This window comes from Vibrio sp. 811, assembly GCF_033339195.1.
The window spans coordinates 640,252-697,922 of sequence record NZ_JAWOUB010000001.1; the positions used below are offsets into that span (position 1 = coordinate 640,252).

At 44.9% G+C, this 57,671-nt stretch carries 44 protein-coding genes and 1 pseudogene (1 of these 45 running past the window's edge); 19 read left to right on the forward strand and 26 right to left on the reverse strand.

Annotation, left to right across the window (positions count from 1 at the left end):
• Nucleotides 1-312: pseudogene (locus R7Q46_RS02780) on the forward strand (hypothetical protein); the annotation flags it as partial.
• A gap of 4 nt (nt 313-316) precedes the next feature.
• Entirely contained in the window at nt 317-1,963 is a 1,647-nt protein-coding gene (locus R7Q46_RS02785; RefSeq protein ID WP_199267664.1) for a BatD family protein, read from the forward strand.
• 125 nt (nt 1,964-2,088) lie between these two features.
• Here R7Q46_RS02785 and R7Q46_RS02790 read toward each other — a convergent pair whose 3' ends face one another.
• From R7Q46_RS02790 to R7Q46_RS02810, 5 genes are all read right to left on the reverse strand, one after another.
• Complete coding sequence (locus tag R7Q46_RS02790; protein ID WP_054574929.1) at nt 2,089-4,215, reverse strand: GGDEF domain-containing protein; 2,127 nt, start codon at nt 4,213-4,215, stop codon at nt 2,089-2,091.
• A gap of 327 nt (nt 4,216-4,542) precedes the next feature.
• Nucleotides 4,543-5,292 (reverse strand): phosphate ABC transporter ATP-binding protein PstB, encoded by a 750-nt coding sequence (pstB, locus tag R7Q46_RS02795; protein ID WP_005375156.1) that lies wholly within the window; start codon nt 5,290-5,292, stop codon nt 4,543-4,545.
• Between the two features lie 60 nt (nt 5,293-5,352).
• Nucleotides 5,353-6,216, reverse strand: coding sequence for a phosphate ABC transporter permease PstA (gene pstA / locus R7Q46_RS02800; RefSeq protein WP_005383923.1), 864 nt, complete (start codon nt 6,214-6,216; stop codon nt 5,353-5,355).
• Nucleotides 6,217-6,238: 22 nt separating this feature from the next.
• Complete coding sequence (gene pstC, locus R7Q46_RS02805; protein ID WP_005375154.1) at nt 6,239-7,171, reverse strand: phosphate ABC transporter permease subunit PstC; 933 nt, start codon at nt 7,169-7,171, stop codon at nt 6,239-6,241.
• 100 nt (nt 7,172-7,271) lie between these two features.
• The gene (locus R7Q46_RS02810) at nt 7,272-8,093 is read right to left on the reverse strand and encodes a phosphate ABC transporter substrate-binding protein (RefSeq protein ID WP_005375153.1); all 822 of its coding nucleotides are present in this window, start codon (nt 8,091-8,093) and stop codon (nt 7,272-7,274) included.
• A gap of 331 nt (nt 8,094-8,424) precedes the next feature.
• Here R7Q46_RS02810 and R7Q46_RS02815 point away from each other — a divergent pair, with 331 nt between their 5' ends.
• Nucleotides 8,425-10,068, forward strand: coding sequence for a methyl-accepting chemotaxis protein (locus tag R7Q46_RS02815; RefSeq protein WP_005375152.1), 1,644 nt, complete (start codon nt 8,425-8,427; stop codon nt 10,066-10,068).
• A gap of 108 nt (nt 10,069-10,176) precedes the next feature.
• Here R7Q46_RS02815 and R7Q46_RS02820 read toward each other — a convergent pair whose 3' ends face one another.
• The 6 genes from R7Q46_RS02820 to R7Q46_RS02845 all read right to left on the reverse strand — a co-directional run bounded on the left by R7Q46_RS02820 (nt 10,177) and on the right by R7Q46_RS02845 (nt 20,300).
• Entirely contained in the window at nt 10,177-10,752 is a 576-nt protein-coding gene (locus R7Q46_RS02820) for a DUF1566 domain-containing protein (RefSeq protein WP_005375151.1), read from the reverse strand.
• A 1-nt stretch (nt 10,753) separates the two neighbouring features.
• Nucleotides 10,754-12,205, reverse strand: a complete 1,452-nt coding sequence (locus tag R7Q46_RS02825) for a DUF1566 domain-containing protein (protein WP_136976852.1) — start codon at nt 12,203-12,205, stop codon at nt 10,754-10,756.
• 25 nt (nt 12,206-12,230) lie between these two features.
• Complete coding sequence (locus tag R7Q46_RS02830; protein WP_136976851.1) at nt 12,231-14,483, reverse strand: proprotein convertase P-domain-containing protein; 2,253 nt, start codon at nt 14,481-14,483, stop codon at nt 12,231-12,233.
• A 9-nt stretch (nt 14,484-14,492) separates the two neighbouring features.
• Complete coding sequence (locus tag R7Q46_RS02835; RefSeq protein ID WP_151515349.1) at nt 14,493-16,634, reverse strand: TonB-dependent hemoglobin/transferrin/lactoferrin family receptor; 2,142 nt, start codon at nt 16,632-16,634, stop codon at nt 14,493-14,495.
• Entirely contained in the window at nt 16,635-18,632 is a 1,998-nt protein-coding gene (locus R7Q46_RS02840; RefSeq protein ID WP_318077280.1) for a prolyl oligopeptidase family serine peptidase, read from the reverse strand.
• Nucleotides 18,633-18,956: 324 nt separating this feature from the next.
• Nucleotides 18,957-20,300 carry a DEAD/DEAH box helicase gene (locus tag R7Q46_RS02845; protein ID WP_167415878.1) on the reverse strand — a complete coding sequence of 448 codons (1,344 nt, stop codon included), beginning with the start codon at nt 20,298-20,300 and terminating at the stop codon, nt 18,957-18,959.
• A 550-nt stretch (nt 20,301-20,850) separates the two neighbouring features.
• Between R7Q46_RS02845 and R7Q46_RS02850 the strand changes: the two genes are divergently transcribed.
• Entirely contained in the window at nt 20,851-21,105 is a 255-nt protein-coding gene (locus R7Q46_RS02850) for an Lpp/OprI family alanine-zipper lipoprotein (RefSeq protein WP_005375145.1), read from the forward strand.
• A 26-nt stretch (nt 21,106-21,131) separates the two neighbouring features.
• Here R7Q46_RS02850 and R7Q46_RS02855 read toward each other — a convergent pair whose 3' ends face one another.
• The 4 genes from R7Q46_RS02855 to R7Q46_RS02870 are packed head-to-tail and all read right to left on the reverse strand — an operon-like array spanning nt 21,132 to nt 25,243.
• Nucleotides 21,132-22,058: a L,D-transpeptidase family protein gene (locus tag R7Q46_RS02855; RefSeq protein WP_025768560.1), complete on the reverse strand. Its 927-nt coding sequence runs from the start codon at nt 22,056-22,058 to the stop codon at nt 21,132-21,134.
• 6 nt (nt 22,059-22,064) lie between these two features.
• Entirely contained in the window at nt 22,065-23,480 is a 1,416-nt protein-coding gene (gene phrB, locus R7Q46_RS02860; protein ID WP_053350050.1) for a deoxyribodipyrimidine photo-lyase, read from the reverse strand.
• 22 nt (nt 23,481-23,502) lie between these two features.
• The gene (locus R7Q46_RS02865) at nt 23,503-24,303 is read right to left on the reverse strand and encodes a MerR family transcriptional regulator (protein ID WP_005375142.1); all 801 of its coding nucleotides are present in this window, start codon (nt 24,301-24,303) and stop codon (nt 23,503-23,505) included.
• On the reverse strand, nt 24,293-25,243 hold the full coding sequence (locus tag R7Q46_RS02870) for a YbgA family protein (protein ID WP_005383935.1): 951 nt from the start codon (nt 25,241-25,243) through the stop codon (nt 24,293-24,295). Before R7Q46_RS02870 ends, R7Q46_RS02865 begins: the two co-directional genes overlap by 11 nt.
• Nucleotides 25,244-25,641: 398 nt before the next feature.
• Here R7Q46_RS02870 and deoD point away from each other — a divergent pair, with 398 nt between their 5' ends.
• The 9 genes from deoD (at nt 25,642) to R7Q46_RS02915 (ending at nt 36,330) form a co-directional block, all read left to right on the forward strand.
• Nucleotides 25,642-26,352 (forward strand): purine-nucleoside phosphorylase, encoded by a 711-nt coding sequence (gene deoD, locus R7Q46_RS02875; protein WP_005375140.1) that lies wholly within the window; start codon nt 25,642-25,644, stop codon nt 26,350-26,352.
• A gap of 70 nt (nt 26,353-26,422) precedes the next feature.
• Nucleotides 26,423-27,892, forward strand: coding sequence for a hypothetical protein (locus R7Q46_RS02880; RefSeq protein ID WP_005375138.1), 1,470 nt, complete (start codon nt 26,423-26,425; stop codon nt 27,890-27,892).
• A gap of 166 nt (nt 27,893-28,058) precedes the next feature.
• Entirely contained in the window at nt 28,059-29,543 is a 1,485-nt protein-coding gene (locus R7Q46_RS02885) for a hypothetical protein (protein WP_005375137.1), read from the forward strand.
• A complete protein-coding gene (locus R7Q46_RS02890) occupies nt 29,527-31,110 on the forward strand; it encodes a GGDEF domain-containing protein (protein WP_151515322.1) in 1,584 nt (527 codons plus the stop codon). Before R7Q46_RS02885 ends, R7Q46_RS02890 begins: the two co-directional genes overlap by 17 nt.
• Nucleotides 31,111-31,354: 244 nt before the next feature.
• Complete coding sequence (locus tag R7Q46_RS02895) at nt 31,355-31,735, forward strand: DUF3302 domain-containing protein (protein WP_005375135.1); 381 nt, start codon at nt 31,355-31,357, stop codon at nt 31,733-31,735.
• Entirely contained in the window at nt 31,735-32,865 is a 1,131-nt protein-coding gene (locus R7Q46_RS02900) for an HlyD family secretion protein (protein ID WP_005375134.1), read from the forward strand. The genes R7Q46_RS02895 and R7Q46_RS02900 overlap by 1 nt, the downstream gene beginning before the upstream one ends.
• A gap of 335 nt (nt 32,866-33,200) precedes the next feature.
• Nucleotides 33,201-33,749: an ECF-type riboflavin transporter substrate-binding protein gene (locus tag R7Q46_RS02905; RefSeq protein ID WP_005375133.1), complete on the forward strand. Its 549-nt coding sequence runs from the start codon at nt 33,201-33,203 to the stop codon at nt 33,747-33,749.
• Between the two features lie 6 nt (nt 33,750-33,755).
• The gene (locus R7Q46_RS02910) at nt 33,756-35,468 is read left to right on the forward strand and encodes an ABC transporter ATP-binding protein (protein ID WP_318077281.1); all 1,713 of its coding nucleotides are present in this window, start codon (nt 33,756-33,758) and stop codon (nt 35,466-35,468) included.
• Between the two features lie 22 nt (nt 35,469-35,490).
• The gene (locus R7Q46_RS02915) at nt 35,491-36,330 is read left to right on the forward strand and encodes an energy-coupling factor transporter transmembrane component T (RefSeq protein WP_318077282.1); all 840 of its coding nucleotides are present in this window, start codon (nt 35,491-35,493) and stop codon (nt 36,328-36,330) included.
• 122 nt (nt 36,331-36,452) lie between these two features.
• Here the strand turns inward: R7Q46_RS02915 and R7Q46_RS02920 are convergent, their stop codons facing one another.
• The 4 genes from R7Q46_RS02920 to napG form a co-directional block, all read right to left on the reverse strand.
• Nucleotides 36,453-36,734 (reverse strand): YrhK family protein, encoded by a 282-nt coding sequence (locus tag R7Q46_RS02920; protein WP_025768568.1) that lies wholly within the window; start codon nt 36,732-36,734, stop codon nt 36,453-36,455.
• Between the two features lie 206 nt (nt 36,735-36,940).
• Entirely contained in the window at nt 36,941-38,122 is a 1,182-nt protein-coding gene (locus tag R7Q46_RS02925) for an MFS transporter (protein ID WP_005375129.1), read from the reverse strand.
• Between the two features lie 199 nt (nt 38,123-38,321).
• Entirely contained in the window at nt 38,322-39,176 is an 855-nt protein-coding gene (gene napH, locus R7Q46_RS02930; protein WP_017635480.1) for a quinol dehydrogenase ferredoxin subunit NapH, read from the reverse strand.
• Nucleotides 39,176-39,946, reverse strand: a complete 771-nt coding sequence (gene napG, locus R7Q46_RS02935) for a ferredoxin-type protein NapG (protein ID WP_149191635.1) — start codon at nt 39,944-39,946, stop codon at nt 39,176-39,178. Before napG ends, napH begins: the two co-directional genes overlap by 1 nt.
• Nucleotides 39,947-40,340: 394 nt before the next feature.
• Between napG and R7Q46_RS02940 the strand changes: the two genes are divergently transcribed.
• Nucleotides 40,341-40,841 carry a GNAT family N-acetyltransferase gene (locus tag R7Q46_RS02940; RefSeq protein WP_205391367.1) on the forward strand — a complete coding sequence of 167 codons (501 nt, stop codon included), beginning with the start codon at nt 40,341-40,343 and terminating at the stop codon, nt 40,839-40,841.
• Between the two features lie 46 nt (nt 40,842-40,887).
• Here R7Q46_RS02940 and R7Q46_RS02945 read toward each other — a convergent pair whose 3' ends face one another.
• Nucleotides 40,888-41,865: a phosphotransferase gene (locus R7Q46_RS02945; RefSeq protein WP_213871365.1), complete on the reverse strand. Its 978-nt coding sequence runs from the start codon at nt 41,863-41,865 to the stop codon at nt 40,888-40,890.
• Complete coding sequence (locus R7Q46_RS02950; protein WP_064369632.1) at nt 41,862-42,137, reverse strand: GNAT family N-acetyltransferase; 276 nt, start codon at nt 42,135-42,137, stop codon at nt 41,862-41,864. The genes R7Q46_RS02945 and R7Q46_RS02950 overlap by 4 nt, the downstream gene beginning before the upstream one ends.
• Before the next feature lie 127 nt (nt 42,138-42,264).
• On the opposite strand from R7Q46_RS02950, the gene R7Q46_RS02955 reads away from it, so the two are divergent.
• Nucleotides 42,265-43,011, forward strand: coding sequence for a flagellar brake protein (locus R7Q46_RS02955; RefSeq protein WP_042521645.1), 747 nt, complete (start codon nt 42,265-42,267; stop codon nt 43,009-43,011).
• A 123-nt stretch (nt 43,012-43,134) separates the two neighbouring features.
• Here the strand turns inward: R7Q46_RS02955 and R7Q46_RS02960 are convergent, their stop codons facing one another.
• The 3 genes from R7Q46_RS02960 to R7Q46_RS02970 all read right to left on the reverse strand — a co-directional run bounded on the left by R7Q46_RS02960 (nt 43,135) and on the right by R7Q46_RS02970 (nt 48,796).
• Nucleotides 43,135-44,115, reverse strand: coding sequence for a porin (locus R7Q46_RS02960; RefSeq protein ID WP_005375122.1), 981 nt, complete (start codon nt 44,113-44,115; stop codon nt 43,135-43,137).
• 398 nt (nt 44,116-44,513) lie between these two features.
• Entirely contained in the window at nt 44,514-46,142 is a 1,629-nt protein-coding gene (locus R7Q46_RS02965) for a methyl-accepting chemotaxis protein (protein WP_005375120.1), read from the reverse strand.
• A 293-nt stretch (nt 46,143-46,435) separates the two neighbouring features.
• A complete protein-coding gene (locus tag R7Q46_RS02970; RefSeq protein WP_005375118.1) occupies nt 46,436-48,796 on the reverse strand; it encodes a Lon protease family protein in 2,361 nt (786 codons plus the stop codon).
• Between the two features lie 187 nt (nt 48,797-48,983).
• Between R7Q46_RS02970 and R7Q46_RS02975 the strand changes: the two genes are divergently transcribed.
• Both R7Q46_RS02975 and R7Q46_RS02980 read left to right on the forward strand, forming a co-directional pair.
• Entirely contained in the window at nt 48,984-49,481 is a 498-nt protein-coding gene (locus R7Q46_RS02975) for a hypothetical protein (RefSeq protein WP_005375116.1), read from the forward strand.
• Between the two features lie 85 nt (nt 49,482-49,566).
• Nucleotides 49,567-51,198: an ABC transporter ATP-binding protein gene (locus R7Q46_RS02980; protein WP_017635486.1), complete on the forward strand. Its 1,632-nt coding sequence runs from the start codon at nt 49,567-49,569 to the stop codon at nt 51,196-51,198.
• Nucleotides 51,199-51,440: 242 nt separating this feature from the next.
• Here the strand turns inward: R7Q46_RS02980 and R7Q46_RS02985 are convergent, their stop codons facing one another.
• Both R7Q46_RS02985 and R7Q46_RS02990 read right to left on the reverse strand, forming a co-directional pair.
• On the reverse strand, nt 51,441-53,474 hold the full coding sequence (locus tag R7Q46_RS02985) for a prolyl oligopeptidase family serine peptidase (protein WP_213871257.1): 2,034 nt from the start codon (nt 53,472-53,474) through the stop codon (nt 51,441-51,443).
• Nucleotides 53,475-53,595: 121 nt separating this feature from the next.
• Entirely contained in the window at nt 53,596-54,495 is a 900-nt protein-coding gene (locus tag R7Q46_RS02990) for a LysR family transcriptional regulator (RefSeq protein ID WP_005375112.1), read from the reverse strand.
• A 162-nt stretch (nt 54,496-54,657) separates the two neighbouring features.
• On the opposite strand from R7Q46_RS02990, the gene R7Q46_RS02995 reads away from it, so the two are divergent.
• Together R7Q46_RS02995 and lldD are read left to right on the forward strand one after the other, a co-directional pair.
• Nucleotides 54,658-56,349 (forward strand): L-lactate permease, encoded by a 1,692-nt coding sequence (locus tag R7Q46_RS02995; protein ID WP_048625381.1) that lies wholly within the window; start codon nt 54,658-54,660, stop codon nt 56,347-56,349.
• Nucleotides 56,350-56,664: 315 nt separating this feature from the next.
• Nucleotides 56,665-57,671: the 5' portion of an FMN-dependent L-lactate dehydrogenase LldD gene (lldD, locus tag R7Q46_RS03000; protein WP_005383962.1), read on the forward strand. 133 nt of this gene lie beyond the right edge of the window; only the first 1,007 of its 1,140 coding nucleotides appear in the window; it begins with the start codon at nt 56,665-56,667; its stop codon lies beyond the right edge, outside the window.

Genomic DNA, 57,671 nt, shown 5'->3' on the forward strand with positions numbered 1-57,671 from the left:
CAACAAAAGTCTCAAAACGAAGGGAAGGAAGCGCAAGGACAACAGTCACAAAATCAGCAAGATTCTGAAAATAAAAAAGAAAAACAAAAAACGGAACAACATCAACCGCAACGAGATGACAAGCAAGTGAAGGATCAAGGTGAACCAATACAGGCTAAAGCGCATCCCGAAAAAATGCATCAGGATGATCCTGAGTTCCGTCGACTAGAAGCAGTAGAAAGTGCTCGCGACCCAAGCTTTTTGATCCGTGCGCAAATGCAACTTCAAGCGCAACAAAAACAACCTCCACAACAATCTCAAAAGGAGTGGTAAGCCTGTGATGAACAAAGGCGTAAAACTGGTCTTTATTTTTGTGGCCAGCCTAATATCCAGTTTCTCGGTGATAGCACAGACACTTCAAGCTAGTGTGAATAAAACACAAGTAGCCAAGAATGAAGTGATTAACCTCAGAATCATTTCAGATACTGAGCTCAGCTCAGACTCAATCGACTTCAATGTTCTAGAGAAAGACTTCTTCTTGGGTCAACCTCGTTATGGCCGCTCTAGCAATAACATTAACGGAAGAAAATCAGTGCGTACCGAGTGGAGTATCTCAATTGCACCAATGAAAGAAGGTGTTCTGACTATTCCAAGTTTTTCCGCTGATGGTATGAGAACGGAGCCGATCAAACTGCGTGTCAACGCGAGCCAAACAGACCCCAATCTTGATGATCTATTTAGCTTCAATATTACGGTCGACAACAGTACGCTCTACCCTCAGCAATCTGCAACATTACGTATACAGCTTCTAATTAAAGCGGACACTCGACGCCTAGATAACCCGCAAATAGTACCTCCGCAGATTGAAGGCATGAAGCTTGAGGCACTGGGTGGCTTACAGCAAAGACAGAAGATCTTAAATGGGTTAGAAGTAGCGGTCATAGAGCAGTCGTTTCGCTTAACGGCCAATCAACCAGGCACTTATACCTTGATAGGTCCTAAACTGACCGGTTCTTATATTTATGGCGACAGCTTGACGGGCTCAACCAAAATAATGCCTATCAACACCAAAGCGGAACGCATGCCAATCACGGTCAAACCGATTCCGAGCGAATTTAAAGGTGAATGGCTTCCTGCTTCAGCGTTAGAAATGACACAGAGCTGGCAAGACGATCAAGGTAATCTACTGTCGACTAACGCGATCAACACAGTAAAGCAAGGTTCTTCACTCACTCGAACCATTCAAGTTAAGGCTCGCGGTACACAAGCCGAATATCTGCCACGAGTCAATATTAGTTACCCGAGTTCACTGCGCGTGTATCCCGAACAACCTAAGTTCGATAGCGGAAGAGATGGCACCGTTACCATGACGGTGAAGCAAGTCATTATTCCTACAGAGGCCGGGAGATATACCTTACCAGGATACGACTTGAACTGGTGGGACAGTCAAAATGATGAAGCGAAGAAAACAACGTTACCAGAGCTAACATTAGACGTAGAGAAAAATGACACTGGGCTAATCACGTTGCCGGAATCGCCTCTTTCAGCACCTTTAGTGTCAGCCCCTAGTCCTGAATCAAGCGGCGGTGTGAGCAGTCTCTGGCGAACGTTAACCTTTGTTTTCTTAGGGCTTTGGATAATGACATTGGGAATCGCAATTTGGGCATGGAAAAAGCGGTCAATAACAGCGAGTGGAACGGTTTCAAATACTGAACAACCACTTTGCATCGACGCGCTAAAAAAAGTCATCGAAGAGGGCGATGCTGCGAAAATTGAACGCTCTGTAAATGAGTATTTAACCACTCATCAAGACAGGCTAAACCCTGGTGACGTACAAGCAATTAAGCAAGAGCTTAATGCCATGAATCAAGCGCGTTTTAGTGCTAACCAACAACCTTGGAGCCCTGATTCGCTGCTAGCGAAAATTCAAAACCTTGGCAAAGCAAACGTAACGAAAACCGACCACCAACTCGAAAAGCTATAAATAACTAAATAACAATGGCAGCTCTCATGAGCTGCCAATTCTCTTATCCGGCCAAATTTTGCTTTAGCGGTTTTATCTAGAGCACCAACCGCCGCTTCTTCCCTATCAAGTTGCTCTTATGAACATCACTTACTCAACAAAACTTGGGGCTCGTATTCGTATCGCCTTACACAATTTCGCCCATGATTCTTCGCTTGATAGAGTGCCTTATCCGACAACTGATATAAATGGTCGAAATTAAAGTCTTTGCCTTTCGCTTTATAACAGGAGTAACCGACTGAAACGGTAAGTAACTCCCCTTCTGGGTTATGTCGATGCTTTATCCCCTCGCCCTCGATGCACTGACGAATGCACTCTGCTCTCAGTCGAACCTCCTCTTGCTCAGAACCAATCATGAGCAATGCAAACTCCTCACCTCCGATACGGCAAAAAACTTCATCTTCACCTTTGGTATGATGATCCAAGATATAGCCAATTCGCATCAATGCGATATCGCCTTCGAGATGACCATAGTGATTATTGAATAAGCCAAAATGGTCAATATCAATCAGGATCAGGCCAAACGACATGTCGTCTTCACACTCTAGGGCACAATATTTTTGCATCACATGTTCTAACATGCGGCGATTACCAAGACGCGTCAAAGGATCGAGCTTAGAAAGTACCTCAAGCTGTCGATTGGCTTCCTCCAACTCTTTTGTTCGGTTCTGAACCTCCAGCTCTAAGTTTTCGTTTAATTCGCGAATAGCCTCTTGAGCTTGAGTACGTTGCAATACTTCAGCTAAGCTGGACGCGAACATACGAATCACTTCACGTAACTGAGAAGTTAACGGCGCACGTGTCAGCAAATTATCAACAGCGATAAAGGCGATAGGACCACTGCTATTTGAAGTCAATACCGTCATCGCAGCCCAACCAAAGCCAACAATATTACAGTCATGATAAATAGGCACTGATTCTTCAAATGCGACTTCGTTTGGCATTGAGCGAGCCAGATTTATAAGAGAGAAATCTTGGGTTTCGCCAAAGAAGTAAGATTCATCCACCACATTACCTTGAATATCGGTACCCCACGTTCCTTGCATGTAAGAGCAATTTTCATCAGTTAAAAACACCGCCATTCGATCAATACCAAGATTTTTAATGGCGAAAGTGACGGCCGATTTGCATACTCCACTGACAGTAGTGCAACGTGATAACTCAACCATGCTTGAATGCAGCATGCGTACGTTTTGTTCTTGGCGCTTACGAATGTAAATTTGAGAGAAAAGTGAACCAAACGAGTCCAACATCTGTTTTTGATATGCCGTTATCGGCTTACGATGAATAAAGTTATCTAGCGCGAACCACCCAAACGGTTCATTGCCATCGCGTAAAATCAACATCGCATTCCAGCCCTGCCCGATGACCTTGCCTGCTGTGTATATTGGCGCGTCTTCTACAATCACTAAGTTGCTCTCAAGGCTAGATAACGCGGTGATATACTCCTCGCTAAGTTGATGTAAATCGTATTGTGTGTGAAATTCATCAATCGTAATTCCTGACTCATCCGTGCCGTATGTACCACTGAAGCTGCGCTTTTTCATATCGAGAAGCATCAGTGTAGAGCGATCAAACCCCAATCGTTCACGTAGCGCTTCGACGGCTTTGTAGTACAAGTCCTTTAAAGAATCAGGATTAGAGATTTCGAGTGCAACTTGCTGAACTAACTTCATATTTTCGATAAAGCGCTCGCGTTGGCTAATCTCATCAACATATTGCGCTTCACGAATATCTCTGTGCCTGATCTCTTTCGAGGCATTTTTTTCAGCACGAATACATTGCCAACGCGCCGCTGCGAGTTGCATTGCGTCGTAACTTTCTTCATAGATATTATGTGCCGTGCGAGCATGTACAGATTGAATCAGTAGGTAGGTACGTTTGATAGGCGTGTTGTCGAGCATCATGATGTAACTGTCACCCCCTAAATCTCGGGTGTGATTCCAGTTACAAGTGTTGATCGCCAGAGGTATGATGCTTTCAGAGGTATCAAACTGACTTGCCCACTCCCAGAATGTCTCAGGATAGTTTTGGGTTGGGTAAAGCTCTCCGCGAGAGAAGCTCATCGAATGACGAGGGTTAATTGAAGGATCTTCAAAAATAGCGAGGGCTTGAGGGGAGAACAGACTCTCTAAATGATCAAAGATTGCCTCCGCTAGCAACCGATGATCCCTCGTTGAAGACACTTTTCTTGTAAAACTTCTTAAACTCACCCTACCAACCTAATCTGCTTTTTTATCCTCGATAAAAAACTACTTAGGCCATGATATGCAATCAATACGTTCAAATTTGAGCTGTTAAGTCATTCGCAAAATTATCAGACTTAGTGTTACATTCGAGAACTCTTCAGCACTTTTAAAGCCATGTTTCACATAAGTTACATGCTTTATAAACTGGGGAGGAAAGTTGTACTTATTTACAAGATTTTTGTGTTGGTAGATGTTTTAAGCCTACGACTTAAAAAGAAAAAGGCCCCTCATCAAGAGGGGCAAAGTTACCATCGCTTATAGTTATTTAGTTATGCTTGTAAATACGGTGGATTAACCGAAATCACCATTTACGTAGCCTTGAGTACGGTCGTCTTGAGGGTTGCTAAAGATCACTTGCGTATCGTTGTGCTCAACCAGTTCACCCATTAGGAAAAACGCAGTGCGGTCAGAGATACGACGCGCCTGTTGCATTGAGTGAGTCACGATAACGATGGTGTAGTTCTTCTTTAGCTCTTCCATCAACTCTTCGATTTTGTGTGTCGCAATTGGGTCAAGTGCCGACGTTGGTTCATCCATCAGAATCACATCAGGCTCCATCGCGATTGTACGTGCAATACATAAACGTTGCTGCTGACCACCAGAAAGACCGAATGCGTGTGATTTAAGGCGATCTTTCACCTCATCCCAAAGTGCAGCACCGCGCAGCGAACGCTCTACCACTTCATCAATTGTCTTTTTGTCTTTGATACCTTGAGCACGTAAGCCGTAAGCCACGTTCTCGTAAATGCTCATCGGGAATGGGTTTGGCTTTTGGAATACCATGCCGACTTTGATGCGAAGGTCAGCAACATCAATGTTGCCGTAAATATCTTCGCCGTCCATCGCCAATTTACCTGTAATTTTCACGCCTTCGATTAGATCATTCATTCGGTTCAAACAGCGTAGAAGCGTTGATTTTCCGCAACCTGACGGGCCGATAAGTGCAGTTACTTGGCGAACTGGAATTGGTAAGTTGATCGATTTCAGTGCTTGGTTGTCACCGTAGAATAGGTCTAGGTTTTCAATATCAAATTTGTTCATTGTCTTAATCTCTTAATTCTCGAATTCGTGTCTTTTAACGTGCGTTCTTAATTAGTGTTGTTAGTAAGTTGCGGTGTTAAAACGTCTAGCAATCAGTTTCGTTACCATGTTGATCAAGAGAACAACTACGATAAGCACTGTTGCCGTACCGTAAGCCTGATTCCATTCTTCAACGGTAAACAGTTCGGTAGTCAGTTTGTATAGGTGAACGGTTAGCGTACGACCTGAATCCAATAAAGAATCCGGAATACGTGCAACCATACCTGCTGTCAGGAATACTGGAGCAGACTCACCAATGACACGACCAATACTTAGAATGACCGAGGTTAAGATACCTGGCATTGCGCTCGGAAGAATCAAACGCCAGATAGTGTAAATCTTAGAAGCACCGAGGCCATAAGAGCCTTCACGGTACGTTTGTGGTACTGCCATCAGCGCTTCTTCCGTCGTACGGATGATAACTGGCAGGATTAGGATACTTAGCGTCAATGCACCCGATAGAATCGAGAAGCCAAGGCCAAGAATCGCCACGAAGAAAGTCATACCAAACAGGCCGAAAATGATCGACGGGATACCCGCCAATGACTCGGTACAGAATCGGATGATTTTCACCAAACGACTGCCCACTTTCGCGTATTCGGTCAAGTAGATTGCCGTCATGATACCGAGTGGCGCTGCCACTGCGATAGAAGCGATAACCATGTAAATGGTCGCCACAATCATTGGGAAGATACCGTGCTCTTCACCTGTGCGCGTATAGTTATCAGTAATGAAGTTCCAATCTACGTGTTGTAGACCGTTTGATAGGATGTACCAGATAATCCAGAACAAAAAACCTACCGTTAGTGCTGCCGAGATCCAGACAAATGCGTTAAAGACATTATCTTTGAACTGGCGTGCTTTTTTTAGTTTTGCGCGATCCATAATAGTCACCTTTAACGAGCGATTACTTCGCTTTTTCTCGGTTTAGGTACAGTAGTACAGCGTTCAACGACATGATGAAGACCAGAAGTACTACACCTGTAGCGTAAAGTGCGTTCGCGTGAACACCACTTGCGTAAGACATTTCAATAGCGATGTTTGCAGTTAGTGTACGAGCCGAATCAAGGATGCCTTCTGGCATTGCCGGCGCGTTACCCATAACCATGATAATCGCCATGGTCTCACCCAACGCACGACCGATACCCAGAATCACACCTGTCATGATGCCTGAGCGAGCCGCTGGAACGAGCAACTTAAAGATGGTGTAGATTTTCGATGCGCCCAGTGCCAAAGAACCTTCTTTATAAGTACGAGGGACAGCGCGAATAGACGTTTCAGAAACCGTAATTACTGTTGGTAGAATCATCACACCAAGAACAATAATACCGGCCAAGATAGTGTTACCTGCAGGTACATCAAATACTTTCTGAATCAATGGAACGATAATAACCAGACCGAAGAAACCGTAGACCACTGAAGGAATACCGGCTAGCAGCTCAACCGCTGGACGGATAATGTCTGCTAATCGCTTTGGTGCGATTTCAGCGATAAAAATGGCGGTCAGAACACCAATTGGAACCCCAACAATGACAGCACCAGCCGTCGATACGATAGATGCCACAATCATGGTGGCGACACCGTAAAGCGCAGGTGGTAACCAGTTTTGTCCTAAGACAATGCCCGATACGCCTGCTTCTTGGAATGCCGGAATACTCTCTCGAACGATGAAGTATGCAATAACGGCCAATGAAACAATGCCGATTACGGCACTCGTTAGGAACAAGCCGTGGAAGATGCGCTCTTTCCAGTCTACACGACGCTTCTCGCGTAGGCCTGACTTGCTGATAGCTCTAGCGTCAGTATTCATAAGCTTTTCACTATTTGTTGCGATGGTCATTTAAAAATCTCACGGTTCTGGGCAATGCCGTTGAACACAATGGATAGAAAAGGCTCAGCCCGAAACGTTGGGCTGAGCAAACTTTAGAGTCCCGATGGGATTAGTTAACTGAGATGTAACCTTTTTGGTCAACTAGCGCTTGCGCTTCGTCAGTTAGCATCCAGTCTAGGAATTTTTGCGTTTCTGTTGATGGCTTGCCTTCTTTGTAAAGAACAAGGAATGGACGCGCTACTTTGTAAGAACCGTTTTTAACGTTAGCTACCGTTGCATCAACGCCGTCGATTGCTAGCGCATTAACAGTGTTGTCTACAGTACCAAGAGAAATGTAGCCGATTGCGTATGGGTTAGATGCAACCATTGTTTTCAGTGCGCCGTTACCGTTTGCAACTTGAGCACGTTGAGAGATAGCTGATACCTTCTTACCAGAAATCTTCATTTTTAGAGACATGATGTCTTCAAATGCGCCACGAGTACCAGAAGCTGTGTCACGAGTAATGGCTACGATTGGCTTGTCTGCACCACCGACTTCTTTCCAGTTTGATACTTCGCCTTTGTAGATTGCAGTCACTTGCTCGGCTGTTAGACCTGGCAGTTTGTTTTGTGGGTTAACAACCACTGCGATACCATCACGAGCAACCACTTCTTCGATTAGTGTTGATTCTTTTTCAGAGTCTTTTAGATTACGAGAAGACATACCAAGGTCTGCTGAACCATTTTTCGCTGCTTTTACACCAGCTGAAGAACCAGGGCCTTGAACTTCGATAAATACGTTAGGGTTCTTCTTCATGTACGTTTCAGAGAAAACTTCCATCAGTGGAGTTACGCTGCTAGAACCCACTGCAGAGATAGTTTCTTTAGCAGAAACAGGAGTCACTGCCATTGCGCCTAGAAGTGCGATTGCACCGATTACTGTCTTTTTCATCACAATTTCCTTAAGTGGCTTTATTGCCGTTGTGTTTCACTTGAACGGTGCTCACTTTAGAATTTGAATATGACAGTTGTGTTTCACTTAGTTGAACCCTCTATGACACGTTGTCATTTCTAACTATTAATTCCGCGACTTATCCCTCTCTCAATTTGAACGTAACGTTTTTATAACGTTGCCTCATGTTCAAGATGATAACCCCATCGATTTTGGTACATTTCATAACAATTAGATATGAGTAACTCATTGATTTGGCAAATATAACAATTAAAATCGAAATGCTTATTTATAAAAAAGATAATAATCAAACCGATAGAGGGTCAATCTCATGCGTCAATTTCTTAGTACGCTTTCTATTAAACTTCAGGTTTTTCTGCCTGTTCTATTCACAGTTATATTACTCATCATTGGACTGAGTGTCGGAATCGGTAAACTCGATCAAGCATTCAATAAGGTTTCGGCTTCCACCCATAAGCTAATCATTCACAAAGAGGAACTTAGCGGCATCGTAGACAACACTTACGCCATGCGCATCAAAGCCATTTATAGTCTATTTAGAGCCGAAGATGTTCAGTCTCTCAACCAAGAGCTTTCTGAGCGACAAAACAAAAACCGCGATTTTCTTAACTCCATCGACAATCTCCCTGGCGTTCAAAATGAAGTCAATGCTATGCGTAAGGCCATGAATCACTATGTTGATTTCACTCGCGTTACCATGACACCTCTGCTCACCACTAAACACTCTTCTGATTACACCACCTCTGATTTCAATCAAAAGTACGAATCTGCAATGGCTGAGTATCGATTAGCTGGCGAAGCGATGATCAACGCCATCGACAAACTATCTAAACAATTGAATCAAATCGTCACCGATGAAGTCGAAACGAATGGCGAACAACATTCAACCACGCTAACTTACAGCGCCGTCTCGCTTGCGGTGATCTTGAGTGCCGCTTCACTTATTAGTTGGGTACTCGCCAGCTACATCGTTGCGCCGATTCGTAACCTTCAAGTAACGATGCAGGAAGTCGCGAAGGGAAACCTACTAGTTAAGGCCGAAGCCATCGGGAAAAACGAAGTGTCTCAGCTGGCTCGAGATGTAAACCAGACCATAGAAAAACTGCGTGAAACTGTAAGCGCATTGGTTCGCATTAGTGAAGATGTGGCATCAGCATCAACCGAGTTAGCAACTGTTATGACTCAAAGCAGCGTCAACTCGGATCAAGAAAAGCAAGAAGTTGAGCAAGTAGCCTCGGCGATCAATCAGCTAGAGTCGACCGCAGCTGAAGTATCGACCAATGCACAAGAAGCCGATAGTGCATCAAATCAAGCACGTACGTTAACCTCACAAAGTATAAGCATGTTTGGGGAAAGCACTCGCGCAAGTGAAAAGATGGCGGAACAACTTAACGAAGCCGCTGCCGTCGTGACTTCACTAAAAGATCAATCAGAACACATTGGTCGCGTGATCGAAGTGATTGAAGGTATTTCTGAGCAAACGAATCTACTTGCACTGAATGCAGCGATTGAAGCTGCACGGGCGGGCGAAAGTGGCAGAGGCTTTGCGGTAGTGGCCGATGAAGTACGTATGCTGGCAGCGCGAACTCAGGAGTCCACCAAAGAGATCCAAACCATTATAGAAGAGCTACAGCAACAATCTGGTCACGCAAATGAAAGTATGCATTCCAGCTTAGCCATGTTGTCAGACAACCAAGCTCTTACACAAGAAGTTAGCCAATCACTTGCTAATATCAGTAATGCTATCGCCGATCTGAACTCAATCAACACTCAAGTTGCGACCGCATCAGAAGAGCAGAAACAGGTTACGGCTGATATCAACAACAACTTAACGAACATCTATGAACTAGTGAGCCAGAACGTCACTGGTATCACTCAATCCGCCGCGGCAGCGCAAGAGTTGTCTGGTTTAGCAGAAAATCAAAAACATCAACTTAAGCAGTTCCAAGTTTAAATACTCTGCTCAACACGATAAGTTCCAAAGGTTAGAAAAGAAAAAGCTCCGCACTGGCGGAGCCTATCATAAAGGCAAAGCTATCAACCCTTATTAACGTAATAATTATTATTCATCTGTCACTAACAAGAGAGAGCTTTTGAAACTTGAGTTTAACGGATCTCTATTGAAAACCTCACCATTAGTCGTATCAAAAGTTGCAACATGCTTACCGTCGCCATTAGGTGTGTTGCTCCAGACATAACGCCCTAGAACATCATCTCCATCTTTCAGACTATAGCCGCTAGCAAACCCTGTACTATTTATGGCTGGGCTGTGGCAAGCTCGCTCAGTTAGAGATACTAGCTCTTTGATATTTGCTAGTCGCCAATTTTTTTTGTCAGCAAAATTGTGAAGAGGATGGTTGCCGTCCTTATTACGAATTTGTTTGGCTGTGGAGAGAGCGAGTTGCCATGACATTGTAGATCGCGTCCCCTGGCATTCTTGGTTTCCTACATTCCATGTCATACCAACTGGACAGCGCATCCATGTTAGACCTGTTTTCAGGTCAGTTACGGTACCGCTCTCAGAATATGTATAACGCGTGTTAGGTGCCGTTTTAGCAAAGTCAGTAGAACACTCTTGTGCAGCTATTGCAGTTTGAGAAGCCAAAGTAAGAGATAGTACAGTTATTAATTTCTTCATCTTATTGCCCCTTAACTGCGACTAGACGGATTGGGAATTGGTAAGAATCATCGGCACCCGCACTTGTGTTGCTTGATCGAATCTCGACGTATGAAATAGTGCCTCTATCTTTGCCCCGGGAGACAATCGCAGGGAAATAAATCTCGCCATCAATAAGTTGTGATGATGCATTCGTAAACTTAAAGTCGCTATGCCAAAACGCACCATATCCTAAATAAGGGCTACCTATGGTTTGCTGTGGAAAGTATTTAACATTAAAACCATAGACGTTGTATTTTGCATATTCATCGTTCGGAGCAAACAGTGTTTGTTCACCAAAGTCTAGTAAGTCATAAGTCTCACGGTAAGTAGGCAAGCGCCAACCAGTGATTCCACATAACGATTGTTTGTTTATGTACTGAACATATTGGCTAGTGGTACAAACTTCATCACCAGCGTCTTTACAACCTGCAAGCTCTACATCTTTGCTAAATGGCTTAAATGTTTCAGACTCAAACGCAAATAGGCGATCTTTAAATTGAACTGAGCTCGCATCCGCACTTTTGTTTTCCCAAACAAGACCAGTACGCTCGTCCATAGTACAAGCCCACTCAGTCGCATCTGCAGCTAAAGCTGCACCTTGTGAATCTAGCTTAACGAACTTAAAGCCAGCGCCTGTCGACGTTTGCTTGTCCTCTTTGTCGAAGCCGTATTCTGCATCTTGACCAGGGTAAGACGCTTGAACCTCAGCAACGTCTGCTGCTCCTTCAGCAAAATAAAGAACGGCGCCCGTATCGTTACTACCAACCGTTTGTTCAGCAACCGCTACAATTTCTTCAGCAAATGCATTTACTTCCGCTTCAGACAGAAGATCAGAGGCCAACGATTTACCTTGAAAGCTAAGATTTTGAGCAAGCAGCGCTACGCCTTGGGTCATTTGCTTTGGTTGCATCGCAGCTAATAGCACAACCGTGTTTTGCTCTAGCTTGTCTAGCTCGCTAGCTTCTGCGTTAGACATCACCGTACCAGAAAGAGAAACGCCGGCATCGGCGAGTTGCGCTTTCACAATCTCTTCAGCTTGAGCAACGGTTTTACCGTCAATTACAAGACCCGCGAGCAACGTTGTTACACCATTGACCGTGTTACCCGTTGCTAAATTTTGACCCGGAGCCGCAAGACGCAACGTTTGGTTTGAACCTTGATCAACTTGAGCAAGAATGGTGCTGGTTAGTACGTTTTTGTCGCTTGAAGTCAGGCTAAATTTACCGGCATTATCCGTTTTAGCACTCGGTTCAGTGGAATCACAAACGTAGTTTTGGTTTAAATCGATACATACTGGCGTATCAAGAAGTGTACCTGCAGAAACGATGGTGCCAGCTACATCATAGGTCGGTGCCGACGTGTCACCACCAGAACCTCCGCCACAGCCAGCAAGGGCTAGTGACATAGCAACGAAAGAATATTGAAACTTCATAGATTTTATCTTCTTTTGATTTTAATTAACGAGAGCGAATCACTCTCACCATTGAAAGCAGGAAAAGTCCTAACAAGGTCCAAGGCGAACCACTGCCACCTGAACCACCGCCACTGCTTTCTTTAGTGGTATCAGCACTACACTGATACTGAGCAAAGTGACTCACACCCCACTCTTTCAACACCCCAGAGTTCCCTGACACGCGGTCAGACACTTCGAGACGCCAAGTACCCCAACTCGGTTGACCGACAAGTGCTTGTAACTCCTCGTCATACTGAGCGGTGAAGTAACCTTTAAATCCTTTGGTATTGCTTGATTGATGGCTAAGTAGCACGACCGATTTGCCTTGTGGAGACACTAGCGTCACTTGCAGATCTTGCAGTGAGTCATGTTCGATGTTCAGGTAAACCGCAAACGAATCATCAATCGTGCGTGACTTGTCCGATAGCGTCTGAGAGAACAGTCTGTCGCTCTGTTCCGGCAAAGCGGAGTTCACTGGTTGAGGCTGGATATCGAGCTCTGGCGTACCATTAACCAGCATCACCTTTTCACTCCACTGGTGAGTCTTTAGGCCTTCAGAAAATTGATAATCCAATGAAATAGAGGAATCGAATTGCGTGCCACATGTTAGACCGCTTGGTAACGCCACCTTCATTGAGGTCGAGTCAGAAAGCGTTTCATCAAAGTCGAAAACAGATGCGTTGTTTAGCTGCCATTGCCCTTTGATGCTCGCTTCACGGCCAGTTTGGCTCAGGCTCAAACCAACGTCTTGACCTTGTGCGATGTATCGAGCGTCATAGCGAACACGAAGAGGCGCTTTAAGTAAGTTGTGTTTGCTGAAGCTATCCGTCAGGAATTGGGCGTAGTCTTTATTTGGGAACAAGGTGTTTGCGGCAAACACGGTCGACTCCGCCAGATCATGCATTTTCACGCCACGACCAATGCCGTACATGCCTTCAAGAACAATGGCGTCAAACTCGCGGAACACCCTATCGGTATCATCACCGTATCGTTCAACCGATGCTTTAAGCGCTTGAAACAGCGGCGTTGACCATAGCTCGTCACCTAGTTCACCGCCCACACTGACGTGCGCTGGGTACTCTGAGCTCTCGAAGTAACGTGCTCTTTGGTTCCATAAGCTACGAGTTGTTTTGCGTGTTCCGAACACACCGTCCCAGTTGAACACCGTATCTAACTCGAATTCTTGACCACGACGCGAAGCATCCAAATATTGAGTGCGGTAGCTCGCGCTGCCCGCCCAGTAATCAGCAAAACCCTCTGCGATAGCACCAGTGTGACCGTACGCCCAATCCGGTACGATTTGGTAATGAATGCCATGCCCAAGCTCGTGTATCACCACATCAGCATCAACTGCATCCGGAGAAACACCACCGACACCTAGCATGAGTGCTTTCGGACCGTAATAGTAAGTAGAGTTATCTTTTGATAAACCGCGAGCGTCAAAACGAAGCGGTTCGTCAAACAAGTCGTAAGTCAGGCTTGTCAGATATTGGATCGAGCTATCAAGATGATAAAAAGCCATCAACTGTGGGAACGCATTGTCACCAAACTCGGTGCTTTGCATCTCATCAACACTGTCAAACGCTTGAACTCCTTCTGCGCTGAGAAAATCCAACGTATCAAGTACAGGCGCTTCACCAGGTGTTGGGGCTGCAAATAAGCCCGTCGCATCCACTTGCTTCAATCTTGGGTTAGACAAATAGAACTTACCGCCGGACTGTAAAACCTCAATCGACTTGGTGACGTACTCGATCGGCTGAGGGTAATCGGATAGTGCTGACCACGTCGATTCTGGTGCCGCTTGCTGTTGCATGGTGCGAAGATCTGGGTTGAACAAAGAAACCTCAACATCAACCAGACTTCCAGAGCTCAAAGCAGGTGGCTCTTGTGCTTGCAGTTGGCGAGGCGATTCCAATTCCATTGCAACCGTTGGTTTGCCGTTACGAATGATCGTATCTTCAAGGCTCTTAAACACTCGCACAACGTGATGATTTTTATCGGTTGTTACTACGAGGGTGCGCTGTGCTTGATATTCACCGTTTACCCAAACATCAAAATTGTAATGCTCACCAAGCTGAGACTGGGTTTTGTAACGGAACTTAAACTCGCCCGCTTCCGAGTAGTGGCTGTCTAGATAAGTTTTCGCTTGCGCTTCATTCGTTACCACAGAGTCCGTTGCGGGATAATCCCACTCTGCAGCCTGTGCCGCAGGGGTACAAGCAATAAGCAGCGAAAACGCCAATGGTTTTAGCTTCATGATTTCGTCCTAGAATTCGTATTTTGCATTTAGCGTGAAGTAGCGCCCAGGCTCAGTTGAGTAACGCTTACTTTCCTCAGCGATACCCGCTACGTCTTGGTATCGGATGTACTCTTTGTCGAACAGGTTGACGATATTTGCGCTAACACGAAGGTCTTTGGAAACGTAGTAAGTTGCGCCAAGATCAAACGTATTCCACGCGCTTGTCTGCGCACACTCTGTCGCTAGACCAAGTGTGGTCTGGCATTTAGGAACGCGATCCATTGCCGCGGCCCAGTTCCAAGCCACGTAAGCATTGAAGTCTTGGTCGGCGTATTTCAGTTGAGCGTTACCTTCGAATGGCGTAATGCTTCGAACGTATTCACCTTCCGCGTCTTTGCCATCTACGTAGCCAAACTTAGTGCTGATGTCCCATTGTTTGGTGAGCGCGTAACCCGCAGAAAGCTCTGCGCCATACGTCTCGACACCATCGAGGTTTTGGTATTGTTTAATGTAATTACCATTGCTTGAGTCAAAGCCCGTGGTCACAACGTCGATGAAGTTTTCAAACTTGTTGTAGAACAAAGACGCATAGACATACGCACGACCGTTATCGAACTTGTTACCGATTTCAAATGAGTCGGAAGTTTCAGCTTCTAGATCCATGTTTGGTGCAATGACAAACGGCGTGAGCGGCACAAAGTCGTGGCTTACGAAGCCATACGCTTTATCGTATTCCGGAGCACGGTAACCATGGTTATAAGATACATAAGCAATGTTGTTGGCAAATACTTCACGAGAAACCGACAGACTTGGAGATACCTCTGAGCTATCCATGTCTTTTAATGGGAAGCCGCCCACTTCACCCGCACCGTCTGGCGTGAGACGGTGCGCATCAAAGCGTAGGCCACCTGTGATGGTCCATTTATCCAGTTCCACCATGTCTCGGACATATAAGCCAATGTTATAAGCACGAGCAGGAGCGAAAGGTTGTTTGGTCGAAGGTGTTACTCCGTTCCAATCAATCTTGGAGTCGCTATCTGTGCGTTCGTAATAGTCTGTAGAAAGCTCAACACCGTAAGCCAATTGGTGCTCAGCATTTGCTGCATAAATCGTATTGGTGAAATCGCCACGGAAGCCAATTGTTTCGTCAATGAAGGTTTTGTGTTCTAGCTCGCGACGCTTGGTGATCAAACTATTGTGATCCACTTGGCGCATTAAACGGTTGGTGTCTTCCACCACTTCGGTGTGACGCCAGTAAACTTTGGTATCCAACTCTTCGAACCAAGTTGGATTAATCGGAGTCACCTCTGCACCAATATAAGCGCTGTACTCTTCCGTGGTTTCATCCTCAGCAAAGTCTTCAATATGCCAAATTCCATCAGGTTGAATGGACGGTGAACCCTCCAAACGCTCTTGGTTCTGGGTGTAGAGTTCAGCTTTCGCTTTCAACATCACCTCTTCATTGAAAAAGTGGTTGATCGTATAAGCACCGCTGTAACCATCGAGGTCGCGGTTATACAAATCTTCATCAAAGTTACGTGTCTCTTGCCCCTGCCAGTATGAAACGTTAAACAAACTCTCTGTATCACCGGAACGAAAAGCTAGATTACTCGTGCCTTTGTACTTGTTGCTGATATCGGTGTAAGTACCGGAAACATCGGTGTAGAAGTCTTTGTCTTTTAAGAAATCACCCGGCTGACTGGATTCTAAAATCACCACACCGCCGATCGCGCCAGAGCCATGCACCGAAGAACTTGCCCCTTTAATGATTTGCAGCGATTCAAAATTGGATAAATCAAAAGTATCTCGCCCAACGGCATCATTAATGTCATTCGCACCGAAGCCATCCGCAGAACGAATGCCATCACGAACGATCATAATGCGGTTACCCGTCATACCACGGATGGTAATGTTTTGCGGACGTCCTGCACCGCCCGTCACACTTACACCAGGTTCGTTACGCAGCACGTCATATAGCTCGGTCTCGCCTCTTTCTTCGATTTGCTCGTTTGTGATAACCGCGACACTACCTGCCACTTTTGACAATGGCTGATCGATTTTATTGGCGGTTACCACCACCTCTTCCATTGAGAAAACCTTAGATTCGGCGTGCACTTGACTGGCAGCAAGTACCGAAAGTACTGCCGCTGACACTGGGGTAAGCTTCATTTACTGCTCCGCTTTAGATGTTTTAATGAGTGATAGTAGAAATGCGTATTCTTTTGCTTGTTGTTCTTGCGCTTGTCGTGGGTCCATTTGGTGGCCCGAATTAAAATCAGTTTGCAACAAGTACGGCCCGTTGCGCTCACTTAACGCTGAAACTTTAGCCAGATACTTTGCGCCTTCCCAATATGGCACGCGCTGATCAATTAAACCGACTTGAACCAACATGGGTGGGTAAGCGTTTTTATGGATATTGAGAATCGGATCGTACGCCTTCATTAACGCCAATTGTTCAGGTTTGGTTGGGTTACCCCATTCGCCATACTGCTGTGTGGTAAGCGGAAGTGAGGTATCCGACATACTTGCAACCACATCAACAAAAGGCACTTTAAGTACGACACCTGAAAACAATTTAGGATCTTGATTAACCGCTCCGGCCACCAACGTGCCACCAGCACTAGAACCGATGGCGAAAACCTCTCTATTGCCACGTTCGAATGTTTGCAGCGCCTTCGCGGCCGCGACAAAATCACCAATAGAATTGGCTTTTCGCACACCACGGCCTTGCTCGTGCCATTCATCGCCAAAGTACCCACCGCCACGGACATGGGCGATAGCGTAAATCACACCTTGGTCGAGTAAACTGATAACCTGAGGCATAAAGTACGGTTTCATCGTAAAACCATACGCGCCGTAACCGTAAATCATCACAGGAGATTGTGGGTGCAATTTGTCTTTGCGATACGCCAAAGAGACCGGGACAGAAACGCCGTCGTGCTTAATAAAAATACGTTGGGATACATAACGCTGACTATCAAAGTCTTGGTAAGCATCTTGAGAGTACAAGGATTTATTCAGCGTTTTTACATCGAACTCTTCCCACTGAGGAGGCGTAGTCATCGACATGCTTCGGATACGAATCTTGTTTGATTCAAAATCGCCCAACGTGCTTAGCCAAGCGACATGACCATCGTGTTCCAATGGCAGTATCACTTTTTCCTGACCTTGGTAAGAATACACCGTCAAAGTCGACACATTGTTTGGCTTGCTAAGTGCCACAACTCCTGCATCATAAAGGTAGAACTGTTCAAGCGGCTCACGAGGATTGGTGAAGCGTTGCCATGTTGCGCCAAGCGGTGCGAGTTCGACTTGGTAAAGGGCGAACTTTCCTTCAAGGTTGCTTTTCAGATAAATGTAACCTTTCGCCACATCCGCGTAATATTCCACACCCACTTCAGGCTTTCGCAATGAATCTGAGACAGTGCCCGTTTCTAGGTCGACAAGCTTCTGCTCTGTTGTTGACTCGTTGTTGCTTTGCAGCACAGCATAACGGCTATCTGCCGCACGATAGAAAGAAAGTAACCAATCTGACTTGGGTTCATTCCATAGGACTGTTTTTGCCAAAGATTCAGTGGAGATACGTAAGATCTGATGAGGTCGCTGAGTGCGCTTTTCCTTTGCAACGAGGAATGCCACTTTCCCGTTAGGTGACAACAATACGCCACTATCGACGTGCGTCACCAGTTCCGTAGATTGACCGGAGAGTAAATCAACAACCACGGCGCGATATTGTTCGCTGCCGTCGATATCTTCCGTGAAAAGTAATGTGTCACCATTCACTTGCCATTGACCAAGTTGGTAGTACTGATGCGCAGATTGTCGTTTATCGAAATCGAACACCACGTTTTCTGGCGCATGTTGACTCGCACGGGATAACAGTAAGTAACGACCATCGCGACGCGTTAGCGTCCACTCTCTTCCACTCATGATCGACCATGGCTTATCACCTTTGTCTGCCACCATGGTACCCCACTGCGTGAGTAGGTTTTTTGTCAACGTCTGATAACTTTTTTGGTGCTGTTCAGTTTTGTGGTTTTGTTCTGTTAGGTAGGTAAGAACTCGCTCATCTTTACGAGCATCATCTCGAAGCCAGTTGAAATCATCAGCAGCAAAGCCAGAACTAGAGGTAATTATGAGCCCTAAAAAAACATGAGTAAATTTCATATAGAGAGCGAATTCATTTATAGGATTAATACAATGGCGCGTATTCTGCCCTTAAATAAAAATGAGATCAATTATCATTTTCATAATCATGTGAGATTTTTATCTAGTGTGTGAGGAAAAACGTTTGCTTTGACCGAGGTAATAAAACTTAATAACTTCCTAAATTAGCGTTCTATGCTGTTTATATACAACCAGATAAATATAAAAGCTGACAAACGAGTGAGTATGGAAAGACGCTATTTCACCTAGCGACAGACATAAAAAATCCGAGTGCGAACACTCGGATTTTTAAGAACTAAAATCAATGGGAAACTACAGCAGCTTTTACTCTTCAGAGCTCGGTGCCGCTGGTTTTTTCTTAGGGATGAAGACATCATCACCCACAGATACGTTTTTGTAGAAGCTCTTGTCACGCTTAGCTGGTTTTTTCGCCGATTTTTTCGCTTGAGGGCGAGCTTTCTTTGCTGTCGCTTTCTTATTGCGGAAATCTGGTTTAGGTGGCTTAAGGCCTTTAAACTTACCTTTCAAATCTTCGAACACTGAAAACTCAAGATCTTGTTGTAGGTATGCTTCTACACGTTTAAAGCTATCCCAGTCTTTTGGACCAACAAGAGAGATTGCATCCCCTTTGTTTCCAGCACGACCAGTACGACCAACTCGGTGTACGTATTCTTCGGTATGCTTTGGCATATCGAAGTTGATGACGTGTGTCACAGTTGCAATATCCAAACCGCGGGAAGCAACATCAGTCGTTACAAGGATCTTAAATACTGCGCGCTCAAACTGACTCATAATGGTGTTACGTTGAGTCTGGTTCAAGTTACCACTCAGTGCTACAGCCTTCAGTTTCTTTTCGTTTAGCTTTTCTGTTAGTCGCTCAGTATCATCACGCGTTGCCGTAAAGATAATAACTTGACGATATTCAGCCTCAGAAAGAACACGATCTAAAATTGCCTCTTTATGATCCAGATGATCACACAAGTAAAATTTTTGCGTAATATCTTTATGTTCTTCGTTAGAAACGCCGATAGCAATACGCTTTGGCGCATTGAGCATTTCAGCCGCGATTTCATTGACGTCTGCATGATCTAATGTCGCAGAGAACATCAACGTTTGACGACGACGATGCTTGGCTGCTTTATGAATGCGACGAAGCTCTGGTGCAAAGCCCAAATCCAACATACGGTCTGCTTCGTCAAGAATCAGTGTTTCCAAACCATCCAGATAAAGCGAACGATGATCTAAGTGATCAGCCAAACGTCCTGGTGTCGCCACGATAAATTTCGGGTAACGACGCAGAGCTTTTACCTGATCGTTAAAGTTCTCACCACCCAAAACCAGTGCTGCTTCATAAGATAGGCCAGCTAGCATAGAACGAAGCTCACCATATACTTGTTTCGCTAACTCACGAGTAGGAGCAAGGATAACCGCGCGAGGGTCTTTCGCAGAAAACGATTTTGTCTTTAAAGACTTATGAAGCATTGGCAATACAAACGCCAAAGTCTTGCCCGAACCCGTTTTCGAAGATGCCAATAGATCCTTGCCTGCAATCGCAACAGGAATCGCCTGCTGCTGAATGTCAGTCGCTTTTTTAAAATCGTAGTGTTTTAGGTTCTTCAACAATCGGTTGTCTAGGCCTAGATCTTTAAATTGCAAAGTATTCTCCAATAAATCAGTCAGCGTCTGAGCGCTCTGTAGTGTCGTTTCCGCTCTAACGCAGCAAAAAAATAAAGCTCGGTATAATACCGCAAATCATAGGAGTATAGATAGAGATCACACAAACTAATTCCCTGTGGTAACGGTAAAACATCATTTGTGGCTCAGTTCAGAGTAAAGACTAGCCTTTTTGATGAGCAGCTGGACAGGAAGTTTAGAGAAAAGCCGTTCAAATATGCCTTCTATCCATCAACAAAACGACTTAAATAGCAGTTATTTGGGCCAATAAACTTTCATTTGTGTCAATATCGTCTAAATTATTGATATCAGGAACGTGGCAAATACACCTGCTATGAAAACTGTTGTGAGAACGAAATAAAGGATAGGTAGTTAAACTTTGTTAAGTTCAGGTAAAAGTTGACGTCAGGTACTCCATGAAATTCTTGGGTTTTTTTGACTTTTGCTACATCATGTACTGATAAAATGTAACCACATTTAACCTCGCTACTGTATAAAATAATAGTTAGTGGCGAGACTTTCACTATAAGCAAGGAGTTCTTATATGAACAAAACGTTGATCGCAGCTGCAGCAACTTCAGTACTTCTACTAGCCGGTTGTGCTTCTTCTGATGACGCAGCTACAGCAAATGCAGCAAAATTAGACGAACTAAGCAACCAAGTTAGCCAACTAAGCCAAGACGTACAAGCTCTTCAATCTGACGTTCAAAAATCAGGCGCAGCAGCAATGGCTGCTCAAGAAGAAGCTGAGCGTGCTAACGAGCGTATCGATAACATCGCTCAGTCTTACACTAAGTAAGATTTGATACCGCGTCTTAACGCCCGTTAAGGCGCGGTTATTTCGATAGGAACCCCATTCTGTGCAGCGATTGCTGCTTTAGCCTTCACGTTTTTCATACCGAATTCATCCAACCACCACTTTAACTCTTTCGGCACTTTCAGTTCATCTTTCTCGCCATTACTACGAGTCAAAGGCTCATGTGCTTCTAAGAACACACTTCTGTCAGGTTCAAGTGTCATTTTGATAGGCTGATTAATGATGTTAACGTCTTCGCCGTTACGAACCTTGTCAAATAACCACTCAATGTCACTTGGGTCCATACGAATACAACCCGCGCTGACTCGCATACCAATCCCAAAGTCCTTGTTGGTACCATGAATTAGGTATTCGCCATTCCCGTAAGCTAAACGCAATGCAAACATACCAAGTGGATTATCAGGCCCCGCAGGAACAACGGCTGGTAGGTCAATGCCCTTTGCTTTGTACTCGGCACGAATAGAAGCTGGAGGAGTCCATGTAGGGTTCGGTCGTTTTTGGCTGATACGCGTTGTCATTACTGGGGTATCGCGCCCTATTCGGCCAATTCCGACAGGAAATACATGGACAATATCTTCTCCTTTCGGAAAGTAATACAAGCGCAGCTCGGCTAGATTAATAACGATACCTTTATAAGGTACGTCTGGGAGGATTAGCTGTGTCGGAATAGTAAGAACATGCCCCTCTTCTGGTAAGAAGGGATCCACGCCTTTGTTTGCGGCCATTAAACCTAGCATACCCACATCGTAGAGCTTAGCGATATTTGCCATGGTTTCGCCTTCTTGAACGACGTGGTTTTCAAGGCGACCAATTAAACGGCTTCCATCCTCTGGTAATTCGTACATCTTAGCGAATGATAGACCACTCACTAAAGATAACGACACAGATAGCAGGGTACGTTTTGCGAAACTCATTGATCGCTTTTTGCTAAGCATTTCACTCTATTCCTTGGCACTTTTAAAGAGCTGTAAGGTTATCTCTCTTTCTGTCTTGTGATCAACCATCGGCTTGTGATATTCCAGTAAAGAAAAGCCCTCCCAAGTCCAAGGTTTATGGATGTATTTGTTCGGTACACTTTTGATTTCTGGTACCCAGTGGCGCACAAATTCACCATTAGCATCGAACTTTTCGCCTTGGCTTATCGGGTTGAAAATACGAAAGTATGGCTGCCCGTCACAGCCCGTAGAGGCAGACCATTGCCAGCCACCATTGTTCGCTGCAAAATCGCCGTCCACCAGCTTACTCATGAAGTACGCTTCTCCCCATCGCCAATCAACATGTAAGTCCTTGGTAAGAAAGCTCGCGACAATCATACGTAATCGGTTGTGCATCCAGCCTGTTTGATTGAGCTGACGCATTGCTGCATCAACGATTGGGTATCCTGTTGTTCCTGTCTTCCATCGCTCAAAGGCTTTCTCATCATAGGACCACTGGATTTTATCCTCCCAATCGATAAATCCTTTGCCTTTGACGAGTTTTGGTTCGAAAACCAATAGGTGCTGATAAAACTCACGCCAAATGATCTCACTTAGCCAAGTTGCTTTCCCTTCTGTAAGGTCATTTTGTTGATTTTCAGCATACAAACGAGCAATACACTGCCTTGGTGATAGCGCGCCAATCGCAAGGTATGGAGACAGTTGGCTAGTGCCATCAATAGCTGGAAAGTCTCGCTCGCTTTGATACGCGTCACTGCGCTCCCGTGCAAATTCCCTAAGCTGCTTCAAAATATCATTAGTCGAAGCCAGCCAGTCTTCACTGGATTCTCGAGGATAGCTAAATGTGAAGCTTGAATTAAATCGAGCCGACTCTAATTGTTCGAGTACCTTTTTATTGAGTGGCGCTTGCTCGTGAGGTTTTACTACCGTCGGCATATGGAACTGCGTTAACCAAGCACGCTTGAATGGCGTAAATACCTTAAAATATTCGCCTTGCTTATTAAGAACCGTCGTTGGCGCGTGCACACATTTGTCATGAAACAGTTCAAATTCGATATCGTGAGAAGCTAACGCTTCACTTACTTGTGTATCCAGCTCTCGTTCGTTCACCTCATAATGAATGTTTGCCATAACAGACGTGGCTTCAAGTGTTTCCGCCCACCCACTAATCACATCTGTACAATCGGAAAACGACGGCACCTCTTTGTACAAAAAAGGAATATTAAGGCTTTCAAGCTCCTCGTTAAGACAAGCTAAGCGACGAGCAATGAGGTCTGCCTGCATCGGCGCCATGTGATGCTCCCGCCACTGCTCTGGCGTCGCGATAAAGCAAGCGACAACAGGCTGACCTGAATCCAACGCCGCTTTGAGTGCCGTGTGGTCTAACGCACGTAAGTCACGTCGAAACCATACTAAAACCATGGTAGCTCCTATCTTTTGTCTACTAAGTTAGGTGTAATTTCTCTATCACTTCAGAGCACCCCATCCGATCACCTAACTGTGCGTGAAGCATTTTGATGGACGCTACTTGTTTAGCAGCTAGTGCTTTATTGGAGAAAAGGTAGATAAACGAACCATTTTCAATGACCTCATGATCTAGTAGACCAGAAACATCATCAACCTTATCGATCAAAGTCGTGTGATACCCTTGTTCACAAAGCTTCGCTGCTTGAATCCAACTCTCAGATTCTCTGTTTTGTTCAAAGCTAATGAGCAGACACTTTCCTTTGGAAGCGGCTTTGTTTTCAGAATCGATTACAAGGGCAAGTCGAGTGATTAAACAAGTCTGAAATAACCCCACCTGCAAGGATCGCAACGATCCTTTTACCATATCTAGCGCATCAAATACTGGGCTAATAAACTGATCAATAACGAGTTTTAGTGGGTACTCTTTAAGAACAGAGGCAAGTAAACTCTCTGCTTTTCCTCGATTCAGGGTAGACAGCGCAAGCAGCATGTTTTCAACTTCTTCGAGTGTGCGAACCTCGTTTTTGACTTCGACATCGGCGCTTTTTCCTAGCAGCCCCTTCACTTTACCAATCGAAATCCCCTTCGCGAGCCAGCTCTGGACTTCGCGAATCGTATCGAGATCTTGCTGGCGATAAAGTCTGTGTCCTTTTTCAGTTCGCTGAGGTTGGATCAAGTTGTATCTTCGTTGCCAAGCTCTCAGCGTAACTGGTTTTACACCCGTGATTTCTGCGACATCTCGGATCGCGTATAGTTTTTCTTCTGAACTACAAACCATAGCGTAATCTCATCTCCTGCGGATACGGTTCTAAAAACTTCTGTTTTGATAAATACTCGTCTGGGTAAGTATTTAAGTAATGCTTAATCAACGTAAGTGGTGCTAGCAGAGGCAGCATTCCAATACGGTAGTCGTGAATCACTGTCGCTAACTCTTCTTTTTCTTCTTTAGTTAGTGAGCGTTTGAAGTACCCTTGTAAATGCATCAACACATTTGTGTTATTTTTGCGGCTAGCCCGATTCGTTAACGCCTTCATCAGTCCTAAACGATACTCTTGGTAAAAGTCTTCAATTTCATAATTAGCGACATCGGCAACTAAGCGGCCAAGGGATCGGTATGACTCTGGGTGGTGTGCCATTAACGTCAGTTTGTAGCGCGAATGAAAGTCGATGATTTTGCCACGAGTAGGCTCACCATCCATCGAGTCGTAAAAGTCATTTAGACAAAATACTCGAGTAATAAAATTTTCTTTCAATACAGGGTCGTTAAGTCTGCCATCCTCTTCAACAGGCAACCAAGGCATTTTTTGCATCAATGTTTGTGTATACAAGCCAACACCTTCTTTCGCAGCACTGTTCTTGCTGTAAACCTTGACTCGCTCCATGCCACAAGTTGGTGACTTGGCACAAACGATGTAACCACAAAGCTGCTCGCTTTGAAGTTCATCTACTTTATTGGCCGAGTAAGTGAGCATATTGTCGGTATGATCATTTTCTGGATTTTTGGTTTCAACCAATGCAACACGCTCTTCATTAGAAACAAGACGAATTGTTGGACGGGGTACTGGCATACCTACGCCGACTTCAGGGCATACCGAAACAAAGTCAAAATACGGGCTGAGCTCTTTAGTCACAAAGTTGCTCACCTTATGACCAGAGTCAAAACGCACTCGTTCACCCAAAACACACGAACTGATACCTACTTTGATTGAAGATTCCATGATGACGCATCCCTATACAAAAAGTTTTGTTGTATAACTTATAGCAAGCCTTTCCAGATTGTACAAGAAAATAAGTTGTACAATTTAATCGTTTTACTTCACTCGAAAGTATTTCGATCAACCAGCTTTCAGAAAAAAGTTTGGCCCAAAAACAAAGAATTTGTGCGCGCAATCGACAAACTGCTCAAAAGCAAATCGATTGCTCTTTTGGTTTCAACAGATTTAGTTATCAATAGGAGTTGCAGTTTCTAAATGCGTGGTTTTTGTGACTAAGCTCTCAAGGGGCTACTGTACGTCCCGATATTATTGCCTCAACGAAAACGAACAAGTTCAACAGAATTGGTAATAGCGTTCTATAATAGAGGCGTTTTATCAAAACAAAACTTTGGAGAGCACTTATGGCAACCCCACACATTAACGCACAACCAGGTGATTTCGCTGAAACAGTTCTGATGCCAGGCGACCCGTTGCGCGCTAAATACATCGCTGAAACGTTCCTAGAAGATGTGAAACAAGTTTGTGACGTTCGCAACATGTTCGGCTTTACTGGCACTTACAAAGGCAAAAAAGTTTCTGTAATGGGCCACGGCATGGGTATCCCGTCTTGCTGTATCTACGTACACGAGCTAATCGCTGAATACGGCGTGAAAAACGTTATCCGTGTGGGTAGCTGTGGTGCAGTACGTGACGACGTGAAACTAATGGACGTTGTTATCGGTATGGGTGCTTCTACAGACTCTAAAGTTAACCGTATCCGTTTCAACAACCACGATTTCGCAGCAATCGCTGATTACGGTCTTCTAGAAGAAGCAGTTAACCAAGCACGCGCTCAGGAAGTGCCTGTAAAAGTAGGTAACGTATTCTCTGCAGACCTGTTCTACACACCAGAAGCAGACATCTTCGAGAAGATGGAAAAACTAGGCATCCTAGGTGTAGACATGGAAGCGGCTGGTATCTACGGCGTAGCAGCTGACCTAGGCGCGAAAGCACTGACTATCCTGACAGTTTCTGACCACATCATCCGTGGTGAAAAACTAAGCTCAGAAGAGCGTCAGAAGTCGTTCAACGACATGATGAAAGTTGCACTAGAAACTGCAATCAACATCTAAGAACAAATAGTAAGTAATAATTTGCAGCCAGAGTTATGCTGGCTGCCCGAATTATCCCGAGGGGGCGATTGTGTCTAACGGCGAACTGCCAAAAGACGCAGATGGGTTACAACTCAACTTTTGTAAAACATTGGCGTGTGACAACTTTGGATTGAGTGATGCAAAGCGTTACGTTCTGCAACATGCGAACCCTAAGCGTCCGGCGATGGTATGCCGTGAATGTGGAGCTTTCCCCCCCTTACTTAATAATCGCGATGTCGTGAACGAACTTCATCGCCTGCGGCACGTCCACAGTGACGGGTTGCCTGCTTGCCGTAATGATGATTGCGACAACTTTGGACTTTCTGTCCACACTCACAAACACCTCTATCACGCTTTCGGTTACAGTGGCGATCGCCAACGTTACCGCTGTAAAGTGTGTCAAAGTACCTTTGTCGACAAGTGGTCTGGTGCCAACAAGAAGCTTCAGTTTCAAGAGAACTTGATGGGCTTGTTGTTTACGGGATATTCCGTACGAGAAATCTGCCGTAAGCTTAGTATTAACCCAAAAACCTTTTACGACCATGTTGACCATATAGCTAGCCGCTGCCGCCGCAAGCTTGCAACCATTGATGCGCGCTGGGTAAACCACGCAACGCATTATGAATTGGCCTCAAACTATATTGCATTGCAACCGAACAGCAATAACGGTGTGTATTGGATTGTTTCTGGCGAAGCGCATTCTGGCTATATTCTTTGCCAGCACGTCAATTATTCCGCTGATGAAGAGCCAATCGCAACGCTCGATCATAATCCTTACGATGAGGTGTCTCGTTTTGTTTCCCAGGAGTATGTAGCGGAAGCAAGTGAGCCGCTTGCGGAACCTTCTTATCACCTCAGAGAGCGAATTGACCAAAAATACCAAACAATTTTGGCTCGCGGTAACGTAGAAGACCCTCTTGGTAATCTATCTGTATTTCATTACCCTTCAAAAGGGGCATTAGTCCGTCCGCCATACACCTCGTATGCACACTATTTGCACGTACTTGATATGTGCTGCCCAAACAAACGTGTATCTCTATACATGCCTCAAGATCCCCTACTACGTTCAGCTGCACTGAGCGTTTGTTTACCTCGTATTAAAGAGAAAAGTGTCGACTTGATGTACGTAGAAGAGGACGCTAGTTGGGACATGAGCACTCCCTTTGGCAAAGTCGATATCGCCTATATGAGTTGGTGGCGCGATCGTTGGGCAATCTCTAGTCAAAACGAAAACCACAAAGGCATTTGCTACCTCGCTGGCGATCAAAATGAGCCTGAAAAATGGTTTAACGTTGCGACAACTCGTCATGTGAAGTTTTATCAAAACCGCTTTCAGATTCTTTTCGAAAGCTTCATTAACGAGCCACGTCGCAAATTACGACCTGCTGGTATTTTACCTCTTTTAGATATATTCAGAGCTTGGCATAATTTGTGCTATCAGGATAAACAAGGTCTTACCGCTGCACAAAGGTTAGAAGTCTCTGATGCACCTTTGACAATCAAACAGCTCCTATCGTAGCTATTCTATTGGTAATTTAGATGTAGTAATTAGGGGTTGTAACGGTATACATTACGGCCCCTGATCGTTTACCAAAACGTTATCCGCATCGCTTTGGTAAAGAAACATGCATCTAACCACTTAATATTAGGTGTGATTTCCAGTTCGATAGTCATGGATGTGAACGTTGGATAAAAACCAAATTCAGCTAGAAGATGATCTCACTAAGCTTAAAGGCCAAATAAAATCGGCCCCTAAACATACCTTTAATATTGCGCAGCAATATCGTATCCGCGCGGAACAAATTTTATTTGTGGACGGAGAGATCAAAGCCTTACTCATCATGGCGCAATGCTGTTGGTGCCTAATGGATTACCGACAAGGCTTAAAACTCGTCAAAGACGCTTACAGCAAACAAACACAGCTTGAAACCGACGATCATCTCCCGGAAATTCTCCATCTTTTTGCTCTCCAATATTGGGGCCAAGCAAAGTATTATTCCGCGCAACAATATTGGATTAATGCGCTCGAACAATCTGCTCTTGTTGATGATGTTGAAATTCAAATCGAATCTCTAATTGGGCTTGGTAATGTATGGCGCATCACTAATGAACACCAACTTGCCGCTTCAACTCATGAGTTAGCCGTTAAAGTGGCAAACAATGTTCGTATTGCTTGGTTAGAAGGCAAAGCGCGCATCCTATTAGCTTGGGACTATTACTTACTAAATAAGTTTGTCGAGATGCTTACGGTACTGGATGGAGCAACCGAAGTATTAAAAGATCATGATGACAGTACGTGGCAAGCCGAGATCTGGGACTTTAAAGGGTTAGCACTGCTTGGACTAGAACGCCTTGATGCGGCCGAAGAAGCCACCCAAAAAGCCCACCAGCTCGCCATTGAGCATGACCTCGTTTGGATGAAAGCACACTCTTTTATTAGCCGAGCAAGACTTGAGCTTTTGCGCCAAAATACAGACAGCGCTGCCAAGTTGCTACTTGCAGCAGAAGAGTCTGCACTCAGTTTCGACCACGGTGAGCTACTCAGCCAAATTTGCTTCCAACAATCACGAGTCGCTGAAGAACAAGGTGACTTTGAGTCTGCGTTTAACGCGTTCAAGAAATACCGTAAGCACGCACTCAAAATGCTCAAAGAACAAACTCATCGAATCAGCATGGATAAAGCAAGAGGCTCTAAACGCCAACTAGAGCAGCGAGCACGTAAGCTGATCAATCATATTCGCTCTCAACACGAATACGACCCTGAAAAACAGTTCTCTAATGTCGTTTCTGAGACCTACTGGTGGGAACAGTTAGTTTTGTTTAAAACGGAGCTCAAACGCTCTAACCACGCCATCATTATGATTCAGCATTCAAACCCCGAAGTTCTCGATGTTTGTACCGAGCTCGTTCATGCATTGACAACCTCCAGCGACCTCATCTCGAGAATTTCCAGTAACAGGCTAGCAATGTTAATTGCAGAAAAAGGTCAAGCAGCAGAAGAGGTCTACCGCACTGTCCAAGCGATGTTAGACATCTATCCATGGAAGCGACGCGGAATCAAAGGCCCGAAACCGATACTGTATTTGCAAGATATCCTGACCTTCCCATTCACGTTAGAACAGCTCGAAGAAAGTTATATTGAGGTAATGAAGAATGGAACAACTGCTTAGCAAGGTGACTGACGCAGGTATCGATCCTTCTTCCGTTTCAGGTGAAGAAGCGATTACGCTATGGGAACACATAGGGTTACATATTGCGTCAACAAACCGAGAGAAAGCGCATTGCTATATCATTAGCGCCGAGTATCGAAGAGAGATCAAACAGCTCAACGACAGCATTAGTGAATTGAAACAAGCGCTTGAGTTGCTTGTTTTACCAGAGGATGTAGAAGATATTCTTTCTGTGAAAGCAAGCTTGAGTGAGCGTTTAGTTGAAGTAGGTGACTACAATGCGGCATTAACCGAGTATGTTGCTTCAACCAATATCGCCGTCGAGTACGGCTATATTGATGAGTACGTATTGGCCATTATTGGAATGGGTAATTTGTGCGATGCCTATGGGGATCACCAACGTGCATTACGTTATTATCAAAAAATAGATGCTATCGATCACGCTATTGGCAGTCGATCCCTACGCCTTCGTTACAAGCTGTACATGCTAGCCTGTTATATCAGCTTGAACCGTACCGCAGACGCCAAAGAGCTATTGAGTGAATGTGAAGAACTGAGCATTCTCGTCAGTGATAAAAACCTCGCCGCACAAATTCACCTCTACCGAGCCAAATTATATCGTCTGCAAGAAGACTACCCCAGTGCGTTGCTGGCTATTTCGAATGTTCAGTATACAACGGGTAGTGCCACGACATACTGGTTATCCACGATGGTCAAAATTGAGACTGCGTATTGTCTAAACGGTGTAGGGCACACTTCTTTAGCTAACTTAACGCTGGACTCCATCAGTAAAAGGATTCAAAAGCAGCTATCTCCTATCGTTACTCAGCATTTTTATAACGCGATGAGTCAAGTTTACGCCTCTCAAGGGTTGTATCAAGAAGCATTAAATTGTGAAAAAAAAGCGCACAGAATCGAATGTGATCTTGTAAAACATATTCCGATCGGTGAGTTAGGGTCTGCTCAACTACGCCGACTTTCACGCTTTGAGTTACAACTCAAACTCATTTTGTCAGAGCTAGAAAACAAAGAACTAAAAGAAACCACCAAGCAGCATAAAAATACTGTTGCTCAGCTACAGCAGGACGTCTTTACCGATCCACTTACGTCTTTACACAACCGACGCTGGTTAGAAGTTAAACTAAAAGATCTACTTCTGCACGATACTGCATTTGCATTGATGGTCATCGATATCGATCACTTCAAATCCATCAATGACGAACTAAGCCACTTGGTGGGCGACAAAGCGATCAAAAGTGTGTCACAGGAACTGGCGTCCTACTTCAGATTTAAAGGCGCATCGTGCGTACGATTTGGTGGTGAAGAGTTCCTCGTGATCCTTGAGAATACCCAACTGGAACGCGCAGAAATGCATGCCGAGAATTATCGTGAACGGATTTATCAATATGGTTGGGACGATATTCTTGGTGAACGGGGGCTGACCGTATCCATAGGGATTACCTTGCATCGAGAAGGCGAGAATACTCAGCGAACTTTTTATCGTGCAGACAAAGCTCTTTATCGCGCCAAAGCCAATGGCAGAAACCAAGTCTGTACCGAACTTTAAACCATGCCCCGGTTGACACCTGGGGCTTTAGTATACTTTTTACTTATCCTTCCTATATCACTTCACTGCTTGTTTAAATAAGTACTCAGCAACACCTTAACTGCCAATAAACATCAGTGGATACTTACATCGCATAAACATAATTCCTACATAAAAACCGCTTGATTCATCTGTAGTTAAGACAAATACTTAAATTGTTAATTTACGTAGATTTTCCATTTCGCAATACGCACAGGTAGGTAAGATGTTTCTAGACTATTTTGCACTTGGGTTACTCATCTTCGTTGCTTTAGTGATCTTTTACGGAATCATTGTCATCCATGATATTCCATATGAAATCGCCAAAGAGAGAGAGCACCCGCACCAAGACGCAATTCACTACGCTGGCTGGGTCAGCCTTTTCACTTTGCATGCGCTGTGGCCATTTTTATGGATCTGGGCAACATTATGGCGCAAGGAACGCGGCTGGGGTTTTAAACAACTAGAACAAGAAACACACGACATTCATCACCGCCTTGAAGAACTCATCGATGAAGTCAACGAACTCAAAAACGAAGTATCGATGTTGAAACAACAAAAGATTCAGCAAAAGCCTTTGCCTGAACAAAGTAAAGAGGACGAATAATGGACTTATTGCTGATTCTGACTTACGCAGCTCTTTGTATTGCCATTTTTAAAATTTTCAATATTCCTCTAAACAAATGGACCGTTCCAACCGCCGTACTTGGCGGCGTAGTGTTAGTGGGCACACTCGTGCTGCTTATGAACTACAACCACCCATTTACTCAATTGGGTAACCAAGTGTTCCCGACTACGCCTATCGTCTCTGGCGTGCGTGGCCGCGTGGTGGAAGTGCCAGTCCAGGCCAACCAACCGCTCAAAACGGGCGATATTCTTTTCAAAATCGATCCTGTGCCTTTTGAAGCAGAAGTTGCTCGCCTGGAAGCGAAAGTCAAAGAAGCAAGCCAAGGTGCGTTGGGCTTAGAGTCTGATCTAAGAGAGGCAGAAGCTGCTGTATTGAAAGCGCAAGCGGACAGAGATAAAGCACAAAGGGAATTTAGCCGATATCAAAGGGGCTTTGATCGTGGCGCGTTTACTGAACAAGATTTGGATACTCGACGCCAAGCGTATAAAGCGGCAGAAGCCATGTTAGACGTTGCGATTTTGCAACAAGAACAAGCTCAAATCGCTCTGGACTCTGAAATCGGAGGCGAAAATACCCAAGTCGCGCAACTTCTTGCCGAGCTGCGTAAAGCAGAGTTTAACCTAGAGCAAACCGTCGTTCGTGCGCCAACCGATGGTTACGTTACGCAATTGGCTTTGCGTCCTGGTGTTATGGCTGTGCCGTTGCCACTTGCCCCGGCAATGACCTTCGTACATACCGAAGACATTACGTACACCGCGGCATTCAGACAGAACTCATTACAACGCTTGAAGCCAGGCTTTGAAGCAGAATTTATGTTCCGCGCAATTCCGGGCAAAGTGTTCCGTGGCGAAGTCATTGACGTGATTCCAGCCATTGGTGAAAGCCAAATTCAAGCGCGAGGCGCTCTGCTTGGGACTGATGCCTTGCGCACGAGCGGACGTGTTTTTGCGAAGCTGAAAATTACCGACGACTTGAGTGGATACCACCTACCAATGGGTACTGCGGTTGAAGTTGCAGTTTATTCAGACAGCTTTACTCACGTATCAGTGATGCGCAAAGTGCTTATTCGTATGAAGAGCTGGCAGAACTATTTATACCTCGACCATTAATGAACATATAGCGCATTCATTTATTGGTAAAAATAACATCAAACCGTGTAATCAGGGGCTGACGATCAGCCCCTGATTCATTCTAGCCATCCAGATAGATAGCATTCCCACTTTTATTAATATTCTGTATAATGCGCGCCTTATTTTTAATGCTTGCTAAAACCAAAGCCAGTCAAAGGGATGCGTGAATCAAATCACACATTTCCTGAAGAAAAATAGAGCAAACAATAAGCAGCTTGGTTGTTTTGAATATATGTTACACAATCAAATAACTAACGCTTTCCAACAATATAAATGAACGTTCTTTAAAATCGACTATTGAACTGAGGTTATCTATGAATCTTTCCGCTAAAACTGTTGTGGTTATTGCAATCGGTGCTGCTCTTTACGGTATCGGCGGCTTACCTATGTTTGGCATCCCTGTGTTTGCAAACACAACGCTAAAACCAGCAATGGCAGTATTAGCATTGTTCTCAGTACTATTTGGACCACTTGTTGGCTTCTTGGTTGGTTTTATTGGTCACTGGGTTACTGACCTATTTGCAGGTTGGGGCGTATGGCTCACTTGGGTACTTGGTTCAGGTATTGTTGGTTTGATTATCGGTCTATTCCCTTCTCTAACGCGCTACCGTTTGGAGAAAGGTGATTTCAATATGAAAGACTTCGCGTTATTCGTAGTACTTGCGCTATTAGGCAACGTATTTGGTTACGGTTGCTCTGCATTCCTCGACACGATTTTATACGCAGAACCGTTCACTAAAGTGTTTACCCAGCTTTCTATTATCGCGATCGGTAACACCATTCTTATTGCTATTGTTGGCTTCTTCATTCTTAAGTCTGTCGCTAAACGTAACAAGCAAAGCCGTAACTTAACAGAGGCTTAATGTCGAATGACAATCGAATTTTCTAACTTCTCTTTTAGATATGAGTCGCTGGACAAACCGACGCTAAAAAATATCAATCTAAGGATAGAGAAAGGAGAGAAAATCGTCATTATCGGTCCAAGTGGTAGTGGTAAATCTACCCTTGGGCAATGTCTTAACGGACTGATCCCACACGCAATCAAAGGGGAAACCAGTGGAACATTGACCATCAATGGTCAAGACACCGCCCCTTTCGACATGCACCAATACACTGAGCAAGTTGGCACCGTACTGCAAGATACGGACAGCCAATTTGTCGGTTTGAGCATTGGCGAAGACATTGCATTTGCGCTGGAAAACCAGCTAACTTCAAATATCGACATGTACCCATTGGTCAAAGCCACGGCCAAAATGGTCGACTTGGAACAGATGCTAGAACGCTCACCCCACGATTTATCTGGCGGGCAGAAACAGCGTGTTTCTTTGGCGGGCATTCTCGTCGATGACGTCGATATCCTTTTGTTTGATGAACCACTAGCTGCGCTTGACCCTAAAACGGGTAAAAAAACCATCGAGATCATCGATGATCTACACCGCGAAACGGGTAAAACCATCGTAATTATTGAGCATCGTCTTGAGGACGTTCTGCATTGCTCCGTTGACCGTATTATCTTGATGGAAAGCGGCGAAATCATTGCCGATACAACGCCAGATGAAATTTTAGCGTCGCCTCTGCTAGAAAATTACGGCATCCGCGAACCGCTTTATATTTCAGCACTGAAAGAAGCAGGCTGCTCGATTGAGGGCGATGCAAAACCTTCTAGCTTAACTACCTTACCGTTGGAGCAATATAAACCGGCAGTACAAGCATGGTTTGATGGTTCAAAAGCACAACCGCCCAAAACGCCAGCCGAGACTTTGCTTGAAGTCCGTGGCCTCACCTATTCTTACGACGGTGAGAAAAACGCGTTAGAAGACGTGAGTTTTGACATCAAGCGTGGCGAGTTTGTCTCTGTACTTGGCAAAAATGGCTCGGGTAAATCGACCATCACCAAACTGATTATGGGCGTTATTGAAGCGGATAGCGGCTCAATGAGTATGAATGGTCAAGATCTTAACGAACTGACCATCTTCGAGCGCAGCCAGAAAGTGGGCGTGGTGATGCAAAACCCGAATCACATGATTTCCCATCACATGATTTTCGACGAAGTGGCCTTCGGCCTCCGTAATCGTGGCGTTGAAGAGAAACAAATCGAAGCTAAAGTACTTGAAGTCCTTGAGCTGTGCGGTTTGAGCAAATACCGTCACTGGCCAATCGAAGCATTGAGCTACGGCCAGAAAAAGCGCGTAACCATTGCGTCAATTTTGGTATTGGAACCAGAGCTTCTGATCCTTGATGAACCGACGGCAGGTCAGGACTATCGAAACTACACGTCTATGCTGAGTTTCATCGAAAAGCTCAATCGCGAGTTGGGCGTAACCGTGATGATCATCTCTCATGACATGCATTTAGTGCTGGAATACACCACGCGCTCTATCGTGATTGCAGACAGTAAATTAGTCGCGGATGCACCAATGACGCAGGTATTCAGCAGTCCAGAGCTACTAGACCAAGCAAACCTCACTACCACAAGTTTGTTTGAGTTGGCTACGAAAGTTGGTATCGAGGACACCAATGGCTTTATGCAGCATTTTATCAATGTAGAAAAGCGCACCGCCAACAAAAAAGCGACGAAGTAAACCAACCAGAGAAAGCAGTGGCATGAAAGACAACAAAATGAAGTTTGGTATCAACTACATCGATACCCAATCGCCACTTCATAAGTTGAATGGCATTACTAAGTTCTTGCTTTTCATTGCTTGGGTAACGGTGGTATTGACCACATTTGACTTGCGAATCATCGCGCTGTTGATCGTGCTGGGTTTGGGCTTATTGAAAATGACCAAAGTGCCCTTTCATGTCTACAAACCGCTGTTATTCGGTACAGGCACGGTATTACTGATCAATGCCCTGTTTATGTTCGCGTTAGTACCGCAACAAGGTACTGAGTTCATGGGTTCATCAACGGTTTTACTCTCGTTACCCGGTAATTACTCGCTCACTCAAGAGACATTGTTTTACCTAGTAACAGTGACGTTGAAGTACTTCAGCATGTTTCCAATCGCGTTGGTGTTTGTATTTACCACTCACCCGACGGAGTTTTCAGCCAGCTTGAACCGCTTGGGTGTGCCTTACAAAATCGCCTATGCCGTAAGCTTAACGCTGCGCTACTTGCCGGAAGTGAAAAAGGACTTTGTTAACATCATGCACGCGCAACAAGCACGCGGAGTAGAACTGAGCAAGAAGGCTCCGTTGTTCACTCGTATGAAGAACGTCGCGAAGATTCTTGGACCTCTGATTTTCTCTAGTTTAGACCGAGCCGATCAAATCTCAAACGCGATGACGCTACGTGGTTTTGGCCGCCACTCCTCTCGCACTTGGTACAGCTTAAAACCACTGACCAAAACCGATATGATCTGCATGGCTGGGATTGCGGTGATAGTGATTGCGGCGATCAGCAAGCGTGTTATCGACACACAACTGTTCTGGTATCCGTTCTAAATTCTTAAGCTTCAAACAGAAGATAACGTGCTTAGTATTGCGAACACGTTATCTTCCCGCTTTCCCCTCGATAACTCGCCTGTTGGCTTCTTGCTTGCGAGTGTTCAAAAGAAGCGGTAATTTCAGCGGCTCGCTGATGTGCCAGAAAGTTGCTTATTTAAACGACCAACATGAACTAAACTCATCAGTTTTATCAGGGGCTTAATGATCAACTGCGCACTGCCCACGATGAAAAGCCAAGTACCACTTTCAATCAACGAATCATTCAAAAAGAAAAAGCTACCAATTAAAAACCAAATAGCAATGAGTAGGTCGTTTGCAGCACCTAACGCCTCATAGCGGCGCTGAATAACGATGTGACGGCTTCCTAGATCTAAATCCAACTCTCTGCCATGTATCTGCACTGTATAGCTCCCCTCTTATTGTTTCGCGTCAGTTATGCCCAAGTTATTTCGAAATACTTAGTTCTAAACCCTAACGGACGTGGCATGCATTGACAACCATTGGAGGGATTATCTCTTTGCAATCAAAAGAAAAGGGCGCATAAGCACCCTTTTTAGCGAGTCTAATTACAGGTATTCGCTTTAATGATTAGATAGTGAGTGCCAACTTAACTCCACTTCAACAAGCGAGTTTCGTTGCCTTCTTCCGGCTTCGCTGGAATATTGAGTGACAACAGCAAGCTCACTGCTGCCATACCAGCGCCGATGTAAAATACGCTAGCAGGTGAAACCAGCCAAATCACACCAAACGTAACAGGTATTACAACCGCCGCAATATGGTTAATCGTAAACGCAACACCCGCGGTCGACGCCATATCTGCTGGGTCGGCAATTTTCTGGAAGTAGGTTTTAATCGCAAGCGCTAACGCGAAAAATAAATGATCGACAACATACAATGCTGCCGCCCACTCTGCCGTTTGCACCAAACCGTACCCGACGAACACGAAGATCAAACCGACGTATTCAAACATCAACGCTTTGCGCTCACCAACAACGCCGATAAAACGGCCTATTCGCTTCGCAAACAAGAAGTTAAAGACATAGTTAATCAGGAACAGCAACGTAATATCTGCGGCGGAGTAGCCAAACTTCTCTACCATCAGGAAGCCAGCGAATACCGTGAAAATCTGACGGCGTGCTCCACTCATAAACGTAAGCGCATAGTATAACCAGTAACGTTTACGTAGGATGAGCTTCTTGTTCTGAGGCACTTTTGTCTTAAATTGTGGGAAGGCAAATGCCATCACCAAAATGAGCACAAAACCTAAACCACCAGCCATTAAATAGACCGTTTTAAAATCAAGTTTGAGCTGTTCGAGCGAAACCCAAATGGCGCCGTAGGTAAACAGAGAAGCCAAAGCTCCAACAGAAATAAACTTACCCAGCATTTCTGGCGCTTCTTCTTTAGATAGCCATTGTAAAGACAAAGACTGCTTGAGTGTTTCAAAGTAATGGAAGCCGGTGGACATTAACAAGGTTGTAAAAAGTAGACCGTACAAAGTGGGAAAATAACCTGTTAATGCCGTACCAAGCGTAAGCATCGCCAAAGAGACGAGCATAAAGCGTTGCTCTCGGATAAACAGCAATACAAACACGGCGGTAAAGGCCAAAAAACCCGGAATTTCACGCACACTTTGCAATAGGCCTATGTCGGCACCATCAAAGTTTGCTTTCTCGATAACAAAGTTGTTCAACAACGCCATCCAGGTAGAAAAAGCAATGGGCACGATAATGGAAATTAACAGGAGGAAATTTTGCGGCGTTCTCCAGCCGTGCGATGAGGTAGTCATGATGTTTCCTTTAAATATGAAGGCATCATCATAGCTTTAAATGTAACAAATTCGCAATATCATTATTATTTTCAGCCCAGAGCAAGCAGATATGGCTGAGGAATATTGTTATGAAGATAAACATCGCGCTTAACTCCTTGGCTAAGCGCGATGTTCAAGTATCAAGAGAAATAAAGCATGAGTAAATGTGCTCAGTGGCTTAATCAATGACTTTTACTGATAAGCGATTTTTAAATTCAAACACATGTTCTGGACATACATCCAAACAACGACCACAGCTAATGCAGTTTTGATCCATAACTCGACGATCTCCCTCTTTCAAAGGCTGCCGAAGCACTTCTGGTTCTGGGCAAACGTAAAAGCAATCCATGCATTTGGTGCAATCTTCGCGGCGAACAGCAGTAACCCGCAACAGGCTTTTTCGGCCTATCACTCCATAGGTAGCCCCCAGTGGACATAAGTGCCCACACCACCCATGCTCAACCAAGAGTAAATCCAACACGAACACCAGGGCGATCAACACCCAACCTGCGCCCATACCAAACACCAACCCGCGATGCAGTGCCGCCACTGGATCTAACCATGTCCAAAGAATTGCGCCAGACAGCGCACTGCCCAACATCAAAACAGGGATCAGCCAATAACGAATCACGGGAGACCAACGATAGCTCGCTTTAATGTTGAGCTTTCGACGCAACCACGCCGCCAAGTCTGTCACGATGTTCAACGGGCACACCCAAGCACAAAATGCGCGCGGCGCCAAAATCGCGTAAAACACCACGACAATCACTACGCCTAACAACGCATTAAACTCCGGAACATGCCCTGTCGCCAAAGCTTGAAGCACAATTAACGGGTCACTTAACGGCACGGTATCGAGCAACATACTTGATGACAGATTACCAGTTAGAATTCCCAGCGTCGGCCCAGCCATAAATAGCGCAATGATGGTGAACTGACATAGCCGACGTAAAATCAAAAACCGATGCGCGCGCCACCAACCAAGCTTTTCAAGCGCTTCTTTGCCAGCATTTTGAGCTAAATTCTTTGCCATTACTTACCTCCTTTTAGCGATTCAAGCGCACCTTCCGGCACAGGCGTCTCACTAGGGAGGATATTTTCGAGTGGTTTGTCGATCTCTTTCCAACCAAAATTGTAGTGGCTGCCCACTTTGCCTTTCGCCAAATCCGTCGGGACGACTTTAATAGCAGCGACATCCAACACGCACGCTTGTTCACACTTACCACATCCGGTACACACTTCGGAATTCACTGTTGGGATAAGTTTGGCGTGATAACCGGTTCGGTCGTTGTGAACCATCTCTAATGTGATGGCTTCATCAATCAGCGGACAAACGCGATAACAAACGTCGCATCGTAACCCTTGCCAGTTAAGGCAAGTTTCATGGTCAATAAGAACCGCTGTACCCATTCGAGCATCATCAATATCGGTTAGTTTCGGATCCAACGCCCCACTCGGACAAGCGACAACACAAGGAATGTCTTCGCACATTTCGCAGGGAATATCGCGTGCAGTAAAGTAAGGTGAGCCAGTCGCGACGGGTGAAAGTAATGTCGCAAGTTTCAGGGTATCGTAAGGACATGCCTGAACACACAAGCCACATCGAATACAAGTTGATTCGAAATCGCCTTCCGGCAATGCACCAGGCGGACGAATAGGCACACCTTTGGTTTCTCGAGCTTGGCTTTGTAGCGATTGTAAGCCCAATACACACGCAGCTGCGCCAACACCAGCCGCAGTTCGAGCTGTATCACGCAAAAATCGGCGCCGACTTTGCGATATTTTAGACTGAGAGGATTTCATGCTATTCCTCAACAAAACTCCCTTATCAAGTTAAGCATAAATAGCCCTAAACGTGTCGTTTCCCTATACCTCATAGGAGGTAACTCCATCCTCTATTGATTCAAGTCAACTGACACACAGTGCCGTCGTCACAGTTTGACTAAATGCGTTTATTTACTGCGACATGAAATTCACCACTATACTCTGCAGTACGCGCTATTCTCAGTACAATAATTCAACAGCTTTGCAATCTACTCGTTCAATTCGATGACAAATCACTACTAAAAATTCAAAAAAAGACATCATAACAAGCTAATTTAAAAGGTATTTATCCATTAAACATAAAAAAACACTATCCAAATAAGAAAACTGTGGTTAGATTAAAAATTAAAACTAAAAAGCGAAGGAGAGATGCATGGAAATTATCGTACGTCCAACGACCGTCGAAGACGCAGCGGCACTCGTAGAAATCTATTCACAACCAAAAGCACAACGTGAAACCCTGCAACTCCCAAAGCCTTCGCTCGCGATGTGGGTGAAAAGATTGTCAAACATACCTGATGGTGTTTATAGCTATGTCGCTGAAATAGATGGTAAAGTCGTCGGAAATATTGGCTTTCACCACTCTCTACGTCCAAGAACGATGCACACGGCATCGTTTGGCATCGGAGTACATGATAGTTTCCACGGACTCGGTATTGGTAGCAAATTGATAGAAACAGTCACTGAACTAGCAGATAACTGGTTAAATGTGAGAAGAATTCAGATAGAGGTCAATGCCGATAACGACGCCGCCATTGGGCTTTATAAAAAGCATGGATTTCAAATTGAGGGTGAAGCGATTGACGGTTCCTTCCGTGATGGTGAATTCATCAATACCTATTACATGGCGCGCATCAGACCGGGCCAAAGATAAAACAAAGCCTCCTACTAATTGGAGGCTTTTCTTTTTAAACTTCGACTCACTTTCGTAAGTAAGCCAACGCTCTGCGAGTCAATGCTTCTGTGTAGGGATTGATCTTCCAGTGGTCGGGACTCCAACCTTTCACAAATCGCTGAAAGTCTGCCCAAGCCACAGCAAACAAAGGACGCCATTCACGCTCGACTTCATTAGGGTCAAGATTCGGTTGATAGACCATTAGCGCGTGTTGCAACTGAGCAAAATACGTATCCAAAACCCAAACTTCCATCTCTGCACAACGTTCTGGCTTAACGGCGCTACTCATAAACAGTGCCACATCTTTCATTGCACACCCACATCCAACGTATTGAAAGTCAACCGCAGCAACGCTTGATTCTTCTTCATCAAAACAGAAGTTCGCCAATTTGGCATCACCATGTACTAGTGTTTTAAACTTAGCTTGCGAAAGCGTTTGATCAATCAATTGAGCCGCATTTTGTAGCTCAGTGTCTTGCAATGCTTCAAGCTCGTCGGGTCTGGTTGCTAAGTGCCAGTATGTTCCGGTATGCCACAACTTATCCGAACGAACATCGATGTATCGCGTATGAAAGTTCGCCAACCAAGTGAGGCAGGCTTGTAGATGCTCTAGCTGTGCATCTGTGATGACTTTTGGAAAGCCCACCTCGGCGAGATCTTCCATCACAATAAGCCATTCATTCTCCGATTGGAACGTTTTTAGACCTTGTGGTACTCGGCAGCGAGTATCCACCCCTCCGGAAAAATGCTCATACCAATTCACTTCCACCTGATAAGAGTGCAGCTTTCTTTGATGAGAACGGTCCGTATTCCAGCCTCTAGGATGCTCTGAAGGCTTAGGGAGTTTTACATGCTTAATGATCACCGAACGAGTTGAATAAGTAACTCGGACTAACTCCCCATAGCCTCCCCATAGCGATTGTATGACTTCTACAGAGCGGTAATTACCGAGATTGAGTTCCTGGCCAATAGTTTGGTAGCGTTGGTGGTTGTTACTCATCATGCGAGCAGATGTGACCACGTTTGGTTCTTCTCCATGTAGTGAATAACATATGGGCAAACTGGTTTGATTTGATAACCGAGTGACTCAATTTCTGGCAACACCGCTTCCATCATCACTTTTCCGTACCCCTTACCTCGCAGTGCTTCAGGAACAACCGTTGATGTAATGTGCATGACATTACCCTCAAGCTGGTAAATCAACTTGGCTTTATAGCCCTGCTCTAAATCAACCCAGAATGTACTATTCGTGGCTTCATGAGTTACTTTATGCATATCTTGCTCTCTAATTTTTGTTACAGATTGATTGAATCAAACTATATCACTGAATAAAATCGATACCATGCGGGAGTGCTGCTTCGCCTCACGCGATTACCTTCTCACATCAGGTACGACAATTATAATGAGAAATATGAGCCCAATTGCCAGAGACGGCAAGCTACCTCTGCAAAGCAAGAAGGCACCAGAACGTCAGGCAAGTACATTAAATAGCACCGATGCAATGGCAATGGTCGAACATGGCAGTGAAGTGAGCTTAAACGTCACCACCCCCGTTGGTACAAAGTTTATTACAACCAGCACATTTGTTGGCTGTCACTCAAATAATACTGCATTGATAGAGGTTCCGAACATCTCCGATGAAGACTTGAAGTTCTATTTTCAAGAAGGCTTTTGGATCAATGTAAAAGCCTACTCTCATCGAGGTGAAGGGGCCGTTATCCCATTTCGGGCCCAATTACAGCATCGACTAGGCGATCCGTACCCAATTTTGGTGCTAGACCTACCCAACACTATGCAGGTCTTTCAGCTTCGCAAAGAAGTGCGTTACGAAGTAAATTTGAGAGCGCGTGTTTGTTTAGAAGCCTATCGAACTGAATGCGAAATAAGAGATTTATCTCGTAGTGGCTGTCGTTTTGTAACATCACCGATGAGCCGACCACTTCAGGTTGGTGACCACGTTTCATTGGATCTAACTATGCCCGGAGAAAGTCGTATGCTAGCGCCGTTGCGAGGTCGTATTTGTAATTTACAAAAATCAACGCACTATGCTCGCTACGGAATGGAGTTTGATGAGGTTGGTAAAAACAACGCTAAAAACCTCCTCAGTCACCTCAAATTTGATGGTACTAAGCTCACACTAAAAAGATAGATTTGATAACCCCTATCGCTTATCAAGAAGCTTTGAAGTGCTAGAAAACAAGAAACCCCTTACTTTTCAGTAAGGGGTTTTATTTACTAAGAATAAGGCAGTATCTTAGATAAGAGTCATGACTTAGAAGTCGTAACGTAGACCTAGCGCTAGCTCATCTTTTTCAGCCGCGCCTTCGTTATCCATTAGATCGAAGTTGTATGATGCGTAGCCACGGAAGTTAGGCTTGAAGTAGTAAGTTACATCAACAGCTAGGTTTTCTACAGTATCTGCGTCTTCTAGTTCACCTTTGTTGAACGTAGAAGTGAATACAGTTTGACCCATAGTGTAAGCAGCGGCTAGTTCGTAGCCTTTGTAATCAAAAGTCTTACCTGCAACATCCATATCCGCGCCAGTGTAGTTACCAGCGAAGTAGAAGTCACCTACAGAGTATGCAGCTACCAGCATGAACTCATCGCTGTCGTTTTGATCTGCGTAACCAGCACCTAGTTCAAAACCAGTGTTAGCAAACGCGTAAACACCAGATAGAGAGAAGCCATCTTCCTCGTTGTCTGTAAAGCCTTGTGCATCTGTTGTGCGATCAGCAAAACGGTAGCTAGCGCGTACAGCTAGTTGCTCGAATTGGCCTTTGTAAGACAGCATGTTATCTGTACGGTCAGAAACCGGCAGTTTAAGTGCTGCTGTGTTACCGTGGTAAGCCATAATGTCAGTAAAGTCAGTAAGAACCACTAGTGCGCCGTCGTTTTTACCGTAAGTTACTTCACCGTATTTGCCACCCAGACCCGCATAAGCGTAACGAGTTTCAAGACTGTCTGTCTCACCAACTTTGTTACCTTTAGAATCAAATACATCATAAGTTTCAGTTACAAACTCACCTTCCCAAAAACCAACGCCGTATAGGTTTTCATTGATTTCCTGTTTGCCTAGGAAGTTAAGACGGATGCGAGTACGGTCTTCTGCCTTACCATCCATCATAGAAAGACGCGCTTCAGCGCGGCCGCCCATCTCAAGAGAAGTGCCATCTTGGTTGTATAGTTCTGAAGCGACAACTTGAGATCCTGATGCCATTAGCGCCACTGCTACAGCTAAAGTTTTTAATTTCATTGTTATTTTCCATATCATTGTTTTATATGTGTTTTCTCACCAGAAAAACAGGACTTTTCTGTACCAACGAGAAAACTGGCGGCATAGTAGCAGCTGTTATTTTTCACGCAACGTGTTGAATAAACAGCACTTATAGAAGAAAACACCACTTAAAATGACGATATGAATACCTCTCAACCATCAAGTTATCGGTTGAGTTAAAAAAAATGTTCGCGTCAAAAAAAAATTGACGAAAAAAATGTAAAAACAATATCACAAAACGTGATATTGCCCGCAAAAAAAATCTTATTAACTGACTGTTTTAGATAGACTTATTGATAATAAATCCGATTATTACAAACAAAAAAATCCCTGAGCATTCACTCAGGGATTTAGAGATTTGATAAGTAGATGATGAATTAAAGCTTAAAGAAACTTAATTGCTCTTTCTGCTTCTCTGCAAGTAATGAAAGCTCAGTACTCGCACTTGCACTTTGGCTGATGCCCGCTACGTTTTGGTTTACAAGCTCCGACATGTTAACCACGTTGCGATTGATATCTTGAGTAACTTGAGACTGCTCTTCGGCTGCGGTTGCTACTTGCGTGTTTGAATCGTTGATGTTGGCGACCGACTCGGTAATTCCAACCAACGCTTCATTCGCTTGTTGCGTCAGCTCGTTGTTGCGGCTAAGCATATCAAGGCTGACTTGCATACTGTCATTCGCCAGCCCAGACTGCGCTTGAAGCTCTTCAATGATCGTTTGGATCTCTTGTGTCGAGTCTTGAGTACGCGCTGCTAGCATGCGTACTTCATCAGCTACTACCGCAAAACCACGACCAGACTCACCAGCTCGCGCCGCTTCAATCGCAGCATTCAATGCTAGCAAGTTGGTCTGCTCAGATACACCGCGAATCACTTCAATAACATCGTTGATCTGTACAGATTGCTCTTTTAGACGCAAAACAACTTGCGCTGCATCGTTCAATGCTTGAGACATTTGCGCACTTGCTTCCGCACTTTCTTGGAAGATAGCCAAACCTGATTGAGCAAGTCCATCAGCTTCACGCGCGGTTGCGTCAGCAGAGGTCGCGTTATCACTCACATTATTCGCAGTGCTTGCAAGCTCGTTAACCGCAGATGCAACTTGCTCGATCTCCGCCAACTCTTGTTGAGCGTTCGCTTCCGCTTGCGTCATTACCGCAGCCAATTCGGTCGATGCAGATGCAACTTCCTCACTAATACGGGTTAACTGGTCCACAGTGTTGTATAACTGCTCTGCGGTTTGGTTTACATCTTTGCTCAGCTTAGAGATCTCATTGTCCCCATCGACATCTGCACGTACTGATAGATTACCCATTGCTAACTGACGCATCACTTCTTGCAGCTTTTGGATTGGTGTAACAATCATGCCAGATAGGAACCAAGCGCCTATCAATGAGAAAGCAAATACCGCTAAAACCGTCAACATAGCGTTATTTTGCACACGTTCATTTTGCTGATGACTTCTGATAGTAGATTGTTCAGCTTGCTCGTTTACATGCTTTGATAGTGTGTTAATTTGTTGGACCATTTCTCGGCCAACATTGCGATACTCTTTGACAAATGCACGGTACTCGCTATCCGATTTCAAACCTTGATCGTATTGGTTGAAGAAAGCAACTGAGCGCTCTGAATATCGCACATAGGATTCAATTGCTTGGCGAACTTTAACGGCATCGTCACGGAATAGGTTTCGGGCTTCAATTGCGCTTAAATCGGCATCAACTTGCTTTAAGCCTTCTTTCAATTCGGTTAGAAAATTCTCACGACGAGAAGCATCGTAAATAGCGTAAACCGCGCTTATGCGCAGAGGGTAAATTTGGTCGTCAATACTCGCCAATGTGTCTTTGTGAAAAACCAAAGATTCTTGGTTGGAAGCAATAACATCTTGCTCTGCTTGAAGATTGTTTTTAGTAATCCAAAGAGCAATAAACAAAACAATCGCGGTAAATAATACCGGAACCAAAATTTGCGTTCGTACTGACAAATTTTTCAGTGATAACTGCATGACAGGGCCTCAGTTGTATGCGTGATGTCTATATCCAAACAAACTCGAGCAGTGCCTATAACAACGTTACTTTTCGGCAGTTTGAATATCTATGCTTCCTTGCGACGGGATAAATCCCAGACGAATAAACAAGTGGCGAATATTAGAGGTCGATCACACTTTTGTCTAGTACAAAAACTCTCCATTTTCAATCTGTTATTGACAATATCCCGACAGTGGCGTCGGGATATTGTCGTTATGATAAATTATGATCACTTATGATGAGATACATTCACATTTAGGACGGTTTCAGCCTATTTTCTCAACGAATTGAGCTTAGCTTGAGCAAGGCCAAAAATGGTATCGATTGGATAAGAGCCTTCATCGGTTGGCTCACCAGCAACTTTCCCCGTAAACAATTCGATAGCTTCAGTAACATGGTCAATCGCCCAAATATTAAACTCGCCTTTTTCGACTGCTTTCACGATGTCGGAACGAAGCATTAGATTGTGAACATTAGAGCGCGGAATAATGACCCCCTGCCCGTCATGACGACCTTTAATTACACACACATCATAAAAGCCTTCGATCTTTTCGTTTACGCCACCAATAGGCTGAGCTTGACCAAATTGATTCATCGACCCTGTTATCGCAATGTCTTGTCGATTTGGTTGCTTTGAAAAAGCAGACACAACCGCACATAACTCAGCCATGCTGGCACTATCACCATCAACACCACCGTAAGATTGCTCAAAGGTAATGGTTGTCGTTAATGGCACTCGTGCCGTTTTACCAAATACGGAAGATAAGTAGGCAGACAAAATCATTACGCCCTTAGAGTGAATACTGCCACCCAAATCCACGCTGCGCTCGATATCGATAACATCCCCATCACCGTAACACGTCGTCGCTGTGATGCGATTCGGTGCACCAAACATGTAGTCACTAGTGCTCAATACCGAAAGTGCGTTCACTTGGCCTACGGCTTCTCCTTCGGTGCGAATCAGCGTTGTGCCGTTAATAAAGGTTTCCATTACGTTATCGCGTAATCGGCTTACTCGCATTTCTTGGTTATTGAGCGCCTCTTCAACATGCCCAATACGGATCATGTTGGAGTTGGCTTGACGAGCCACGTAGTTCGACTCTCGAAGCAAGTTGGCGATATTAGCCGAATGTAGAGATAGCTTGGATTGGTCGCCAGACAAACGTGAGCTGTATTCGATGATCCGAGCAATGGCTTTGCGATCGCAATGCAGCATATTGTTGTCATGCACCACGCTAGAGATAAAGCGCGCGTAATGCAGCTCAGACTCCGGCGTACGTTTCATTTCGTCTTCGAAATCTGCCGTCACACGGAACAACTCGCTGAACTCTGGATCGTAATGTTGGAGTAATTGGTAAGTTCGGTAATCACCAAATAAGATAATTTTGATATCAAGCGGAATCGGTTCAGGATCGAGTGATACCGCCCCCGTCAATGTGACCTCTTTTTCTAGAGACGTAAAACTCAATTGACGAGCACGCAATGCGCGCTTCAAACCATCCCAAACGTAAGGCTGTTCAAGTACTTTCTGAGCATCCATTAATAGAACGCCGCCATTCGCCTTATGCAAGCTCCCTGCACGAATCAGCGAGAAGTCGGTAAACACCGTTCCTTTGAAAGTGGCAGTCTCAATCGACCCGAAGAGTGAATGATAATTGGGATTTTCTTCAACAACGATAGGAAATTCGCTGCTTTTACGGCTTACCAAGACGTTCACTTTATAACGACGTGGCAATTTTTTATCCAAGGATGCCGTCGCAATTTCGCCTTGCTCGCCACTTTGGTCAAGGAAGATATCTGCGTTTTCAACAATATCTTTTTGCAGCTCAGTTAAGTAGGTTTTGATTTCGGAATATTGCGCGTAATCCACTTTGAGTTTTTTGATGAAGTGAGTAATCACATCAAGCGTCACTTCATCATTGAGCTTTTTGATTTTATCGCTGTATGTCTCTTCCCACTCCGTAAGCTCACGAACCATCGAGCGCAATCGCACTTCGAGTTCATCAATAGCATCGCTGAATTGCTCTTGTTCTTTTTTGCTTAGTACATCAAAAGACTCTTCCGTATGAAGCTCATCACCGTTCATGGCGACAAACTGATAATCCCCCTGCGTAGTCAGTGTTAGGCTGATGCCCTTTTCTTTTGCCTCTCGACTAATACGATCCAGCTCGTTTTGTTGCTTAGCTGCCAATTGATTTTTTAATCGCTCAGCGCGGCTAAAGTACATTTCATTGTCGAATGCTAGGGGTAAAGCATTCAATAATTTGCCCATTAAAGCTTCAATATCAACACGTAGCTTATTTCCGATACCACAAGGCAACTTTAATACCTTTGGTGTACGGGTATCCTCAAAGTTCGCAACGTAACACCAATCAAACAGGGCTGCTGCATCGTGCTGGTGGCGATTCAGATAGCGCAAGATCATGGTGCGTTTACCTAGCCCATTCTGACCAATGGCGTAGATGTTATACCCTTTCTCTTTGATGGACATCGCAAACTCGACCGCTTTTTGCGCGCGCTCTTGGCCCACGATTTCATCAATTGGAGGTAACTCCTTGGTCGACTTACATGGCATATTCTCTAGATCTGCTACAGAATATAGCTGCTTAGCTTCCAATCTTAGTATTGCCATATCCACTTCCTTTTTTCTTATTTTCGTTATTTGAGTGTAGAGATTATTTGCTTAATTTTAAGTGATTTACCTTCCACCCTAGATTGATTGGACATTTTATGAACACATAAGTGATATTAACACGCACTTGCAATTGATAATCAATTTCATTTAATATCTAAACAAATCAAATGTTGTGGAGATGGATATGAATATTGAGCAATGCTGGATGCGCTACTTAAAAGCGGAGCAACTGATGGAACAAGGCCATTGGCCAGAAGCTCATCGTTTATATGACGACGTGCTCAACAATCTACCCAACCACATTCATTTAGCGCTAGAAAATGCACAAACTAAACCTTGCCAGTTTGTATGTCTCATTACGGGGCTTAGAGATGCCAGCGTGACGCAATCAGAGATTCTCAACAAACTCGGCTTACAACATGATGCGTTCTCAATACTCAATCAAACTTACGCGCTATTTCAATTTTTGCAGCTAGAGAGCCATGAACTGATTGAGCGCGTAGGTCACCTACTTGGTCAACAGAGCGAAGACTTATTAGCTCACATGGCGGCATTTTGCTCTGCCCAACGTAATGCTCAATGGATGATAGAACTCGAGCACGTAACGCGGGCGCATGAGCAGTTCTTACATTTGCAAGCAATGAGTTCGGCAAAATCTTCGCCTTCTCACCTGTATAATTAATCTAAAGCTCAAGCATTGAGGCCAGCTAGGTTTATGCTGTCCATTGCTTGAGTATCATTTGCTTTATCAACCACAAGGATCTGTGATGTCTTCTAAAACCATTCTTTCGGTGAACAACCTATCAGTCAGCTTTACGACAAACGATGGGATCGTCGATGCAGTAAAGAATGTTAGCTTCGATTTAAAAGCAGGCGAGACGCTGTCCATCGTTGGCGAATCTGGCTCTGGCAAGTCAGTATCAACCAATGCACTGATGAAACTACTGCCAGACAACGCTATTTTGCATGAAAGCTCATCCATCATGTTTGAGGGTAGCTCCATCTTGGATAAAACAGAGCGTGAAATGCAAAGTATTCGCGGTGATCGCATTGGCATGATTTTTCAAGAGCCGATGACCTCACTAAACCCGTACATGCGGGTGGGTATCCAAGTCGCTGAGGCCATCATGTGTCACCGCCCGGTCGACAGAAGAACAGCAAAAGCAAAGGTGTTAGAGCTGTTTGAATTGGTTCATATGCCAAACCCAGAAAAAGCGTACAACAAGTACCCACACGAATTTTCTGGTGGTCAATTGCAACGCATCATGATTGCGATGGCACTGATTAACGAGCCCGATATTTTGATCGCCGACGAACCTACAACAGCGTTGGATGTCACGGTTCAAGCAGAAGTGTTGCACCTGATTAAAGAAATTCAGGCTCAGATGGGCATGGCAATCCTATTTATTACTCATGACTTAGGCGTCGTAAAACACTTTGCAGATCGTGTCATTGTGATGTGTAAAGGAGAAGTCGTCGAAGAAGGCGAAACGCAAACACTCTTCGAGGACCCAAAGCACGAATACACACGTATGCTAATCAACTCGATTCCTAAAGGCAGTAAGGAGCCTATTAGCGAAAGTGCTACACAGCTTTTAAAGGCCGACGATATACGAGTCAAATTCTTGGTAAAGTCGCATTTTATTGCGAGCAAGAATGAGTACTTCGAAGCGGTAAAAGGCATTTCTCTTGAGCTTAAACAAGGAGAGACCCTCGGGATCGTTGGGGAGTCCGGTTCAGGTAAGTCTACACTCGGCCGAGCTTTGATAGGTCTACTGCCCTCAACTGGCAAAATAGAATATAAAGGCCAAGATATGGCCTTGCTGACAAACAAAGAACGTTTTGAGCTGAAAAAAGACGTTCAGATGGTATTCCAAGACCCTTATGGTTCGCTTTCTCCTCGTATGACTATCGGCGAGATCATCACAGAAGGATTAACTGTCCACCAACCAATGTTGAGTAAAAAAGAACGTATGCAGAAAGCGCGCGACGTGCTCCGTGAGGTCCGCTTAGATCCCGCGTCCATCAACCGTTATCCGCACGAGTTTTCAGGAGGCCAGCGTCAGCGTATTGCTATCGCGCGAGCACTGATCCTTGAACCTTCGTTTATTCTGCTTGATGAGCCAACCTCTGCATTAGACCGCTCGGTGCAACTGACAGTGATTGACCTTCTGAAAGATTTGCAGAAAAAACACAATATTGGCTACTTGTTTATTAGCCACGATCTATCAGTAGTTAAAGCACTCTCTGATCGTGTTCTAGTCATGCAAAAGGGCGAGGTCATGGAACAAGGTACGGCCGAAAAGATTTTCCAAAACCCTAAAAATGACTACACGAAAAAACTGATAGATGCCTCATTTGATCTTGAAAACAGTGAAAATCAGCACAATGCGGCTTAGGTTCATCACAGTTTCATATTCATAAACTAGGATTAAGAAAAGGTGATAAATTCATCTTGTCTTAAGAATGGCGTAGCTGCCTTTCGGTTTGGCCGCCGAGACTGGTTGGTTCAAGAGTCAGACTTAGTCAACCTGGCTCAAATACTGGCAAACAGTATGAATTGAGTTCCCCCAACCATGAAAAATGCCGCGACACTGTCGCGGCATTTTTTTATTCTCAGAAGCTTCGAACAACTAGGGCATTAAATCGACTCAATACCCATATTATGTAACGTAAATGCATACACGTCTGTGGTGAGGTCAATTTGCTTACTCAGCGGCATTCCTGCACCATGACCTGCATTGACATCAATGCGTATTAACACTGGATTAGCGCCTTGCTGTTTGTCTTGCAGCTCCGCAATAAATTTGTACGAATGTGCTGGCACAACTCGGTCGTCGTGATCAGCAGTTGTCACCAAGGTAGCAGGATATTGCACGCCTTCTTTTACATTGTGAACAGGAGAGTAACCAAGCAAGTATTGGAACATCGCTTCACTTTGCTCCGACGTGCCATAGTCATACTTCCAGCCTTCTCCAGAAGTAAACGTGTGGTAACGCAGCATATCAAGCACGCCAACCGCAGGCAGCGCGACTTTGAATAGTTCAGGGCGTTGCGTCATACACGCTCCAACTAACAAACCACCATTAGAACCACCGCGAATCGCTAGGCGATCCGAGCTAGTGTAGTCGTTTTCAATCAGGTATTCCGCCGCCGCAATAAAGTCATCAAACACATTTTGCTTGTGCTGCTGAGTGCCTGCGTTGTGCCAGGCTTTACCGTATTCACCGCCGCCTCGCATGTTGGCGACAGCGTATATACCACCCAACTCTAGCCAGTTGGCTACATTGCCAGAAAACATTGGAGTGAGGCTGATGTTAAAACCGCCGTAACCATACAACATGGTTGGTGCTCTACTATCAAGTGCAATGCCCTTCTTGTATGAAATGATCATCGGAACTTGCGTGCCGTCTTTTGAGGTGTAAAACACCTGTTTTGATTCATACTCATTACGATCGAACGGTGCCTTTGATTCCTGAAACAGTGTCGATTCACCTGATTCGACATCAAATGAGAAGATCGTCGGAGGCGTCACGTAGTTAGTGAATGTGTAATAAAGTGTGGTTTCTTCTTTTTTACCCGCCAGACCATAAGCCGTGCCTTCTCCCGGCAATTGTACATCTCGAATCCACTCACCTTGGTAGTTAAACTGCTGCACTTTAGAAAGCACATCTACCATATAAGTCGCAAACAGATAACCGCCACCTTTGCTGATTTCTAACGGCTGTTCTTGTTCAGCAATCACGTCAGCCCATTGTTCTGTCTGAGTGTTGTAGCTGACAACTTTGCCATTCGGCGCGTCTAGGTTGGTGTAAAGCAGCAAGGTTGCATCTTGGCTATCAATTAAGTAGGTGTCTCCTTGCGTTGTCTCGCGCAGCGTCACAATTGCCTGTAACTCAGACTGTAAATCAATATAAAACAGACGATTACCCGATGTAGATTCTGCGCCAGAGATAATGAGGAAGCGATCATCTGTCGTCGTCGTACCAGACACATAACGATGAACTTGCGTATCCAACTCACCGAAAATCACTTTATCTTCAGATTGAGGTGTACCAAGTTCATGATAATAAAGCTTGTGATGCTCAGTTCGAGCAGACAACTCACTGCCTTGCGGCTTATCGTAGCTTGAGTAATAGAAGCCTTTGCTGCCCAGCCAAGAAATCGACGTAAACTTCGCATCAACAATCTCAGGCTCTAACTGTTCTTTGGTTTCCGTATCAATGACAAAGATCTTACGCCAATCACTGCCCCCTTCCGAGATGGAATACGCGACCAAACGATAGTCTTTAGAGAAGCTGACTTCGCCAAGAGAGGTCGTGCCCTCTTCGGAGAAAGTATTGGGATCAAGGAAAACCTCGGCTTCTCCCTCGCCTTTACGTCGATACAATACGCTTTGGTTTTGCAAACCGTCGTTTTTGTAGAAGTAGGTGTAGTCACCACGTACAAATGGCTGGGAATATTTTTCGTAGTTTTGACTGTTCGCCACTAAGTCACGGATTTGTTGGCGGTACGGTATCTGACCAAGGAAATCGAAGGTGACCGAATTTTGACCCGAAACCCATTGTGCGGTTTCTTCACTTCGATCATCTTCTAACCAGCGATAAGGGTCGGCAATGTCGTGACCAAAATAAGTGTCCACGACAGAATCTTTACGTGTTTTTGGGTAATGCATAACGTCCGTGTTACTCCGTTGTTTTTATTAAGTTGTTTATTTTCATATCGTTTTATTGCGGTGATTACCTTAGAGCACCAAATATTGATTTCAACGACATTGTTTTAAATCTATGAAGGAACTAGAAATAATGAGATATCGTTAAGTAACGATCACGAATGTGCTCAATAAGCAGTTTCACTTTATTCGGTGGTTGACGAGTAAACGGGTACACCGCATAGATACCCAACTTTTTACCCACTAGTTCAGGAAAAATATCCACCAGTTGGCCATTGCGAATATCGTGATACACCAAGCATCGCGGGACGTAAGCTATACCATGGCCGCCCAGAGCGGCTTTACGTAATGCGGTCGCGTTATCAGTAGAAAAGCAGCCCGATACTTTGACGATGTAATTACCATCTTCGCCTTTAAACTCCCAGTCTGTTGCACCTGTGGTTTGGTAAGCGTATTGCAGACAATTGTGCGTGGTGAGATCAATCGGCTCGATCGGCTTCCCATTTTTAGCGATATATGAGGGGGACGCGCACACCACCCATTGAGAATCGAGAATATGTCGAGCAATTAAGCTGGAGTCCGCTAGGTAACCGGTTCGAATGACCAAATCATAACCATCAGCAACCAAATCGACAAAGCGGTTATCCAATGACATGTCCACGGTCAGACCCGGATGAAGGTTACAAAATTCGGCAACAGCATCAGCAAGTATCAAATCTCCAGAGATACACGGCACGGACATTTTTATGTGACCGCTCACATTCTCTCCAAAGCCTGCAACAGCGTCCATAGCCTCCTGAGTGGCCTGCTTCACATTTTTAGCACTGTGGAGTAACACCTTACCTGCTTCGGTTAAGGTCAATTTACGCGTTGTTCGATATAATAGCTGCGCCCCTATCTCTTCCTCCAACCTTGCCATTCTTTTGCTAACTACCGAATTTGTAAGGTTATTTGCCTCTGCAACCTTACTAAAACTGCCCAGTTCGATTACTTGAGAAAATAGGATTAAGTCGTCTGCTCTCATACGATTATGTCACTTTTGGAATTAATTATTTTCATTATTTCCCTATATCAACAAAAAATAAAGGAGTAAATTCACGCCAAATTAACAAAACCATTACAACAAAAAGTCACCTCTACAGCGGATTGACACCGTTCGAGAAGTCAGCGTACGAAGGATGTACAAATGAGTGAAACCCTACTTGCCCTAGTGGCATTTTCGCCAATTGTTGTTGCCGCCATCTTATTGGTTGGTCTCAACTGGCCTGCTAAAAAAGCCATGCCTGTTGCGTTCGGTTTAACCGTCGCTATTGCCCTAATGTTTTGGGATATGTCAGCCAATCGCGTACTGGCTTCTGTATTCCAAGGGCTAGGCATTACTGTCTCTGTTCTATGGATCGTGTTTGGTGCCATCTTCTTGCTCAACACTTTAAAACACACTGGAGCGATCACCACTATCCGTAATGGATTTACCGATATTTCAGCTGACCGCCGTGTGCAAGCCATCATCATTGCTTGGTGTTTTGGCTCATTCATTGAAGGGGCATCAGGGTTCGGTACCCCTGCAGCAATTGCTGCGCCACTACTGGTTGCAATCGGCTTCCCTGCGCTAGCCGCTGTCCTAATGGGCATGATGATCCAGTCAACGCCAGTTTCATTCGGTGCGGTGGGTACGCCAATCATCGTGGGTGTAAACAAAGGTTTAGACACGCATAACATCAGTGAGTCTTTGGCTGCACAAGGCGCAACATGGGAAATGTACCTGCAAGATATCACCGCACACGTTGCTGTCATTCACGCAGTCGTAGGTACGATGATCCCGGTATTAATGGCGATGATGTTAACACGTTTCTTCGGCAAGAACAGAAGCTGGAGTGAAGGCCTGGATATTCTACCATTTGCGTTATTCGCTGGTGTCTCTTTCACCGTTCCATACGCGTTAACCGGCGTATTCTTGGGCGCAGAGTTCCCTTCACTAATCGGTGGTTTGGTTGGTCTTTCTATTGTTGTTACCGCAGCGAAAAAAGGCTTCTTAGTACCAAAGACTAAGTGGGATTTCGAAAGCGAAGACAAATGGCCTGCTGAATGGCTGGGCTCGCTAAAAGTCGATCTAAACGACAATCCAGGCAAACCAATGAGCATCGTAAAAGCTTGGGTACCATATGTAATGCTGGCGGTAATTCTCGTCGCAAGCCGCGTAAGTCCGGAACTGAAAGGCTTTGTACAAAGCGTAAGTTTGTCGTTCAGCAATATTCTTGGTGAGACTGGTGTGAGTGCCGCTATTCAGCCGTTGTACCTGCCAGGCGGCATTCTGGTGTTTGTCGCACTGCTTGCCGCAATGTTACAAAGTGGCAGCGTAAAACCATTGCGTGAAGCGTTTGGCGAGTCAAGCAAAACACTGATTGGCGCGGGGTTTGTCTTGGTATTTACCATCCCGATGGTTCGTATCTTCATCAACTCTGGTATTAACGGCGCTGACCTAGCAAGTATGCCGGTTACAACAGCTAACTTTGCCTCTGACCTTGTCGGTTCTGCGTTCCCAGCACTGAGTGCCACCGTTGGTGCGCTGGGTGCGTTCATCGCTGGCTCAAATACGGTTTCAAACATGATGTTCAGCCAGTTCCAATTCGAAGTCGCACAAACACTGTCTATTTCGAGTGTGATTGTTGTGTCGCTTCAAGCCGTTGGTGCTGCCGCAGGTAACATGATTGCGATTCACAACGTTGTTGCCGCATCAGCCACCGTAGGCTTACTTGGCCGTGAAGGCGCGACATTACGTAAGACGATTATCCCTACGTTCTACTACATTGTAATGACGGGCATTATTGGTTTGGTGTTGATTTACGGCCTCCAAATGACGGATGTCTTGATGAAGTAACGCGAAACGCAGGGTTTGTAGCCCTGCCTAATTTGACACAGCTGTCAGCACTACTACCCCGACATGTTGATTTAGCTTGCTACATCAATCCCCCCGACAGCTGTGTCATCCTTTCCAATTTGTATAACTGATTGAGTGATTTAACAAAATTTTTCAATCAATTATGTAAATGAGTTACCAACATCACCAGTTCAAACGTAAGTGAACCATAGGTAACTATACTCATTTTGATGCCTTCACTGCTTTGCGATGAAGGCTCAACGAAAGAGCAAATTGCTCCACAACTTTGCTTAGAATAACCGCTAGGACACCATTATGATTATCTCAGCTTCTACTGACTACCGCGCTGCCGCGAAAGCCAAACTTCCCCCGTTTCTATTCCATTATATTGATGGCGGCTCTTACGACGAACGCACGCTGAAGCGTAATACTGACGATTTAGGTGATGTCGCCCTTCGCCAACGCGTCCTACGCGATATGACAGATTTGAGCCTAGAAACCGAGATCTTCGGTGAGAAACTGGCAATGCCAATCGCGCTAGCTCCTGTTGGTCTAACTGGTATGTACGCGCGCCGAGGCGAAGTGCAAGCAGCAAAAGCGGCCGAGAAGAAAGGCATCCCGTTTACTATGTCGACCGTTTCGGTTTGTCCTATTGAAGAAGTCGCACCTGCAATTGAACGTCCAATGTGGTTCCAGCTTTACGTGCTTAAAGACCGTGGCTTTATGAAGAACGTGCTTGAGCGTGCAAAAGCTGCTGGAGTCACAACGCTGGTGTTTACCGTTGATATGCCAGTTCCTGGCGCGCGTTACCGTGACATGCACTCAGGCATGAGCGGCCCTAACGCAGCCATGCGTCGTGTGTTCCAGGCGATGCGCCACCCAAGCTGGGCGCTGGATGTGGGTCTACTTGGTAAGCCGCATGACTTAGGTAACATCTCAACGTATCGCGGCGAACCAACAAAACTAGAAGATTACATCGGCTGGTTAGGCGCAAACTTCGACCCGTCTATCTCCTGGAAAGATCTTGAGTGGATTCGTGACTTTTGGGATGGTCCTATGGTCATCAAAGGCATCCTCGACGAAGAAGACGCGAAAGATGCGGTACGTTTCGGCGCGGATGGCATTGTGGTGTCTAACCATGGTGGTCGTCAGTTAGATGGCGTACTTTCAAGTGCTAAAGCACTACCAAGCATTGCAGATGCGGTAAAAGGCGATCTTAAGATCTTTGTGGACTCAGGTATCCGTACTGGTCTTGATGTGGTTCGTATGCTCGCGCTGGGCGCAGACTGCACACTGCTTGGTCGTTCATTTGTGTACGCATT

Excerpts from the sequence above, each read along its gene's own strand:
- pstB (WP_005375156.1), bottom strand. The coding sequence starts at position 5,292 with ATGAACAAATTTGATATTGAAAACCTAGACCTATTCTACGGTGACAAC.
- pstA (WP_005383923.1), bottom strand. The coding sequence starts at position 6,216 with ATGGATCGCGCAAAACTAAAAAAAGCACGCCAGTTCAAAGATAATGTC.
- pstC (WP_005375154.1), bottom strand. The coding sequence starts at position 7,171 with ATGACCATCGCAACAAATAGTGAAAAGCTTATGAATACTGACGCTAGA.
- R7Q46_RS02810 (WP_005375153.1), bottom strand. The coding sequence starts at position 8,093 with ATGAAAAAGACAGTAATCGGTGCAATCGCACTTCTAGGCGCAATGGCA.
- R7Q46_RS02815 (WP_005375152.1), top strand. The coding sequence starts at position 8,425 with ATGCGTCAATTTCTTAGTACGCTTTCTATTAAACTTCAGGTTTTTCTG.
- R7Q46_RS02820 (WP_005375151.1), bottom strand. The coding sequence starts at position 10,752 with ATGAAGAAATTAATAACTGTACTATCTCTTACTTTGGCTTCTCAAACT.
- R7Q46_RS02825 (WP_136976852.1), bottom strand. The coding sequence starts at position 12,205 with ATGAAGTTTCAATATTCTTTCGTTGCTATGTCACTAGCCCTTGCTGGC.
- R7Q46_RS02830 (WP_136976851.1), bottom strand. The coding sequence starts at position 14,483 with ATGAAGCTAAAACCATTGGCGTTTTCGCTGCTTATTGCTTGTACCCCT.
- R7Q46_RS02835 (WP_151515349.1), bottom strand. The coding sequence starts at position 16,634 with ATGAAGCTTACCCCAGTGTCAGCGGCAGTACTTTCGGTACTTGCTGCC.
- R7Q46_RS02840 (WP_318077280.1), bottom strand. The coding sequence starts at position 18,632 with ATGAAATTTACTCATGTTTTTTTAGGGCTCATAATTACCTCTAGTTCT.
- R7Q46_RS02850 (WP_005375145.1), top strand. The coding sequence starts at position 20,851 with ATGAACAAAACGTTGATCGCAGCTGCAGCAACTTCAGTACTTCTACTA.
- R7Q46_RS02855 (WP_025768560.1), bottom strand. The coding sequence starts at position 22,058 with ATGCTTAGCAAAAAGCGATCAATGAGTTTCGCAAAACGTACCCTGCTA.
- phrB (WP_053350050.1), bottom strand. The coding sequence starts at position 23,480 with ATGGTTTTAGTATGGTTTCGACGTGACTTACGTGCGTTAGACCACACG.
- R7Q46_RS02865 (WP_005375142.1), bottom strand. The coding sequence starts at position 24,303 with ATGGTTTGTAGTTCAGAAGAAAAACTATACGCGATCCGAGATGTCGCA.
- R7Q46_RS02870 (WP_005383935.1), bottom strand. The coding sequence starts at position 25,243 with ATGGAATCTTCAATCAAAGTAGGTATCAGTTCGTGTGTTTTGGGTGAA.
- deoD (WP_005375140.1), top strand. The coding sequence starts at position 25,642 with ATGGCAACCCCACACATTAACGCACAACCAGGTGATTTCGCTGAAACA.
- R7Q46_RS02890 (WP_151515322.1), top strand. The coding sequence starts at position 29,527 with ATGGAACAACTGCTTAGCAAGGTGACTGACGCAGGTATCGATCCTTCT.
- R7Q46_RS02895 (WP_005375135.1), top strand. The coding sequence starts at position 31,355 with ATGTTTCTAGACTATTTTGCACTTGGGTTACTCATCTTCGTTGCTTTA.
- R7Q46_RS02900 (WP_005375134.1), top strand. The coding sequence starts at position 31,735 with ATGGACTTATTGCTGATTCTGACTTACGCAGCTCTTTGTATTGCCATT.
- R7Q46_RS02905 (WP_005375133.1), top strand. The coding sequence starts at position 33,201 with ATGAATCTTTCCGCTAAAACTGTTGTGGTTATTGCAATCGGTGCTGCT.
- R7Q46_RS02910 (WP_318077281.1), top strand. The coding sequence starts at position 33,756 with ATGACAATCGAATTTTCTAACTTCTCTTTTAGATATGAGTCGCTGGAC.
- R7Q46_RS02915 (WP_318077282.1), top strand. The coding sequence starts at position 35,491 with ATGAAAGACAACAAAATGAAGTTTGGTATCAACTACATCGATACCCAA.
- R7Q46_RS02925 (WP_005375129.1), bottom strand. The coding sequence starts at position 38,122 with ATGACTACCTCATCGCACGGCTGGAGAACGCCGCAAAATTTCCTCCTG.
- napH (WP_017635480.1), bottom strand. The coding sequence starts at position 39,176 with ATGGCAAAGAATTTAGCTCAAAATGCTGGCAAAGAAGCGCTTGAAAAG.
- napG (WP_149191635.1), bottom strand. The coding sequence starts at position 39,946 with ATGAAATCCTCTCAGTCTAAAATATCGCAAAGTCGGCGCCGATTTTTG.
- R7Q46_RS02940 (WP_205391367.1), top strand. The coding sequence starts at position 40,341 with ATGGAAATTATCGTACGTCCAACGACCGTCGAAGACGCAGCGGCACTC.
- R7Q46_RS02945 (WP_213871365.1), bottom strand. The coding sequence starts at position 41,865 with ATGATGAGTAACAACCACCAACGCTACCAAACTATTGGCCAGGAACTC.
- R7Q46_RS02950 (WP_064369632.1), bottom strand. The coding sequence starts at position 42,137 with ATGCATAAAGTAACTCATGAAGCCACGAATAGTACATTCTGGGTTGAT.
- R7Q46_RS02955 (WP_042521645.1), top strand. The coding sequence starts at position 42,265 with ATGAGAAATATGAGCCCAATTGCCAGAGACGGCAAGCTACCTCTGCAA.
- R7Q46_RS02960 (WP_005375122.1), bottom strand. The coding sequence starts at position 44,115 with ATGAAATTAAAAACTTTAGCTGTAGCAGTGGCGCTAATGGCATCAGGA.
- R7Q46_RS02965 (WP_005375120.1), bottom strand. The coding sequence starts at position 46,142 with ATGCAGTTATCACTGAAAAATTTGTCAGTACGAACGCAAATTTTGGTT.
- R7Q46_RS02970 (WP_005375118.1), bottom strand. The coding sequence starts at position 48,796 with ATGGCAATACTAAGATTGGAAGCTAAGCAGCTATATTCTGTAGCAGAT.
- R7Q46_RS02975 (WP_005375116.1), top strand. The coding sequence starts at position 48,984 with ATGAATATTGAGCAATGCTGGATGCGCTACTTAAAAGCGGAGCAACTG.
- R7Q46_RS02980 (WP_017635486.1), top strand. The coding sequence starts at position 49,567 with ATGTCTTCTAAAACCATTCTTTCGGTGAACAACCTATCAGTCAGCTTT.
- R7Q46_RS02985 (WP_213871257.1), bottom strand. The coding sequence starts at position 53,474 with ATGCATTACCCAAAAACACGTAAAGATTCTGTCGTGGACACTTATTTT.
- R7Q46_RS02990 (WP_005375112.1), bottom strand. The coding sequence starts at position 54,495 with ATGAGAGCAGACGACTTAATCCTATTTTCTCAAGTAATCGAACTGGGC.
- R7Q46_RS02995 (WP_048625381.1), top strand. The coding sequence starts at position 54,658 with ATGAGTGAAACCCTACTTGCCCTAGTGGCATTTTCGCCAATTGTTGTT.